This window comes from Terrabacter sp. 05T424, assembly GCF_056396225.1.
Map to the genome: position 1 here is coordinate 285,759 of NZ_JBFTLB010000004.1, position 57,671 is coordinate 343,429.

Annotated in this window: 48 protein-coding genes, 2 tRNA genes and 1 pseudogene (2 of these 51 cut by a window edge); 19 read left to right on the forward strand and 32 right to left on the reverse strand. The window is 71.9% G+C overall.

The features are described 5' to 3' along the window. On the forward strand, positions 1–259 hold the end of the coding sequence (locus AC1DE0_RS11825) for an HhH-GPD-type base excision DNA repair protein (RefSeq protein ID WP_478100628.1). Its footprint begins 314 nt before the window's first position; the window shows 259 of its 573 coding nt (coding positions 315–573); its start codon lies off the left edge, out of view; it ends in the stop codon at positions 257–259. 82 nt (positions 260–341) lie between these two features. Here the strand turns inward: AC1DE0_RS11825 and AC1DE0_RS11830 are convergent, their stop codons facing one another. Beyond that, positions 342–1,712, reverse strand: coding sequence for a cystathionine beta-synthase (locus AC1DE0_RS11830; RefSeq protein ID WP_478100630.1), 1,371 nt, complete (start codon positions 1,710–1,712; stop codon positions 342–344). 203 nt (positions 1,713–1,915) lie between these two features. On the opposite strand from AC1DE0_RS11830, the gene AC1DE0_RS11835 reads away from it, so the two are divergent. After that, positions 1,916–3,046, forward strand: a complete 1,131-nt coding sequence (locus AC1DE0_RS11835) for an SGNH/GDSL hydrolase family protein (protein WP_478100632.1) — start codon at positions 1,916–1,918, stop codon at positions 3,044–3,046. A 66-nt stretch (positions 3,047–3,112) separates the two neighbouring features. Here the strand turns inward: AC1DE0_RS11835 and AC1DE0_RS11840 are convergent, their stop codons facing one another. Beyond that, on the reverse strand, positions 3,113–3,874 hold the full coding sequence (locus AC1DE0_RS11840; RefSeq protein ID WP_478100634.1) for a hypothetical protein: 762 nt from the start codon (positions 3,872–3,874) through the stop codon (positions 3,113–3,115). 215 nt (positions 3,875–4,089) lie between these two features. Between AC1DE0_RS11840 and AC1DE0_RS11845 the strand changes: the two genes are divergently transcribed. Then, on the forward strand, positions 4,090–5,313 hold the full coding sequence (locus tag AC1DE0_RS11845) for an acetyl-CoA C-acetyltransferase (protein WP_478100636.1): 1,224 nt from the start codon (positions 4,090–4,092) through the stop codon (positions 5,311–5,313). Positions 5,314–5,448: 135 nt separating this feature from the next. Here AC1DE0_RS11845 and AC1DE0_RS11850 read toward each other — a convergent pair whose 3' ends face one another. Continuing rightward, positions 5,449–5,724 carry a hypothetical protein gene (locus AC1DE0_RS11850; RefSeq protein WP_478100638.1) on the reverse strand — a complete coding sequence of 92 codons (276 nt, stop codon included), beginning with the start codon at positions 5,722–5,724 and terminating at the stop codon, positions 5,449–5,451. 52 nt (positions 5,725–5,776) lie between these two features. Continuing rightward, positions 5,777–6,658 (reverse strand): Bax inhibitor-1/YccA family protein, encoded by an 882-nt coding sequence (locus AC1DE0_RS11855; RefSeq protein WP_478100640.1) that lies wholly within the window; start codon positions 6,656–6,658, stop codon positions 5,777–5,779. A gap of 172 nt (positions 6,659–6,830) precedes the next feature. Here AC1DE0_RS11855 and AC1DE0_RS11860 point away from each other — a divergent pair. From AC1DE0_RS11860 to AC1DE0_RS11880, 5 genes are all read left to right on the forward strand, one after another. Then, positions 6,831–6,905 (forward strand) — tRNA-Leu (locus tag AC1DE0_RS11860). A 239-nt stretch (positions 6,906–7,144) separates the two neighbouring features. Then, positions 7,145–8,704: a polyprenol phosphomannose-dependent alpha 1,6 mannosyltransferase MptB gene (gene mptB, locus AC1DE0_RS11865; RefSeq protein WP_478100642.1), complete on the forward strand. Its 1,560-nt coding sequence runs from the start codon at positions 7,145–7,147 to the stop codon at positions 8,702–8,704. 115 nt (positions 8,705–8,819) lie between these two features. Beyond that, the gene (locus AC1DE0_RS11870; protein ID WP_478100645.1) at positions 8,820–9,425 is read left to right on the forward strand and encodes a hypothetical protein; all 606 of its coding nucleotides are present in this window, start codon (positions 8,820–8,822) and stop codon (positions 9,423–9,425) included. After that, positions 9,422–10,036, forward strand: a complete 615-nt coding sequence (locus tag AC1DE0_RS11875; protein WP_478100647.1) for a hypothetical protein — start codon at positions 9,422–9,424, stop codon at positions 10,034–10,036. The genes AC1DE0_RS11870 and AC1DE0_RS11875 overlap by 4 nt, the downstream gene beginning before the upstream one ends. After that, positions 10,033–10,704, forward strand: a complete 672-nt coding sequence (locus AC1DE0_RS11880; RefSeq protein ID WP_478100649.1) for a hypothetical protein — start codon at positions 10,033–10,035, stop codon at positions 10,702–10,704. Before AC1DE0_RS11875 ends, AC1DE0_RS11880 begins: the two co-directional genes overlap by 4 nt. 18 nt (positions 10,705–10,722) lie before the next feature. On the opposite strand, the gene AC1DE0_RS11885 is transcribed toward AC1DE0_RS11880, so the two are convergent. From AC1DE0_RS11885 to eno, 5 genes are read right to left on the reverse strand one after another with little or no spacing between them, the layout of a single operon-like run. Beyond that, complete coding sequence (locus AC1DE0_RS11885; protein ID WP_478100651.1) at positions 10,723–12,177, reverse strand: hypothetical protein; 1,455 nt, start codon at positions 12,175–12,177, stop codon at positions 10,723–10,725. A gap of 9 nt (positions 12,178–12,186) precedes the next feature. After that, positions 12,187–13,161 carry a Ppx/GppA phosphatase family protein gene (locus AC1DE0_RS11890; protein WP_478100653.1) on the reverse strand — a complete coding sequence of 325 codons (975 nt, stop codon included), beginning with the start codon at positions 13,159–13,161 and terminating at the stop codon, positions 12,187–12,189. Next, positions 13,154–13,786, reverse strand: a complete 633-nt coding sequence (locus AC1DE0_RS11895; protein WP_478100655.1) for a DUF501 domain-containing protein — start codon at positions 13,784–13,786, stop codon at positions 13,154–13,156. The genes AC1DE0_RS11890 and AC1DE0_RS11895 overlap by 8 nt, the downstream gene beginning before the upstream one ends. A gap of 36 nt (positions 13,787–13,822) precedes the next feature. After that, positions 13,823–14,554 carry an FtsB family cell division protein gene (locus AC1DE0_RS11900; protein ID WP_478100657.1) on the reverse strand — a complete coding sequence of 244 codons (732 nt, stop codon included), beginning with the start codon at positions 14,552–14,554 and terminating at the stop codon, positions 13,823–13,825. A gap of 4 nt (positions 14,555–14,558) precedes the next feature. Further along, on the reverse strand, positions 14,559–15,860 hold the full coding sequence (eno, locus tag AC1DE0_RS11905; protein WP_478100659.1) for a phosphopyruvate hydratase: 1,302 nt from the start codon (positions 15,858–15,860) through the stop codon (positions 14,559–14,561). A 539-nt stretch (positions 15,861–16,399) separates the two neighbouring features. Between eno and AC1DE0_RS11910 the strand changes: the two genes are divergently transcribed. Beyond that, positions 16,400–17,764, forward strand: a complete 1,365-nt coding sequence (locus AC1DE0_RS11910; protein ID WP_478100660.1) for a sugar transferase — start codon at positions 16,400–16,402, stop codon at positions 17,762–17,764. Positions 17,765–17,939: 175 nt separating this feature from the next. Here AC1DE0_RS11910 and AC1DE0_RS11915 read toward each other — a convergent pair whose 3' ends face one another. The 6 genes from AC1DE0_RS11915 to AC1DE0_RS11940 all read right to left on the reverse strand — a co-directional run bounded on the left by AC1DE0_RS11915 (position 17,940) and on the right by AC1DE0_RS11940 (position 25,995). Continuing rightward, positions 17,940–18,923 (reverse strand): nucleoside triphosphate pyrophosphohydrolase, encoded by a 984-nt coding sequence (locus tag AC1DE0_RS11915; protein WP_478100663.1) that lies wholly within the window; start codon positions 18,921–18,923, stop codon positions 17,940–17,942. Between the two features lie 23 nt (positions 18,924–18,946). After that, on the reverse strand, positions 18,947–19,522 hold the full coding sequence (locus tag AC1DE0_RS11920) for a hypothetical protein (RefSeq protein ID WP_478100665.1): 576 nt from the start codon (positions 19,520–19,522) through the stop codon (positions 18,947–18,949). Positions 19,523–19,555: 33 nt separating this feature from the next. Further along, the gene (gene mfd / locus AC1DE0_RS11925) at positions 19,556–23,206 is read right to left on the reverse strand and encodes a transcription-repair coupling factor (protein WP_478100667.1); all 3,651 of its coding nucleotides are present in this window, start codon (positions 23,204–23,206) and stop codon (positions 19,556–19,558) included. 101 nt (positions 23,207–23,307) lie between these two features. Beyond that, on the reverse strand, positions 23,308–23,898 hold the full coding sequence (gene pth, locus AC1DE0_RS11930; RefSeq protein ID WP_478100669.1) for an aminoacyl-tRNA hydrolase: 591 nt from the start codon (positions 23,896–23,898) through the stop codon (positions 23,308–23,310). A gap of 144 nt (positions 23,899–24,042) precedes the next feature. Continuing rightward, positions 24,043–24,726, reverse strand: a complete 684-nt coding sequence (locus AC1DE0_RS11935; RefSeq protein ID WP_478100671.1) for a 50S ribosomal protein L25/general stress protein Ctc — start codon at positions 24,724–24,726, stop codon at positions 24,043–24,045. A 282-nt stretch (positions 24,727–25,008) separates the two neighbouring features. Continuing rightward, positions 25,009–25,995 (reverse strand): EamA family transporter, encoded by a 987-nt coding sequence (locus AC1DE0_RS11940; RefSeq protein ID WP_478100673.1) that lies wholly within the window; start codon positions 25,993–25,995, stop codon positions 25,009–25,011. Positions 25,996–26,098: 103 nt separating this feature from the next. Between AC1DE0_RS11940 and AC1DE0_RS11945 the strand changes: the two genes are divergently transcribed. Continuing rightward, positions 26,099–26,659 (forward strand): CGNR zinc finger domain-containing protein, encoded by a 561-nt coding sequence (locus AC1DE0_RS11945; protein WP_478100675.1) that lies wholly within the window; start codon positions 26,099–26,101, stop codon positions 26,657–26,659. 193 nt (positions 26,660–26,852) lie between these two features. Here the strand turns inward: AC1DE0_RS11945 and AC1DE0_RS11950 are convergent, their stop codons facing one another. From AC1DE0_RS11950 to AC1DE0_RS11965, 4 genes are all read right to left on the reverse strand, one after another. Further along, positions 26,853–27,833 (reverse strand): ribose-phosphate diphosphokinase, encoded by a 981-nt coding sequence (locus AC1DE0_RS11950; RefSeq protein WP_478100677.1) that lies wholly within the window; start codon positions 27,831–27,833, stop codon positions 26,853–26,855. Beyond that, positions 27,830–29,470, reverse strand: coding sequence for a bifunctional UDP-N-acetylglucosamine diphosphorylase/glucosamine-1-phosphate N-acetyltransferase GlmU (gene glmU / locus AC1DE0_RS11955; protein ID WP_478100679.1), 1,641 nt, complete (start codon positions 29,468–29,470; stop codon positions 27,830–27,832). Before glmU ends, AC1DE0_RS11950 begins: the two co-directional genes overlap by 4 nt. Before the next feature lie 310 nt (positions 29,471–29,780). Continuing rightward, positions 29,781–29,859 (reverse strand) — tRNA-Gln (locus AC1DE0_RS11960). Between the two features lie 171 nt (positions 29,860–30,030). Continuing rightward, positions 30,031–32,406 carry a sigma-70 family RNA polymerase sigma factor gene (locus tag AC1DE0_RS11965; RefSeq protein WP_478100681.1) on the reverse strand — a complete coding sequence of 792 codons (2,376 nt, stop codon included), beginning with the start codon at positions 32,404–32,406 and terminating at the stop codon, positions 30,031–30,033. Positions 32,407–32,774: 368 nt separating this feature from the next. Here AC1DE0_RS11965 and AC1DE0_RS11970 point away from each other — a divergent pair, with 368 nt between their 5' ends. Then, on the forward strand, positions 32,775–33,380 hold the full coding sequence (locus AC1DE0_RS11970) for a TetR/AcrR family transcriptional regulator (protein ID WP_478100793.1): 606 nt from the start codon (positions 32,775–32,777) through the stop codon (positions 33,378–33,380). A gap of 3 nt (positions 33,381–33,383) precedes the next feature. Here AC1DE0_RS11970 and AC1DE0_RS11975 read toward each other — a convergent pair whose 3' ends face one another. Further along, positions 33,384–35,180: a sigma-70 family RNA polymerase sigma factor gene (locus tag AC1DE0_RS11975; RefSeq protein WP_478100683.1), complete on the reverse strand. Its 1,797-nt coding sequence runs from the start codon at positions 35,178–35,180 to the stop codon at positions 33,384–33,386. 510 nt (positions 35,181–35,690) lie between these two features. On the opposite strand from AC1DE0_RS11975, the pseudogene AC1DE0_RS11980 reads away from it, so the two are divergent. Together AC1DE0_RS11980 and AC1DE0_RS11985 are read left to right on the forward strand one after the other, a co-directional pair. Next, positions 35,691–35,852, forward strand: a pseudogene (locus tag AC1DE0_RS11980) (cryptochrome/photolyase family protein); the annotation flags it as partial. Positions 35,853–36,116: 264 nt separating this feature from the next. After that, positions 36,117–36,392, forward strand: a complete 276-nt coding sequence (locus AC1DE0_RS11985) for a hypothetical protein (RefSeq protein ID WP_478100798.1) — start codon at positions 36,117–36,119, stop codon at positions 36,390–36,392. A gap of 24 nt (positions 36,393–36,416) precedes the next feature. Here AC1DE0_RS11985 and AC1DE0_RS11990 read toward each other — a convergent pair whose 3' ends face one another. After that, positions 36,417–37,262, reverse strand: a complete 846-nt coding sequence (locus AC1DE0_RS11990; protein ID WP_478100685.1) for a methyltransferase domain-containing protein — start codon at positions 37,260–37,262, stop codon at positions 36,417–36,419. Between the two features lie 56 nt (positions 37,263–37,318). On the opposite strand from AC1DE0_RS11990, the gene AC1DE0_RS11995 reads away from it, so the two are divergent. Next, complete coding sequence (locus AC1DE0_RS11995; RefSeq protein ID WP_478100687.1) at positions 37,319–37,843, forward strand: MarR family winged helix-turn-helix transcriptional regulator; 525 nt, start codon at positions 37,319–37,321, stop codon at positions 37,841–37,843. A 5-nt stretch (positions 37,844–37,848) separates the two neighbouring features. On the opposite strand, the gene AC1DE0_RS12000 is transcribed toward AC1DE0_RS11995, so the two are convergent. Then, a complete protein-coding gene (locus AC1DE0_RS12000; protein WP_478100690.1) occupies positions 37,849–38,205 on the reverse strand; it encodes a VOC family protein in 357 nt (118 codons plus the stop codon). 150 nt (positions 38,206–38,355) lie between these two features. Here AC1DE0_RS12000 and AC1DE0_RS12005 point away from each other — a divergent pair, with 150 nt between their 5' ends. Further along, complete coding sequence (locus tag AC1DE0_RS12005; RefSeq protein WP_478100692.1) at positions 38,356–41,595, forward strand: M36 family metallopeptidase; 3,240 nt, start codon at positions 38,356–38,358, stop codon at positions 41,593–41,595. A 125-nt stretch (positions 41,596–41,720) separates the two neighbouring features. Here AC1DE0_RS12005 and AC1DE0_RS12010 read toward each other — a convergent pair whose 3' ends face one another. The 6 genes from AC1DE0_RS12010 to metG all read right to left on the reverse strand — a co-directional run bounded on the left by AC1DE0_RS12010 (position 41,721) and on the right by metG (position 49,799). Continuing rightward, positions 41,721–43,583, reverse strand: coding sequence for an ABC-F family ATP-binding cassette domain-containing protein (locus AC1DE0_RS12010; RefSeq protein WP_478100694.1), 1,863 nt, complete (start codon positions 43,581–43,583; stop codon positions 41,721–41,723). A 145-nt stretch (positions 43,584–43,728) separates the two neighbouring features. After that, positions 43,729–44,667, reverse strand: coding sequence for a 4-(cytidine 5'-diphospho)-2-C-methyl-D-erythritol kinase (locus AC1DE0_RS12015; RefSeq protein WP_478100696.1), 939 nt, complete (start codon positions 44,665–44,667; stop codon positions 43,729–43,731). Positions 44,668–44,697: 30 nt separating this feature from the next. Further along, complete coding sequence (gene rsmA, locus AC1DE0_RS12020) at positions 44,698–45,636, reverse strand: 16S rRNA (adenine(1518)-N(6)/adenine(1519)-N(6))-dimethyltransferase RsmA (protein ID WP_478100698.1); 939 nt, start codon at positions 45,634–45,636, stop codon at positions 44,698–44,700. Positions 45,637–45,748: 112 nt separating this feature from the next. Further along, positions 45,749–46,900, reverse strand: a complete 1,152-nt coding sequence (locus tag AC1DE0_RS12025; RefSeq protein ID WP_478100700.1) for a transglycosylase family protein — start codon at positions 46,898–46,900, stop codon at positions 45,749–45,751. Positions 46,901–47,085: 185 nt separating this feature from the next. Then, positions 47,086–47,967, reverse strand: coding sequence for a TatD family hydrolase (locus AC1DE0_RS12030; protein WP_478100702.1), 882 nt, complete (start codon positions 47,965–47,967; stop codon positions 47,086–47,088). Continuing rightward, entirely contained in the window at positions 47,964–49,799 is a 1,836-nt protein-coding gene (metG, locus tag AC1DE0_RS12035) for a methionine--tRNA ligase (RefSeq protein WP_478100704.1), read from the reverse strand. Before metG ends, AC1DE0_RS12030 begins: the two co-directional genes overlap by 4 nt. Before the next feature lie 128 nt (positions 49,800–49,927). Between metG and AC1DE0_RS12040 the strand changes: the two genes are divergently transcribed. After that, positions 49,928–50,362 carry an SRPBCC domain-containing protein gene (locus AC1DE0_RS12040; RefSeq protein WP_478100706.1) on the forward strand — a complete coding sequence of 145 codons (435 nt, stop codon included), beginning with the start codon at positions 49,928–49,930 and terminating at the stop codon, positions 50,360–50,362. A gap of 82 nt (positions 50,363–50,444) precedes the next feature. Here AC1DE0_RS12040 and AC1DE0_RS12045 read toward each other — a convergent pair whose 3' ends face one another. Both AC1DE0_RS12045 and rsmI read right to left on the reverse strand, forming a co-directional pair. Continuing rightward, positions 50,445–50,870 (reverse strand): OsmC family protein, encoded by a 426-nt coding sequence (locus AC1DE0_RS12045; protein WP_478100708.1) that lies wholly within the window; start codon positions 50,868–50,870, stop codon positions 50,445–50,447. Positions 50,871–51,000: 130 nt separating this feature from the next. After that, positions 51,001–51,831, reverse strand: a complete 831-nt coding sequence (rsmI, locus tag AC1DE0_RS12050; RefSeq protein WP_478100710.1) for a 16S rRNA (cytidine(1402)-2'-O)-methyltransferase — start codon at positions 51,829–51,831, stop codon at positions 51,001–51,003. A 104-nt stretch (positions 51,832–51,935) separates the two neighbouring features. On the opposite strand from rsmI, the gene ppc reads away from it, so the two are divergent. After that, positions 51,936–54,821, forward strand: coding sequence for a phosphoenolpyruvate carboxylase (ppc, locus tag AC1DE0_RS12055; protein WP_478100712.1), 2,886 nt, complete (start codon positions 51,936–51,938; stop codon positions 54,819–54,821). Between the two features lie 10 nt (positions 54,822–54,831). Here the strand turns inward: ppc and AC1DE0_RS12060 are convergent, their stop codons facing one another. Continuing rightward, positions 54,832–55,806, reverse strand: coding sequence for a helix-turn-helix transcriptional regulator (locus AC1DE0_RS12060; protein ID WP_478100714.1), 975 nt, complete (start codon positions 55,804–55,806; stop codon positions 54,832–54,834). A 61-nt stretch (positions 55,807–55,867) separates the two neighbouring features. On the opposite strand from AC1DE0_RS12060, the gene AC1DE0_RS12065 reads away from it, so the two are divergent. Both AC1DE0_RS12065 and AC1DE0_RS12070 read left to right on the forward strand, forming a co-directional pair. Further along, entirely contained in the window at positions 55,868–56,446 is a 579-nt protein-coding gene (locus tag AC1DE0_RS12065) for a DinB family protein (protein ID WP_478100716.1), read from the forward strand. Between the two features lie 76 nt (positions 56,447–56,522). Next, positions 56,523–57,131, forward strand: a complete 609-nt coding sequence (locus AC1DE0_RS12070) for a DinB family protein (protein ID WP_478100718.1) — start codon at positions 56,523–56,525, stop codon at positions 57,129–57,131. 394 nt (positions 57,132–57,525) lie between these two features. Here AC1DE0_RS12070 and AC1DE0_RS12075 read toward each other — a convergent pair whose 3' ends face one another. Then, a protein-coding gene (locus AC1DE0_RS12075; RefSeq protein ID WP_478100720.1) for a hypothetical protein crosses the window boundary here: on the reverse strand, positions 57,526–57,671 show its end. 232 nt of this gene lie beyond the right edge of the window; only the last 146 of its 378 coding nucleotides appear in the window; the start codon falls outside the window, past its right edge; its stop codon occupies positions 57,526–57,528.

Below are 57,671 nucleotides of genomic sequence, written 5' to 3' on the forward strand. Positions count from 1 at the left end.
CGAGGCCACCACAGGCAAGGAGCTGCTCAAGCGGGTGCAGGAGCTGCCCGGCTTCGGCAAGCAGAAGGCGCAGATCTTCGTGGCGCTGCTCGCCAAGCAGCTGGGTGTCCGGCCCGAGGGCTGGGAGACCGCGGCCGGAGACTACGCCCTCGACGGCTACCGCTCAGTCGCCGACGTCGTCGACGGCGGCTCGCTGCTCAAGGTGCGAGAGTTCAAGCAGGCTAAGAAGGCCAGCGCCAAGGCCGCCCAGGACGCCTGAGCCGCAACAGATCTCGACCGTATGCCGCTGGGCTCCCTTCCGAGAGAAGCGAGCCCAGCGGCATACGTAAGTTGTTGCTTTCTCAGTCGGCGAGGAAACCGAGCAGGTCTGCGCGCGTCAGCACGCCGATCGGCTTGCCGTCCTCGACGACGAGGATCGCGTCGCTGTCCTCGAGCTCCTTGCGGGCAGAGGACACCGGCGAGCCGGCACCGACGAGCGGCAGTCCGGGCTCCATGTGCTTCTCGACCGAGTCGGCGAGGTGCGCATGGCCGGTGAACAGCGCCTGCAGCAGGGCCCGCTCGCTCACCGAACCCGCGACCTCACCCGACATGACGGGCGGCTCGGCCTTGACGACCGGCATCTGCGACACGCCGTACTCGCGGAGGATCTGCACGGCGTCGCGGATGGTCTCGTTGGGGTGGGTGTGCACGAGGGCCGGCATGTCGCCCGACTTCGTGTGCAGCACCGAGCCGACGGTCTCCTCGGTGTGATCGTTGAGGAAGCCGTAGGAGTGCATCCACTCGTCGTTGAAGATCTTGCTCATGTAGCCGCGGCCCGAGTCGGGCAGCAGCACGACCACGACGGCGTCGTCGGGCAGGTCCTTCGCGGCGCGCAGGGCGGCGACGACGGCCATGCCGCACGAGCCACCGACGAGCAGGCCCTCCTCGCGGGCGAGCCGGCGCGTCATCTCGAAGGAGTCGGCGTCGCTCACCGCGATCACCTCGTCGACGACGGACGGGTCGTAGGCGCCCGGCCAGAAGTCCTCGCCGACGCCCTCGACGAGGTAGGGGCGACCGGTGCCGCCGGAGTAGACCGAGCCCTCGGGGTCGGCGGCGACGACGCGCACGGCGCCGTCGCTGACCTCCTTGAGGTACTTGCCGGTGCCGCTGATCGTGCCGCCCGTGCCGGCGCCTGCGACAAAGACGGTGACCTGGCCGTCGGTGTCGTTCCAGACCTCGGGGCCGGTCGTCAGGTAGTGGCTGTTGGGCCCCTCGGGGTTGTAGTACTGGTTCGGCTTCCAGGCGCCCTCGATCTCACGCACGAGGCGGTCGGACACCGAGTAGTAGGAGTCGGGGTGCTCCGGCTCGACGGCCGTGGGGCAGACGACGACCTCGGCGCCGTACGCCTTGAGCACGTCGCGCTTGTCCTGGCTCACCTTGTCGGGACAGACGAAGACGCACTTGTAGCCCTTGCGCTGGGCGACGAGGGCCAGGCCCACGCCGGTGTTGCCGCTCGTCGGCTCGACGATGGTGCCGCCGGGCTCGAGCAGGCCGTCGCGCTCGGCGGCCTCGACCATGCGCAGGGCGATGCGGTCCTTCACCGAGCCGCCGGGGTTGAAGTACTCGACCTTCGCCAGCACCGTGCACCTCACCCCCGCGTCAGCGACGACCGAGCCGAGCTTGACCAGGGGGGTGTTTCCGACGAGGTCGGCGACGTTCTCTGCATACTTCACCCGCCCATCCTAGGAGGCCCGTCCCACGGGTCGAGACACGTGGTCCTGTCGGCCGGCTGTGCCGGGATCCCGCCAGGACGCCCGTGCAACCTGCCCCGGGGACGGCTCGCGGACCTGGACGAACCGGGCACGGAGCCACCGGCCCGGGCGTTACCGTGGTGGACCCGGTTGATCGACGAACGCAGGAGAAGGGGGCCTTCGACATGGGGCGTGCACGGCGCGCGCGCAGGATCGCCCAGCAGGCGGCATACGGCGGCGGAGTGGGGGTGGCGGGCCTCGGCGCCCTCAGCCTCCTCGGCTACGGGCTGCTGCGGGCCGAGGCCCGCATGGCGCGACGGATCGTCGGCCAGCCGTTCGAGGGCGCGCCCGCGGACAGCGGCACCTACGGCTCCGGTCATGGCATGCCCCTGCAGTTCCTCGTGCTCGGCGACTCCACCGGCGTCGGCATGGGCGCCGACCACCCGCACCAGACCATCGGCGCCACCATCGCGAGCGGTGTCGCCGCCTTCAGCGGCCGACCCGTCGAGCTCACGAACGTCGCCGTCATCGGTGCCGAGTCCCCCGACCTCGACGAGCAGGTCGAGCGCGGCCTGTCCGCCGTGCCCGAGCCCGACGTCGCCGTGATCATGGTCGGCGCCAACGACGTCACGCACCGCATCGACACCTCGGTCGCCGTCCGCCACCTCGAGATGGCCGTGCGCTCCCTCCGTGAGGCCGGCGCCGAGGTGGTCGTCGGGACGTGCCCCGACCTCGGCGCCATCGAGCCCGTTCCGCAGCCGCTCCGGCTGCTCGCCCGCCGCTGGTCACGCGACCTCGCGGCCGCCCAGACGGTTGCCGTCGTCGAGGCCGGCGGCCGGGCGGTGTCGGTCGGCGACCTGCTGAGCGAGGCGTTCTCGGCGGAGCCGACGGTGATGTTCAGCAAGGACCGCTTCCACCCCAGCCCGGCTGGTTATGCCCGCGTCGCGGCCGCCCTGCTGCCCACGGTCAGCGCCGCCCTCGACCTCTTCGGCGAGCGGAGCGCCCCCACCGAGCCGAACCTGCGCCGCGGCGAGAGCGTCGGACCCGTCGCGAAGGCCGCCATGCGGGCGGTCACCCAACCGGGCACGGAGGTGGCGCCGGCCGAGGTCGACGGACAGGTGCGCGGGGCCCAGGGCCGCTGGGCGGTGCTGCTGCACCGCATCCGGCCGGCCGTTCCCGTGCCGGCACCCGCAGGCCACGGCGAACCCTTGGCGTCGTCGGACGACGCCGCCACGCAGGATGCCGGTCCCATCGACGGTGCGACCGACGAGGCCACCCGCAACGACACCACCTCCGAGGACACCGTCGCGCGCTAGCCACGACGACGGAGGGCCCGTCCGCAGGATGCGGACGGGCCCCCTCGACACGACGGTGCGGCTGGGTCAGCCGATCTTCATGATCTCGGAGGCGGCGGGCGCCGTGATGCCGAGGTCCTCGTTCCACTTGGAGAAGTCGAGCTGGCCCGGGCTGGCGGAGGAACCCGTGAAGCGCACGACCTCGAACTTGTCCTTGGAGACGTAGAGGGCGCCCTCGGCCTTGCCCTTCTTGTCGGTGAGCACCCAGCACGGCACACCGTTGACGTCCTCGCTCGCGACGTCGGTCGCCAGCTGGCTGGGCGTGACCGCGCCGAAGGCCTTCTCGAGGAAGGTCTTGAGGCTGAGGCTCTCGGTCAGGGCACCGGCGGAGGTCGGGGCCTTGATGAACTTGTCGCCGGCCTTCTGCACCGACGCGGGCGCGCCCTGCTTCTTCCAGAACTCGGCGTCGGCCTGGATGTAGACGGCGTCGGTGAGGGAGATGACGCGGGCCTTGCCGTCACCCTCCATGTCGATGGTGATGTCGGCGGTCTTGCCGTCGCTCGTGCCCTTGAAGTCGATCTTGATGGTCTTGCCGCTCTGGTCGACCTGACCCACGAAGGCACCGGACTTCGCCGCGAGGGCGCTCGTCTTTGCCTTGGTGAGGATCTCGGACGCCTGCGGGGCGTCGCTCGCCGCCGAGGAGGCCGACGTGGACGTGCTGGCGCCGGCGGCGGGGGTGCTGCTGCTCGACCCGGTCGCGGGGGTGTCGGACTTCGAGCACGCGGCCGCGCCGAGGCTGATCGCGATGGCGCCGGACACGGCGACGACGCGCGTCGTGAAGGTCTTCATGATGGGTGGTGCCCCCTGATCGTCGGTAGGTCCGGGGTGAGCAGCCGGGCCGGGGCCGGCACGGGTGCGCCGGCAACCTGGTCAGCCTAGCGGGGTCGCGGCGAGACGCAGGTCATGGGCGGCGCCCTGTCCAACCGGTGCGAGGACGTCCTACCATCGAGTGACTGAGCAAGCGCTTAGTGGATCCCTCCCGATGAAGTAGCAGGAGAACCCTCGTGACCGAAGCCGTCATCGTCTCGACCGCCCGCTCGCCGTTCGGGCGCGCCTTCAAGGGCTCGCTCAAGGAGGTCCGCCCCGACGACCTCGCTGCCACCGTGGTGCAGGCCGCGCTCGACAAGGTCCCCGGCCTCGACAAGACGCTCGTCGAGGACCTCTACCTCGGCTGCGCCGAGCCCTCGGGCAAGCACGGCTCCAACATGGCCAAGGTCGTGGCCACCCTGCTCGGCCTCGACGCGACCCCGGCCGCGACGATCAACCGATTCTGCGCCTCCTCGGCCCAGACCACCCGGATGGCCTTCCACGCCATCAAGGCCGGCGAGGGCGACATCTTCGTCTCTGCCGGCGTCGAGTGCGTCTCGCAGTACACCGACTGGGCCGGTGCCGGTGGCGCCAAGGCCGACGCGCAGAACCCGCGGTTCGCCGAGGCGCAGGAGCGCACGAAGCGCATGGCCGAGACGAACGAGACGTGGACCGACCCGCGCGCCGACGGCTCACTGCCCGACATCTACATCGCGATGGGCCAGACGGCCGAGAACGTCGCGACGGCATACGGCATCTCCCGCGACCGTCAGGACGAGTGGGGCGTCACCAGCCAGAACCGCGCCGAGGCGGCCATCGGTCGCGGCTTCTTCGACTGGGAGATCAGCCCGGTCACCACGCCCGACGGCACCGTGGTGACCAAGGACGACGGCCCCCGCGCGGGCGTCACCCTCGAAGCCGTGCAGGGCCTCAACCCCGTGTTCCGCGAGCAGGGCACCGTCACGGCCGGCAACTGCTGCCCCCTCAACGACGGCGCAGCCGCCCTCGTGATCATGAGCGACACCAAGGCGAAGGAGCTCGGCCTCACGCCGCTCGCCCGCGTCGTGTCGACCGCCGCGACCGGCCTCTCCCCCGAGATCATGGGCCTGGGCCCGGTCGAGGCGAGCAACCTCGCGCTCAAGCGCGCCGGCCTCTCGATCGGCGACATCGACCTCTACGAGATCAACGAGGCCTTCGCCGCGCAGGTGATCGGCTCCGCCGACCAGATCGGCATGGACTACGACAAGCTCAACGTCAACGGCGGCGCCATCGCGATCGGCCACCCGTTCGGCGCGACGGGCGCCCGCATCACCGGCACCCTGATCAACGCGCTGCGCGAGACCGACGGCCAGTTCGGCCTCGAGACGATGTGCGTCGGCGGCGGCCAGGGCATGGCCGTCATCTTCGAGCGCCTCAGCTGACACCGGGCCACCCACCCTCATCGAGAAAGCAATCCGTCCGCGTCCCGCTCGGCCTCACCGAGCACGGGAGCGGACGGATTGCTTTCTCGATGTACGTGGCGCGGACGGATTGCTTTCTCGATGGGAGAGCACGGGTCAGAGGAGGTGGCGTATGCCGGCGAGCTCTTCTGCGACCACGGCTGGGTCCCTGTCGGGCTGGGTCACGAACAGGTCGTGGACCATGACGGTGAGCTGGTCCATCAGGACCGCCGGCCCCAGGTCCGGCACCTCACGGGGGGCGACCCCCCGCTCGCCCGCCACGCGGTCGGCGAGCTGCTGCACGACGAGGCGGACGGACGGCATACGCGAAAGCGCGTGGTCGAGCGGCAGCTGGTGCCACCGCTCGACCACGCGCCGGAGCTCGTCCGACACCTCGGGCGGGGTCGGCGAACCCGCGCCCTGAGGTGCCGAAGGTGTCACGCGGTCAGTCGCGCAGACGCGCGAAGAGGCGGACGAACTCGATGTAGAGCCAGACCACCGACACGATGAGGCCGTGCGCGAGCAGCCAGGAGTACTTGGCCGGGGCGCCCAGACGGACCGCGTGGTCGATCGAGTCGAAGTCGAACGCCAGCGACCAGGCCGCGAGGCCGACACCGAGGATCGACAGGCCGATGCCGAGCATGCCGCTTCCGCCGAAGCCCCAGCCGCTCAGCACGCCGGTCCACTGGAGGACGAGCTGCAGCAGCATGAACAGGGCGTAGCCGATGAGCATGAAGGTGAAGATGCGACGAGTGCGGTTGTTCACCTTGACGAGGCCGAACGCGTACGCGGCGTACATGCCGGCGAAGGTGCAGGCCGTGGCCAGCACCGCCATGAGCACGACGCCCCTGTAGTTGGGGATCGTGTTGATCGTGTAGCTGAACGCCCCGAGGAAGGCTCCCTCGACCGCGGAGTACAGCACGATGAGCGGCACCGAGACCGTCTTCATGAACGCGATCGCGAGCCCGATGAGGAGGCCGATGACCATGCCACCGAGCCAGATCGGGCGAGCGAGGCCCGGGGACCCCGACACCATCACCCACGTCACGGCTCCTGCGGCGACCAGGAGGGCGAAGAGCCCCAGGCTCTTCATGATGACGTCGTCGAGCGTGACTCGACCGGTGTCGACGGACCCGGCGCTCTGGCGCGCGTACATCTCGTTGAGCTGCTGCGCCGACATGGCATCCTGGGTCGCGTAACCCGTCGTGGCCGCCTGCGTCTGGGTGCCCGGCTGCTGCGGACTGCCCTGGGGAGCGCCGAAACCGGCGTAGCGCTCCTTCTCGATCTGCTTGTTGAGCCGGTCGAAGACCGGGTTTCCACCTGCCATGTGAGTGCGCTCCTCGAAGCACTGGGTGCCACGACCCGCTCCTGGGCGTGACGACTGTCCCCAACAGTAAGCGAACGCACCCCACCCATTGGTTCCCGGCGCACCCGGACACGTCCGACAAGACGCGCCGGGCACGCACCGCCGCACCCACCGACGGCATACTGGGCCCGGCGCCCCCGTGGCCCAACCGGCAGAGGCAGGCGACTTAAAATCGCCAACGGTGAGGGTTCGAGTCCCTCCGGGGGTACGTGTTCGTCATCGGTCGTAGGGGCACGGTTCGGTAACAGCACCGCCCACCCCTTGGGCGTGCCCCCTCACCCACCGCGCGACTGCACCTAGAATGGCCGCCGAGAACGAGGTCCAGGGGCCGATCCACGCGCTCCTTCATGGACTGTGCCGCGTCGCCGACGCGGGCCACTCGATCGAAGGAGCAAACGGGTGCTGGAGCATCGTGTCGCGGGGGCGACGACGACTGCACCCTCTCGCATGCGTCGGGGGTCCTACCCGAGCCTCACGACCGCGGTCACCGAGTTCGGTGCCGACTTCGCCGAGCGCTTCACCGCGGCGTTGCAGCGCAGCTGGGCCGACCCGATGGTCCGCCGGGGCACGCTGGGCACCTCGCTCGTCGCCGCCGGCTCGATCAGCCCGGCGTTCCTGCCGGGCGACACCTTCGAGACGCCGGTCTCGCCGCTCATCGGTCGCTTCGGGCTCGAGTGGCTCGGCACCGGCGCGGGCCGCGTCTTCACCACGATCCTGCTCGCCGTCGGTCTCGCGCTGCTCGTCGACTCCTGGCTGCGCATGCGCCCCGTCCACGGCCGCAAGGCGCCCTCGCTCGCCTGGCTGCTCTGGAGCCTGCCGCTCATGGTCGCGCCGCCGCTGTTCAGCCGCGACGCCTACAGCTACGCCGCCCAGGGCAAGATCGTCTCCCGGGGCATGGACCCGTATGCCGTCGGCCCCTTCTGGGTGCCCGGGCCGTTCGCCGACCAGGTCGACCCCATGTGGGTGCAGACCCCCGCGCCCTACGGCCCGCTCGCGCTGCAGGTGCAGCACGCCGTCGTCCAGGTCTTCCCCGACCACGCGTATGCCGCCGCCCTCACGATGCGGGTGCCCGCCCTGCTCGCCGTGGGGCTGCTCGCGTACGCCCTCCCGCGCCTCGCGGAGCGCTACGGCGTGAGCGGCCGGCACGCCCTGTGGCTCGGCGTGCTCAACCCGCTCGTCATCATGCACTTCATCGGCGGCGCCCACGGCGACGCCGTCATGGTCGCGCTCGTCGCGCTGGCCCTGCTCCTCGCCAGCCGTGGGCAGCTGATCGTCGCTGCGATGACCCTGGCCGCCGCGGCCGCCTACAAGCAGACGGCGGTGCTCGCCCTGATCGGCATCGTCGGGATGGCGCTGCAGGCGCAGACCGACCTGGCGCCCGGTGCCACCGCGCGCCTGCGGGCGATGGCGCGCCATGGTCTCGCGTACGGCGGCGTCATGGCGCTCACGTTCACCGCGATCACCCAGCTCACCGGGCTCGGCTGGGGCTGGGTGCCCAACCTGTCGGTGCCGGTCTCGCTGCGCTCGATGCTGTCGCCGCCGACCTTCGTGGGCAGCGTGGTCGAGTGGCTGATGCGGGTCGGCGGCATGCCGCAGAGCGTGGCCGCGGCCCCGGTCCCGATCGCCCAGACGATCGGCCTCGTCGCCGGCCTGGTCGGCATCGCATGGATCACGTGGCGCGTCGCCCCGCGCAACCCGGTGCTCGCGACCGCCGGCGCCATGCTCGTGCTCTGCGCCTCGGGCCCCGTCATCCACCCGTGGTACCTCCTGTGGGGCGGTGTGCTCCTCGCCGCGGTCCGCCTCTCGGCGGTGCACATGCGCGCGGTCGTCTTCGCGACCCTCTTCTTCGTCACCTACGGCGTCGTCGACGCCACCGTCTCGAACGGCACCTGGGCCCTCGGGGTCTCCGCCGCCCTCTGGATGGCGGCCCGCCTGCGCACCCACCGTCGCAGGGTGCACGAGCAGTCCGACGAGCCCGTGCTCGCCGTAGCCCGCCCCCGCGCCTGACGCTGGCTATCATCGGCGCGTGGTCAGGGACACAGGGTAACGCTTCGTCACGCGCGCGCGGCGTTGGGTCCTCGGCCTGTCCCCGCTGGCGCTGCTGACCTCGGGCTTTCTCGTCGTGCTGCTCGTCTCAGGGCTCTTCGGCGGCCTGCGCGAGGTCGACACCGACCCGGCCGGCACCGTCACGGCGGGTGTTCCGGTGCAGACCGACCCGCTCACAGTGACGGTCAGAGGCGCCTACTGGGTGACTGCCTTCCCCGAGGCCCCAGGCTCCCCCGGCAGCAGTGGCAGCACCGCCGGCGGCCCCGCCGTCTACCCCGACAAGCCGACGCGCGGGCGCTTCGTCGTCGTCGAGGCGACCGCCCTCAACACCTCCGACCGGACGGTCGACTACGACGTGCTGCGCGAGGCCGTCTCGCTCGACGGGGCGCAGGGATTCGTGACGACGCGTGGCACGGCGCTCGTGCCGGCCGTCCAGGCACGACCGACCTACGTCTACACGATGCCGGAGAAGCGGATCTTCGGCACGGCCCACCCCGGCGTCACCTACACGGTCGCCTACCTGTGGGACCAGTCGGCTGCGGTGCCGCTGCCCGGGCGGCTGACGGTCGCCGTCAACGGCCACACCTGGCGCGAGGACACCCTCGACTTCCATCTCGGCTGGCACGACCCCGCCGTCGAGGCCACCGGCCCGTTTGCGGTCGCCCAACGGAGGGCGTCGTGAGGTTCCCGCGGCCGCGGCGGGCGACCCTGGGGGTCGGCGCCCTCGTCGTCGCCGGTCTGGCCGTGACCCAGTCACTCGATGCCTTGCTGCCCTCGGCCACCGGCAGCGACTTCGGCACCTGGGCACAGCGTCCCTTCGTGCGTGACGGCGCCCCCGGGTCGCCGATCGCCCTGCGCACCGGAGAGCTCACGGTGACCTCCATCGAGGGGGCCACGACCCTCGACGAGACCGGCGCCTACCCCGTCACCACCGAGGCGGTCTTCCTCGTCGTGCACTTCACGTGGACGCCCCGGTCGGAGAAGGGCTCGATCACGGTGGTCGAGGTCGCCGGTGCCCACGACCGTGTCTTCCGGGCCACCTCCATCGGCTCGGGCCGAGATGGCGTGACCTGCCCGTTCCCACCGCCCGGGGTCACGGCGGACTGCACCGCCGTCGTGGAACTCCCTCGCGACGCGCTGCCGGGCGCCACGGTCACCCTGTCGACCAACGCCGTCGACGAGGGTCTCGACGACGTCGCCCGCGTCGATGTCGGAGTGGGCGCCGAGGCCGCCGGCAGCTGGGGTCGCGGCCGCACCGCCACCGTGTCGTCGGGCCTGGTGGGCCTCTCGTGAACGCCACCGAGACCATCACCCGCGCGCGACGAGGCTGGCTGCGCCGCAACCGGGTCGGGCTCGTCCTGCTCCCGGTCGCCCTCGCAGCGGCCCTCGCCGGCAACGCCGAACGGCTGCAGACCCTGTGGTGGGAGGACGGGCTGCACGCGCCGCAGCGACCCGACGGCTCGGGGGTCGTGCACTTCGTCGACGCCTACGACGACGGACACCACGCGTGGCCGATCCGGCCCGAGCTGTCGCTCGTCTCGGTCACCCGCGTCGACTCCCTCCCGGGGTCGGACGGCGAGCCCCGGCAGGTGACGCTGCCCACGGGCGCCGTGCTGCACAAGGTCACCCTGCACGTGAAGGCCGACCCGAACATGATCCTCGCGGGCTGCACCCTCGCCCTGGCCGATGCCGCCGGCACGCGTTGGGAGACGGGGTCGCGGGCCTTCGAGGTCGACGCGTCGGAGCCCTTCTCGCCCTGCACCCCCGACCAGCACCCGGGGCCGGGGTGGCTCCCCAAGGACAAGCAGCCGGTCGTCGACGCCGCCGAGGTGCGGCCGGCCGCCTACGACGTCGACTCCTACGTGGTGACGCCTGCCGGCGCGCGGCCGACGGAGGTCTGGGTCTGGTGGGACGCGCCGCGCTTCGCCGCGCTGCCGATCACCGCACCGGCCGAGGGCTGAGCCCGCCCACCAGCCCGTTCAGCCCTGCGCCGCGACGGGCTCCTCGACGCCCCCGGCGGCAGTCGCCTCTGCTTCGTCGCGCCGCATGATGATGCGGTCGACGGCGGCGGCGATCAGTCCGACGAGCAGCACCGTGTAGCAGGCCATCTGCACCACGCTGAACCACGGCATGAAGGCGAGACCGGTGGAGGCGTCGACGGGCCCTCGGGCGAGCCGCAACAGCTCGCCGACGCCCCATTGGACGCCACGCGCGACCATGAAGACGACGCAGAAGAGCAGCATCGGCACGAAGCCGGCGACGACGAGCAGGCGCACGCCGTCGGCGAACGTGCGGAAGCGGTCGCGCAGGTCGGCGGTCGCGTTGCGGCCGAGCCGGCGCACCGGGGCCGGGACCCGATGGGTGCGCGCCGCGACCGCGTCGAACGAACGGCGCCACCGGCCCGCGGGCACGTCACCCGACCCGGTCGCGCTCCCGGGGTCTGGGGGGATCGGCGCCGAGCTGGTGGGTGCCGTCGGGGCCGTCAGCCGGTCGCGGCGGCCGTAGGCCACGGCCCCGACGGTGAGCCACGCGATCGGCACGACGACGAGGTCTGCGCCGTTGGCGAGCACGCCGGCAACGGTGTCGACGACGGCCTTGACCGGCACGCCTACCGGACCGAGCACCTCGACGACCCCGTGCCACCCGTCGAGCGCCCAGACGGTGAACGCTCGGGAGTCGCGCCAGTCGCTGAAGCGCTGCAGCAGCTGGTCGGCGTAGACGGCGAGGGAGAAGAGCCAGAAGATCTCGACGTAGGCCGCGAAAAGGCCCACCCCCGTGTGTTTCTCGGCCAGCTCGAAGCGGTTGATCAGGCGCCGCAGCACGAACGCCACGACGATGACCCCGAGCAGGAACGCACGGTCGCCGATGATGAACCGCATCGGCCCGGTGTCGGTGCCGTAGAAGAGGTCGGCGCTGGCGCGGAACTCCTGGAAGGCCGCCTGGTTGATGAACTGTCGGCGGTCGGCCTCGAGGAAGCCCTGCGCGGAGTAGACGGTGAGGAACGGCACGAGCATGCTCGCGAGCAGGCCGAGGCGGCCACCGGCTGCCACCTTCCTGCTCGCTCGCGGGCTGGGCTCGTCGGCTGCCGGAGCGTCCGTCGCCCCGTCCGCCCCCGCCGTCGGCGCCGTCGCGGCCGTCGCGGCCGTCGCGGCCGTCGCGGCCGTCGCGAAGCTCGCGTGCCGCAGGGAGGGTGAGAGCGTGCGCAGCATGAAGATGATCGCGGCGAGCGTGCCGATGGGCGCGAGGGGCAGCAGCAGCTGCGCCAGGAAGGGGTGCTGGTCGCTGACCTCGACGGCCAGCCAGATGACCCCGCCGCGGACTGCGGCGCCGAACAGGAAGAGGACGAGCAGCACCGGGAGGTGCCGCCACGCGAGACGCAGGCCGTCGACGACCACCGAGGAGGCGTCGCGCACCCCTGACCACACCCTGTCCACGGGCGAAGTCTAGGGTCGGCGCGCGACGCTGAGGGCGATGCCGTCGAGGATGTCGTGCTCCGACGTGACGACCTCGGTGATGCCCGCTCGGTCGGCGACGCGCTCGACGACGCGGCGCCACACCAGCGCCCCGGCACCGATGACGTCGACACGGCCGGGATGCATGTAGGGCAAGGCCGCCCGGTCGGCGCGGCTCATCGCCAGCAGGTCGTCGCACGCTGCGAGGACATCGGCCACCGCCGCATGGCTGAGGTGGATGCGCTCGGGGTCGTATGCCGTCAGGTGCAGCAGGTGCGCCGTGATCGTCGTGACGCTGCCGGCCAGGCCAACGAGGGCGGCGACACCCTCGATCGGGACCGCTGACTCGGCGACGTCGAGCGCCGCGTCGATGTCACGGGTGGCGGCCGCGATCTCGTCGGCCGTCGGTGGGTCGCTGACGAGGTGGCGCTCGGTCATGCGCACGCAGCCGATGTCGACCGACCGAGCCGCCTCGACGTGGTCGGTGCCTCGCACCAGCTCCGTCGACCCTCCGCCCAGGTCGACGACGAGATAGGGCCCCGAAACCCGTTGCGCAGCAAGGCCACCCGTCGCTCCAGCGAACGACAGTGAAGCCTCCTCGTCACCCGACACGACCTCCGGGGTGACCTCGGAGCCGTAGTGCTCCTGGAAGGCCGTGCGCACGCCGTCGATGAAGTCGGCAGCGTTCCGCGCGTCACGGGACGCCGAGGTGGCGACGAAGCGCACCGCCGAGGCGTCGAGCTCTCGGCACGCGGCGGCATACTCGCGCGTGACCGAGAGCGTGCGTTCCATCGACTCGGGGGCGATGACGCCCGTGCGGTCGACGCCGTGCCCGAGCCGGACGATCTCCATGCGGCGCACCACGTCGGTGAGGGCACCGGTGGACGGGTCGACGTCGGCGACGAGCAGACGGATCGAGTTGGTGCCGCAGTCGATCGCCCCGACGCGCACGGTGCCGTCAGCCATCGGCCCGGCCCGTCGCGGCCGTGGCGGCGCCGTCTGCGGCATCCGCGGAGGCATCCCCCGAGGCATCCGTCCTGGCATCCGACGAAGCGTCCTCGGCATCCTCGGCCGCGTGCAGGGCTGCGCACGACGTGGGCTGCCACCAGTCGTCGAGCATCGCGAGCGCCTCGTCACCGAGCGGGTTCACGCCGGGACCCGCAGCGAGCGAGTGGCCGACGAGCACGTGCAGGCACTTGACGCGGGTCGGCATGCCGCCCGCCGAGATGCCGTCGATCTCGGGCACGTCACCGAGCTCGGCGCGCTGGGCCAGGTAGTGCTCGTGCGCGCTGGCGTAGGCCGCGGCGAGCGCCTCGTCCTGCCCGAGTCGCTCGGTCATCTCCTTCATCACCCCGCCCGTCTCGAGCGTGCTCACGGCGCCGGTGAGCCGAGGGCAGGTGGCGTAGTAGGTCGTCGGGAAGGGCGTGCCGTCGGGCAGCCGGGGTTCGGTGCGCAGCACGTCCGGCTCGCCGCACGGGCAGCGGTGCGCCACCTCCGCGACGCCCCGGGGCGGCCGGCCGAGCTGCCGCTCCACGGCGGTGAGGTCGGCAGGGTCGACGGCAGGACGGGACGGACGTGCGGGGTCGCTCACGGGTGGCTCACTCCTGGAACTTCGTTGCCGGGTCGGTCACTTGCGCGCGACGCCGGCCGTCGGTCGGTCGGCGATCTGGACCGACTGCCACACCTTGCCGTACCAGGGGGCCGAGGCGTTGGCCAGGGGTGCGGCCACGACGGGGCGCTCGGCGGCCGGTGCGCTCTTCGCGTTCGCGGCGGGATCGATCACGGTGTAGGCACGGTCGCCGACCCGCACGAACTTCAGGCGTTCGCGCGCCTGGACCTCGATGAAGGCGGGGTCCTTCCACAGCGCGGCCTCGCGCTCGAGCTGCTGAACGGTCTGCTGCTGCTGGGTGACCTTGTCCTGCAAGGCAGCCGCGTCGCCGCGCTGCTGGACGAGGGAACGCAGGGTGGGAACGATCGTCACCGCGAGCATGACGACGATGCCGAGCAGGATGGCGCCGCGCACCCAGGCGGTCGACGCGGAGGGCGGCGTGGTCTGCGGCGTGCGCGGACGGGCCGCGAGGGCCGGACGCTCCTTGCCGGCGCCGGGCCGGCTGGTGCGCGAGGCACCCGGCCGGGACTGGCCCGGGCGCGTGCCCGAGGCCTTGGCGGCACCCGACCGGGGGGTGGGTCTGCCCGATCCGGTGCGGGCCCCCGGAGCCGAGCCGCTGCTGGCGCCGGCCGAGGACGACCGGGGGGTGCTGCGTGGAGAGGAGGGGCGCGCTGCGGCCGGGCGCGCGCCACCGCCTGGGCGGCCCGTCGACGACGGGCGACCCGGGCGGGACGGCGTGCGGTCGGCCACGGACTCAGCCCTGCGACCCKAAGCGGCTCGCGTCGAAGCGCGGGAACGCGCCGGCGCCGGCGTAGACCGCGGCGTCGTCGAGCTCCTCCTCGATGCGGAGCAGCTGGTTGTACTTCGCGACTCGCTCGGACCGGGCCGGGGCGCCGGTCTTGATCTGGCCGCAGTTCGTCGCGACGGCGAGGTCGGCGATCGTGACGTCCTCGGTCTCGCCGGAGCGGTGGCTCATCATGCAGCGGTAGCCGTTGGTCTGTGCGAGCGTGACGGCGTCGAGCGTCTCGGTGAGCGTGCCGATCTGGTTGACCTTGACGAGCAGCGCGTTGGCCGTGTTGCTGCTGATGCCGCGGCCGAGACGCTCGGGGTTGGTGACGAACAGGTCGTCGCCGACGATCTGCACCTTGGTGCCGAGCAGGTCGGTCATGGACTTCCAGCCGTCCCAGTCCTCCTCGTTGAGGGGGTCCTCGATGGACACGAGCGGGTAGGCGTCGACGAGCTCGGCGTAGTAGGCGACCATCTCGTCAGCCGACTTGCTCGCGCCCTCGAAGGCGTAGGAGCCGTCCTCGAAGAACTCGGACGCCGCGACGTCGAGCGCCAGGGCGATGTCGCGGCCGGGCTCGTAGCCGGCTGCCTTGATCGCCTCGAGGATGAGGTCGAGCGCCGCACGGTTGGACTCGAGGTTGGGTGCGAAGCCGCCCTCGTCGCCGAGGCCGGTGGCGAGACCGCGCTCGCTCAGCACCTTCTTGAGCGCGTGGTAGACCTCGGCGCCCCAGCGCAGCGCCTCGCGGAAGGTCGGCGCGCCGACGGGGGCGATCATGAACTCCTGGATGTCGACGTTGGAGTCGGCGTGCGACCCACCGTTGAGGATGTTCATCATCGGCACCGGCAGCACGTGGGCGTTCGGGCCGCCGACGTAGCGGAAGAGCGGCAGCCCGGCGGACTCGGCGGCGGCGTGCGCCACGGCGAGCGAGACGCCGAGGATCGCGTTGGCCCCGAGCGTCTCCTTGTTGGCCGACCCGTCGAGCGCCAGCATCTCGGCGTCGATGAGCCGCTGCTCGCTGGCGTCGAAGCCGACGAGACGCGGGTTGATCTCCTCGATCACGGCGTCGACGGCCTGCTCGACACCCTTGCCGAGGTAGCGGCCCTTGTCGCCGTCGCGGCGCTCGGACGCCTCGAAGGCCCCGGTGGACGCGCCGGACGGGACGGCCGCGCGGGCGAACGTGCCGTCGTCCAGACGGATCTCGACCTCGACGGTGGGGTTGCCTCGCGAGTCCAGGATCTCGCGGGCGCCAATCTCCTCAATGCTGGCCACTGGCTCTCCTGTGCTGGTGCTGCTCGTGCGGCCGGGCGGGCCCGGCCATGTCGAACGAACGGTGGGTGGATGGGTCCGGGGTGCTCGGTGGTCTTCGGCTGGTGCGCGCGAGACGCGGCATTGCGGACCGCGCACACACCGAGCACAGGTGTCGGGTTCGAGCGTAGCCCGTGGCGCAGGGAGCCCGACGGAGCGACCCGGCATACGGGCGGGTAGCTCTCGGTGACCGCTTCGTGCGGCTCTGCCGCACGGTGTCCTGGCACGAATGCCGCACATCGGGCAGGTCCAAGAATTTTACCTTTTCCTTACCAATTGCTGACCAGCGCGAGGCATACTCCAACTAACCATCCGGGGGGGGTGGAGCTCTTCGTGGCTAGGGCACCGGTGGGTGCCGGGGGTGGGGTGTTGTCATGGGTCAGCCCATGCGCGAAGCGGGGGTTGTTCTGCTCGACGTGAGTGCGCGTCCGGTGACGCAACCTCACAGCGAGAGGAGTCGCGGCCAGCGTCTCCTGCAGCTGGGGATCGCGGGGGGCGATCTCGTGATCATCACGGCTGCAACGGCGCTGGCTGCGATCGGCCGAAGCGGACTCGAGGTGTTCGACGTCGCCAACGACGTCAACCAGGTGGCGCAGTCGGTCGGTCTGTGGATCGTGGCTGCCTGGATGCTGGCCAACCTGCTGCTCGGCACGTACGCCAGCAGCCATCTGGGGGTCGGCACCATCGAGTACGCCCGCGTGTGCAGCGCGGCCGGCCTGACGGCCGGGGCGATCGGCATCCTCAGCTACCTCACGAAGCTCAACCTCTCGCGAGGCTTCTTCGTGCTCATCTTCGCCATCGGCGTGCCGGCGGTGCTGATCTGGCGCTGGTACGCCCGCCGCCTGGTCCACCGCGCCCACGCCCGAGGCCACCTGCTGACGCGGGTCCTGATCTCCGGCTCGGTCGCGCACGTCGACGACGTGGCCGCCGTGCTCGAGCGCGAGGCCTGGCTCGGCTTCCGCATCGTCGGCGCGCTCGTCCCGTCGTCGCGGCCGATCCGTGCCACGCCGCGCGGAGTGCCCGTCGTCGGCACCACCACCCGCACCGCGGAGTCGGTGCTCGCAGAGAAGGCCGACATGGTCGTCTTCACCGAGGGCGCGTTCCCGTCGGCCGTCGACTTCCGCCGCATCGCGTGGGATCTCGAGGGCCACCACGTCCAGATGGCAGTCGTGCCCAGCCTCAGCGACATCTCGACCGGCCGCATCGCCATGCGACCGGTCGGCGGGCTGCCGCTCGTGCACGTGGGCCAGCCGCAGAGCCTCGGTGCCTCCCGCGGGCTCAAGCGCGCCTTCGACCTGCTCGGTGCCACGGTGCTGCTCCTGCTCGCCTCGCCGGTCATGCTCGTCTTCGCGTTGGCCACGAAGCTGCAGGACGGCGGCCCCGTCCTCTTCCGCCAGACCCGTGTCGGTCGTGACGGCGAGCTCTTCGAGTGCCTCAAGTTCCGCAGCATGGTCGTCGACGCCGAGGCACAGCTGCCCGGCATCACGCACCTCAACCAGAACAGCGACGGCGTGCTCTTCAAGGTGGCCCGCGACCCGCGCGTCACGAGGGTGGGGGCCGTGATGCGCCGCCTCTCCATCGACGAGCTGCCCCAGCTGATCAACGTCGTGAACGGCGACATGAGCCTCGTCGGGCCCCGGCCCGCGCTGCCCGCCGAGGTGCGCCGCTACGTGCCGGACGTCCAGCGCCGCCTGCACGTGCGTCCAGGCGTCACCGGCCTGTGGCAGGTCTCCGGCCGCAGCGACCTCTCGTGGGAGGACACCGTCCGGCTCGACCTCTACTACGTCGACAACTGGTCGCTCGTGCAGGACCTGTCGATCCTGGCCAAGACCGTCCATGCGGTCGTCCGGCCCCGAGGCGCCTACTGAGACCAGCCCGGCCAGCCGAAGTGAGAGACCGGCCACCGCCACAGACCCGGAGGGGGTCGCGTCGTTTCACCCGGTCGACGCGGCCCTCTCCGTCATCGTCCGGCCGGCAGACCCCGAGGACGTATGCCGTCCCGCACCGTCAGGCGCGCCGGCTCGGCCGAGGTGGAGGCGCGGGTCAGGCGTTGCCGCCGTCGGCTCCGACCGCCTCGCTCGCGGCGGCCAGGGAGCGCAGCGTCTCTCGCAGGGCGGCCTCGGCGTCGACGCCGGACGCCTTGGCCCGGCGGACGATCGCGAGGAGCTCCGCACCGACGTCACCGGTCGCGACGGCGGCGTCGACGAGGTCGTCACGACCGGCCTTGTGCAGGCGGGAGACGTACTTCTCCGCGCGGGCCAGCGCCGGCAGCGAGTGCGGCACGCCCTCGACGGGGTGCGTGCGGTGCTGCTTCTCGTCGGCCTTGATCGACTCCCAGTTGGCGGCGACGGCATCGGCCGTGTCGGCCTCGACGTCGGCGAAGACGTGGGGGTGGCGGCGCACGAGCTTGTCGACGAGCCCGCCCGCGACGTCGTCGATGCCGAACGGCTCGGTGGGGTGCTCCTCGGCGACGCGGGACTGGAACGCGACCTGGAGCAGCAGGTCACCGAGCTCTTCCTGCATGTGGACGGGGTCGCCGCTCTCGATCGCCTCGATCGCCTCGTGCGCCTCCTCGAGCAGGTAGGGCACCAGTGAGGCGTGGGTCTGCTCGGCGTCCCACGGGCAGCCGCCGGGTGAGCGCAGCCGGTCCATCACGGCGACGACGTCGAGCAGCCGTGCGCCCGGCACGTCGAAGGAGCCGATGAGCAGCTCGACGTCGGGCGGCTCGGGCAGCCGCGTCACCTCGACGGCGACCGCGTCGCTGAGCCCGGGGTCACCGTCGGACGAGCCGACCCAGACGACGTCGCCGTCCGCGGCGGCGGCGACGAGGTCGCGCGCGAGGTCCGCCGGGTGGCCCTCCTCGCGCTCGGCCACCTCGACCCCGGCCTCGACGAGCGCCGCCACCTGGGGCTCGTCGGGGCGACCCCACACGGCATACGCCTCCCCGAGGCTCGTCCACGCCTCACGCGTCAGCAGCCCCGGCGCGATGCGGGGCGTGGTGACGAGCAGGACGAGGCGACCGGGCACGGGGCGGCGACTCGGGACGGCGACTACTGCCCCGGGGTGCCCGTGGCGGACCCCGCCGGGGCCGGGGCCGGGTTGCTGCCGGGCTTGACCCAGTTGGGCGTCGTCTGGCCGATGGTGAAGTAGACGGGGCCCTGGTCGGACTGCACGACCGAGCCGTACTTCGGGTTGACCGAGATGTTCGCCGTCTTGAGGCCGGCGCGGTAGGCGGCGACGTCGGCGGGAGTCATCTTCTGCGACTGGATGAGGGCGACCGCCTCGACGAACTCCTTCGTCGTGTCGGTGGCGTCGGGGATCGAGGCGATGACCGACGCGTAGGTCTCGTCGGGCTTCCAGCTGCCCGACTTCGCGACGGCGCTCTTGAGCAGCGGCGCCGCGACGAGCGCGGTGACGACGATGTTCTCGGCGAAGTCGAGCTTGGCGGCCTTGAGCTGGTCGAACGTCTCACGCACGTCGGACTCGTGGATGACGTCACCGTTGACGACGGCGGCGGCCTGCTGGCGCGTCTCGAAGCCGCATCCGCCGAGCAGCGACACGGCACCGAGGGCGGCGATGCCGACGACGGCGACGCGCCGGGCGGGGGTGGCGGACCAAGCCTTCACTGATTTCCTCCTAGGGCGGATGCGTCTGACATCCTACGGGGCGCCCACGGCGGATCTCGCCGACCCCGACGAAGCGGTCGCGGCCGAGCCCGCGGAGGCGATGTCGTCGAGCAGCACGGCCGAGATGAGCTGGCGTGCCCACGTCAGCACCTCGACGTCGCGCAGCGGCTTGCCCCCGACCCGGGCCGTCATCGGGGCCGGGACGAGGATCGTGCCCAGTGCCTCCTTGATGATGGTGCCGGGGTAGAGACGCATGAGCCGCAGCTCCTGGCTGTCGCGCAGCGCCTTGACGGGGCCGAAACGCACGACCTTGCCCTGCAGGCCGATGTCGCCGATGCGGGCCTCGCGGGCGACGACGCGCAGGCGGGCCACCTCGAGGAGGTTCTCGACGGGCTTCGGTGGGGCACCGTAGCGGTCGCGCAGCTCGGCCTCGATCTCGTCGACGGCCTCGAACGTCTCGACGGTCGCCAGCTTCTTGTACGCCTCGAGGCGCAGCCGCTCCCCCGGCACGTAGTCGTGCGGCAGGTGCGCGTCGACGGGCAGCTCGATCTTGATCTCGGCCGGGAGGTCGACGGCGTCGCCACGGAAGTCGGCGACGGCCTCGCCGATGAGCCGCACGTAGAGGTCGAAGCCGACGCCCTGGATGTGGCCCGACTGCTCGCCGCCGAGCAGGTTTCCGGCGCCGCGGATCTCGAGGTCCTTCATCGCGACCGCCATGCCGGAGCCGAGGTCGGTGTTGCTCGCGATGGTGCGCAGGCGGTCGTGGGCCGTCTCGGTCATCGGCTTCTCGGGCGGGTAGAGGAAGTAGGCGTAGGCCCGCTCGCGCCCACGCCCGACGCGGCCGCGCAGCTGGTGCAGCTGGCTGAGGCCGAGCACGTCGGAGCGCTCGACGATGAGGGTGTTGGCGTTCGAGATGTCGAGGCCGGTCTCGACGATCGTCGTGCAGACGAGCACGTCGAAGCGCTTCTCCCAGAAGTCCTCGACGACCTGCTCGAGGCGATGCTCGCCCATCTGGCCGTGGGCGGTCGCGATGCGTGCCTCGGGCACGAGCTCACGCAGGCGGCTCGCGGCCTTCTCGATGGAGCTGACCTTGTTGTGCACGAAGAAGACCTGGCCCTCGCGGAGCAGCTCGCGCCGGACCGCCGCCGTGATCTGCTTCTCGTCGTAGGCGCCGACGAAGGTCAGCACCGGGTGACGCTCCTCGGGCGGCGTTGCGAGAGTGGACATCTCGCGGATGCCGGTGACGGCCATCTCGAGCGTGCGCGGAATCGGCGTTGCTGACATCGACAGCACGTCGACCGCCGTGCGCATCGTCTTGAGCAGCTCCTTGTGCTCGACGCCGAAACGCTGCTCCTCGTCGATGATGACGAGGCCGAGGTCCTTGAACCTCGCGTCCTTGGCGAGCAGGCGGTGCGTGCCGATGACGAGGTCGATGGTGCCGTCGGCCATGCCGGCCATGACGTCCTTGGCCTCCTTGTCGCTCTGGAAGCGCGACAGCGAGGCGACCTTGACGGGGAACTGGGCGTAGCGCTCGGCGAACGTCTGCTGGTGCTGGCTGACGAGCAGGGTCGTCGGCACGAGCACCGCCACCTGCTTGCCGTCCTGGATCGCCTTGAACGCGGCACGAACCGCGATCTCGGTCTTGCCGTAGCCGACGTCGCCGCAGATGAGGCGGTCCATCGGGACCTGCTTCTCCATGTCGGCCTTGACCTCGTCGATGCTGACGAGCTGGTCGGGCGTCTCGACGTAGGCGAAGGCCTCCTCGAGCTCGCGCTGCCACGGGCTGTCGGGGGCGAAGGCATGCCCCTTGGTCGCCTGCCGGGCGCTGTAGAGGCGGATGAGGTCGGCCGCGATCTGCTTGACGTAGCGCTTGGCCCGCGACTTGGTCTTGGACCAGTCGGAACCACCCATCTTGTTGAGGCTGGGCTCCTCGCCACCGACGTACTTGGTCACCTGGTCGAGCTGGTCGGTGGGCACGTAGAGGCGGTCGCCGGGCTGGCCGCGCTTGCTCGGGGCGTACTCGATGACGAGGTATTCGCGCGTCGCGCCGGCGACGGTGCGCTGCATCATCTCGACGAACTTGCCGACGCCGTGCTGCTCGTGGACGACGTGGTCGCCGGGGCGCAGCTGGAGCGGGTCGACCTGGTTGCGGCGGCGTGACGGCATACGCCGCATGTCCTTGGTGGAGGTGCCGCTGCCGGGCTGGCCGGTCAGGTCGGTCTCGGTGAGCACCTCGATGCGGCCGGCCTCGTGGACGAAGCCGCGCCCGAGGGGCGCGGTGGTGACGTGGACGGTGCCGCCGGTCAGGGTGTCGTCGCGCGTGGTGTCGAGCGCCTGGACCGCGACCTCGTTCTCGCGGAGCACCTCGGCGACGCGCTTGGCGAGGCCCGGGCCCTCGGTGACGACGGCGACCGCCCAGCCCTCGCGCACCCGCTCGCGCAGGTGCGCGACGGTGCGGTCGGTGTCGCCGCGGAAGGCCTCGGGGTCGGTGGTGCGCACGGCGATGCGCTCGTCGACGTCGTCGTCCTCGATGACGAGGTCGGCGTCGGCGACGAACGGCGTGAGGGTCCACCAGGCCCGACCCGTGGCCTCGGCGTGGGCGCGCACGTCGGCCAGCGACCAGTAGGAGGCGCTGCCGAGGAGCGACTGCAGGTCGACGGGGACCTGGTTGCCGGCTGCGGCGTTGGCCCAGCTCGCCTCGAGGAACTCGGCGCTCGTGGCGACGAGGTCGTGCGCGCGGCGGCGCACCCGCTCGGGGTCGGCGACGAGGACGACCGCACCTCGGGGCAGGACGTCGAGCACCGACTCCATGCCGTCGACGAGGGCGGGCGCGAGCGACTCCATGCCTTCGACGGCGATGCCCTCGGCGACCTTGGACAGCATCTCCGAGACGCCGGGGAGCTGGTCGGCGAGAGCGCGCGCCCGGGCACGCACCTGGTCGGTGAGGAGCAGCTCGCGGCACGGGGGCGCCCACAGGCCGTGGTCGGCGATCTCGAGCGAGCGCTGGTCGGCCACCTTGAACCAGCGCACCTCCTCGACGGTGTCGCCCCAGAACTCGATGCGGACCGGGTGCTCCTCGGTGGGCGGGAACACGTCGAGGATGCCGCCACGCACGGCGAACTCGCCACGCCGCTCGACGAGGTCGGTGCGGGTGTAGGCGGCTGCGGCGAGCGCGTCGACGACCTCCTCGAGGGGTCGCTCGTCGCCCGCACGCAGCGCGACGGGCACGAGGTCGCCGAGGCCCTTCGTCAGCGGCTGCAGCAGGGCGCGCACGGGTGCCACCACGACCGACAGGGGACCGTATGCCGCGTCGTCGGGCTCGGGGTGCGCCAGCCGTCGCAGGACCGCGAGGCGACGACCGACGGTGTCGCTGCGCGGCGAGAGCCGCTCGTGCGGCAGGGTCTCCCACGACGGGAAGACGGCGATGCGGTCGGTCGGCAGGAAGAGGCCCAGGGCGGTCTCGAGGTCCTCGGCCTCGCGCGTCGTCGCCGTGACGACGACGAGGGGTGCGGCGTCGGCCGGCACGGCCGCCGCGGCCTCGGCCTGCCGGGCGAGGGCGGCCACGAGGAACGGCCGTGAGCCGTCGCTGGCGGAGACGTCGACGAGGCGGGTGCGGCCCACCTGGTCGAGGACGTGGCGGACATCGGGGAGCGCCCTGAAGGCGGACAACATTGGGTGCGGCATCAGGTCCTCCAGTCTAGGTCGAGGCGGGGACAGCCGTGGCGCGGGACCGGCGCCGGACCGGCGCGGCACCGGCGCCGGAGCAGGGCCGGACCGACTCGCCGTCAGCGCGGCGCGTGGAAGCGCTGCTGGGCGTCGAGCAGGCCGACCTCGATGAGCGCCTCCACGGCGTCGGCGCCCTCGTCGAGCAGGAACGGGAGCACGTCGGTGCGCTCGGCCTTGCTGAAGTCCTTGAGGACGAAGTCGGCGGGGTCCTGCCGACCGGGCGGCCGGCCGATGCCAAGGCGCACCCGCAGGTAGTCCTTCGAGCCGAGGGACTTGGTGACCGAGCGCAGGCCGTTGTGGCCGCCCTCCCCGCCGCCCTGCTTGAGGCGCACGAGACCGGCGTCGATGTCGAGCTCGTCGTGGATCACGACCACGCGCTCGACCGGCACGTCGTAGTACTTCATCAGGCCGGCCACCGCCCCGCCCGACTCGTTCATGTAGCTCGAGGGCACGGCCAGCACGACCTTCGGGCCGCCCACCGTCAGGCGCATCTCGGCGACGCGCGCACGGACCTTGTGCGCCTTGAAGGCAGCCCGCCCGCCGACGGCCCGCCCGGCCAGCTCCTCGAGCGCCATGGCACCGACGTTGTGGCGGTTGCCCGCGTAGCCGGGCCCGGGGTTGCCGAGCCCGATGACGAGCCAGGTGTCCATGCGGTCCTCCGGTGGTCGGGGTCTCGGGTCATTCTCCTGGTGCCGGCGCGCGCACGGGTCCCGCCGAGCGAAGGCTCGAACGGGACCCGTGGACGCAGGGCGTGGCGCGACGATTGGGCGTCGCACCACGGATGGTGCTGTGGCTCAGGCCTCGTCGCCCTCGGCCTTGGCCTCGGCGCCCTCGGCGGCCTCGCCCTCGGCACCCTCGGCACCCTCCTCGTCGTGCTCCTCGCGCTCGATGCCGGCCTCGGCCTCGGCCTCGGCGAGCTCGGCCTCGAGGGCCTCGGCGGAGATGGCCTGGGTCACGTTGACGACGAGAGCCTCGGCGTCGGTGACGAGCGTCGCGCCCTCGGGCAGCTCGACGGCGCCGGCGAGGATCTGCGTGCCGGCCTCGAGGCCCTCGACCGAGACGACGACGTTCTCGGGGATGTTCGTGGCAAGCGCCTCGAGCTGGAGCGTGTTGTGGTCGAGCGTGACGACCGTCTCGGGAGCGGCCTCGCCCTCGAGGTGGACGGAGACGTCGACGGTGACCTTCTCGCCCTTGCGGACGACGACGAGGTCGACGTGGTCGATGACCGGCTTGATCGCGTCGCGCTGGACGTCCTTGGCCAGGGCCAGCTGCTCGGCGCCCTCGATGACGATGGTGAGCAGGGCGTTGGCCTGCTTCAGCGCCATCATCGTGTCGTGGCCGGGGAGCGAGATGTGCACGGGCTCGGTGCCGTGGCCGTACATGACGGCGGGGATGTTGCCGGCGCGGCGGATCTTGCGCGCGGCGCCCTTGCCGAAGTCGGTGCGCTTCTCGGCGACGAGCTTGGTGTTGTCGGACACGGGTGTCTCCTGAAGGTCTCTGGAAGATGAGGCGGTTCGGTGGCGGCCTCGACGCGGGACGATGCGCGATGTTCGGCAGTTCGTAGCGGATGGCCGACGTGGTCCGCACGCAGAGGCGAACCCGTTCGCGAAGCGCTCCCCTGAGCACGTCCGCGAGTCAGGCCACCGCGTCGATCACGGACCTCGTCACGTCCTGCCGTGGCAGTCGTGCACCGTCCCTCGCCGAGGCAACTGCTCGATCTTACGGGACGGACGGCCCGCCGGTGAAATCCTGCCGGACGGTCAGGACCGGGCCTCGTCGGAACGGACGGCGACCAGCCCGGCGACGATGAAGGCGCCGCCCAGCAGCTGCACCGGTGTCGGCAGCTCGGCGAGCACGAGCCAGGCGAAGAGCACGGCGAAGAGCACCTCGGTCAGGGCGACGAAGGAGGCCACCTTCGCACCGAGCATCCGCACGGCCGCGATGCCGGTGACGTAGGCGAAGGCTGCCGCGACGAGCGCGATGACGAGCACCGGCACCCACCACGCGACGACGACGCCGCCGAGCGGCACCTCGGCCGCGCCGCGTGTCATGTCGAGCACGCCGGTCAGGGCGGCGAGCCAGAGCGAGGCGGCACCGACGGCAAGCCCGCCACCTGCGAGCGCGAGCGGTGGCACGTCGTCGTCGACGTGGTCGGCGAGCAGGAAGTAGAGCACGAGGCACACGGCCGCCGCGAGACCCCAGAGGACGCCGACGAGGTTGGCGCTGGCGCCACCCAGGACGTCGAGCACGAGCAGCAGGCCGACGACGGCGAGCGCCACACCCACGAGTGTCAGGCGGCGCGGCGCCTGCCGGTGGCGCAGCCAGAGCCAGCCGACGATGAGCACCGGCGCGAGGTACTCGAGCAGCAGCGCCACGCCGACGGACAGGTGGGTCACGGCGTTGAAGTAGGCGAGCTGGCAGCCGGCCACGCCGGTCAGGCCGTAGCCGACGACGACCCACGCGTTGCGGCGCATCGCCGACCACCTGCCGCGCAGCGACCAGAGGGCGGGGGCGAGGAGCACGAGGGCGGCCAGGGTGATGCGCATGGTCACCACCGCGCCCGGTGACCAGCCGCCGACGAGCAGCGACTTGCCGAAGGCACCCGAGGTCGCGAAGGCCGCCGCGGAGACGAGGGCCACGCCGAGCCCGAGCAGGGGGTGTCGGGAGTGGCCCGCGGGCGCCTGGACCTCCTCCGCCCTGGCCGACTCGCCGACCACCGGGCCGGTGACGACAACGCGTTCGGTCATGACACCCTCGCTCACTCCGCTGGCCCGACGCCACCCTCACCGTTGTCAGCACCAAAAAGCCTTACACTCATGACAGTATCGACGCCTCCCGTCAGGAGTCAACATGCTTTTCACCCATGACACCGAAGTTGCGCTCGCCGGCGCCGCCGCCCTGGTCAACACGATGCCCGGAGTGCTGCCCGGCGACAGCGCCCCCGACGCCCTGACGACCCTCGACGAGCTGGCGTCCCTCTACGCCGAGCAGGGCTGGACCGGCCGCTTCGACCGCGACGCCGCCGAGCTGGAGGGCGTGCGCGAGCTGCGCCCACGGCTGCGTGGCTTCTGGGAGCGCGACGAGGCGGGGGTCGTCGCCCTCGTCAACGACCTGCTCGCCGGGGCCAGAGCCATCCCACAGCTCGTCGACCACGACGACGTCGGCTGGCACATCCACGCCACGCCCGCCGATGCCCCGCTCCCCCAGCGGATGGCGGTCGAGGCCGCCATCGCCGTCATCGACGTCGTCCGCGCCGGCGAGCTGGCCCGGCTGCGGGTCTGCGAGGCCGTCGACTGCGACGACGTCGTCGTCGACCTCTCACGCAACCGCTCGCGACGCTTCTGCGAGGGGGGCTGCGCCGCGCGGGCTCACACGGCCGCCTACCGCGCGCGTCAGGCCGCCCGAGCCTGACGGCATACGGCCCGGGTGGGCACTCGGGTCGGCCCCTAGGTCGTGTCACCTGTCAGGTCGCACGGGTTGTCGCGGCGGCGACACCGAATGCGGCCTGACGCGCGACCCGGCACCACGACAGACCGAGGCCGTATGCCGTCGGGTGGGTCCCGGCGGCGTACGGCCTCGTCGTTCGTGTCGGTGTGGCGGGCTGTCAGGCCTTGCCGTCGAAGAGGCTCGTGACCGAGCCGTCCTCGAAGACCTCCTTGATGGCCATCGAGACCAGGGGCGCGATCGAGAGCACCTCGAGCTTGTCGAAGCGGCGGTCGTCGGGTATCGGCAGCGTGTTGGTGACGATCACCTCGTCGACCTTGCAGGCCTTGAGCCGGTCGACGGCCGGGCCCGAGAGGATCGCGTGCGTCGCGGCGATGATGACGCCCGCGGCGCCCTGATCCATGAGGGCGTCGGCGGCCTTGGTGATGGTGCCCGCGGTGTCGATCATGTCGTCGACGAGCACGCAGGTGCGGCCCTTGATCTCGCCGACGACGCGGTTGGCGACGACCTCGTTGGGCCGGTTGATGTCGCGGGTCTTGTGGATGAAGGCCAGGGGCGCGCCGCCGAGGCGTGAGCTCCAGTCCTCGGCGACCTTGATGCGGCCGGCGTCGGGCGAGACGACCGCGAGGTCGAGGTGGCCGTACTTCTTGCCGACGTAGCCGGCGAGGATCGGCATAGCCATGAGGTGGTCGACGGGGCCGTCGAAGAAGCCCTGGATCTGCGCCGTGTGCAGGTCGATCGCCATGAGGCGGTCGGCGCCGGCCGTCTTGAAGAGGTCGGCCATCAGGCGGGCCGAGATCGGCTCGCGGCCGCGGTGCTTCTTGTCCTGGCGGGCGTAGCCGTAGAAGGGCAGGACCACGGTGATGCGCTTGGCCGACGCCCGCTTGAGGGCGTCGATCATGATGAGCTGCTCCATGATCCACTCGTTGATCGGGGAGGTGTGGCTCTGGATGACGAAGGCGTCGGAGCCACGGACGGACTCCTCGTAGCGCACGTAGATCTCGCCGTTGGCGAAGTCGTAGGCGCTCGTCGGGACGAGGTCGGTGCCGAGGGCCGCGGCGACCTCCTGGGCGAGCTGCGGGTGGGCCCGGCCGGAGAAGACCATGAGGTGCTTCTCGGTCGTCTTGTTGATGCCGCTCATCGCTGCGCGTCCTTCGTCTCGGTGGTGCTGTCGGTGACGCTGTCGACGCTGTTGTCGCGCTCGGAGAGCCGGTCGCTCGAGGAGACGGCACCGGGCTCGCTGGCGAGCGCCGCCTCCGCCTCGGCCGCCGCCTCGGCGTCGGCTCGTGCCTGGGCACGAGCGTGCACCCGCGCATCGACCGGTGCACCGACCGGCGGGTCGGTCTTCGCGTCGGCCTGCGCGGCTTGGGCCGCCTCGTCGGTCTTGGTGCCTGCGCGCCGGCGCGCGACCCAGCCGTCGATGTTGCGCTGCGGGGCCCGGGTCACGGCGAGCTGGCCCGGCGCGACGTCGCTCACCACGGCCGAACCGGCTGCTACGTAGGCCCCGTCGCCGATCGAGCGCGGGGCCACGACGACCGAGTTGCTGCCGACGAAGCTGTGCGCTCCGACGGTCGTGTGTCCCTTCGTGACGCCGTCGTAGTTGGCGAAGATCGTGCCCGCACCGATGTTGGCGCCCTCGCCGATCGTCGCGTCGCCGCAGTAGGTCAGGTGCGGCACCTTCGCGCCGTCGCCGATCACGGCGTTCTTCGTCTCGACGAAGCCCCCGATCTTGCCCTTGGCCCCGAGGCGGGTGCCCGGCCGCAGGAAGGAGAAGGGCCCGACCGTGGCCCCCGGGCCGATCTCGGCGAGCTCGGCCTGCGTGCGCACGACGCTGGCGCCGTCGCCGACCTCGACGTCCGTGAGCGTGGTGTCGGGGCCGATGACGCAGTCGCGCCCGATGGTGCTCGCGCCGTGGATCTGGGTGCCCGGTCGCACGACGGTGTCGGGGCCGATCGTCACGTCGGCGTCGATCCAGGTCGTGCCGGGGTCGATCACGATGGCGCCGTCGCGCATGGCTTGCTCGACGGTGCGCCGGTTGAGCTCGGCGCCGAGGCGGGCCAGCTGCACCTTGTCGTTGACGCCCTCGGTCTGCCAGAGGTCGGCGACGAGGTGGGCCCGGACGGCGAGGCCTCGGCCACGCGCGATGGCGATGACGTCGGTGAGGTACTTCTCGCCCTGCGCGTTGTCGGTGCCGACCTCGGCGAGCGCCTCGCGCAGCACCGCCACGTCGAACGCGTACAGCCCGCTGTTGACCTCGCGGATCGCGCGCTGCTCGTCGTCGGCGTCCTTCTGCTCGACGATCGCCGTGACGGCACCTGCCTCGTCGCGCAGCACGCGGCCGTAGCCGGTGGGGTCGTCGAGCGTCGCCGTGATGACGGTGACGGCGCTGCCCGACGCCTGGTGCGCGGCGACCAGACCCTCGAGGGTCTCGCTCGTCAGGAGCGGCACGTCGCCGTACGTGACGACCACCGTGCCGGACAGGTCTGCCGGCAGTGCCTCGAGCGCGCACTCGACGGCGCGGCCCGTGCCCTTGACGTCGTCCTGGTCGGCGACCACCGCGTCGGGATCGACCTGGGCCACGTGCTCGGCGACCCGGTCACGTTCGTGGCGCACCACGACGGCGAGGTGGTGGGGGCTGGTGCCCCGGGCCGCCCGGATCGCGTGAGCCACGAGACTGCGGCCCCCGATCGTGTGGAGGACCTTGGGGGTCGTGGACTTCATGCGTGTGCCCTCACCGGCGGCGAGGACGATCACGGCGGTCGGCCGTAGATCGCTCACAGGGCGCAGCTCCTTCATGGATCGGCGTGCACTCGGGCGCGGACGACCCCGACCGTGAACGACCCGGGTGCGCCGCCCGCCATGCTACTCGCGGGGCCGGGCGCCGCCGTGCGCCCGTGCGCGCGCCGTGACCCCGCTCACAATGGGAGCCCCTCGCGTATGCCGTGACCGACCTTCCGCCGGCGCGGCAGCGCTCGCTGCGCTTCGCGCTGGCGTTGCTCCCCGGGCAGGGCACCGTCGCTCGTGCCTCGCTCCTCCCGACTCCTGACGGGAAGCACGGCAGCGCTCGCTGCGCTTCGCGCTGGCGTTGCTCCCCGGGCAGGAGTCGAACCTGCGTCGCTTGTCCTGATTCAAAGTCAGGCGGGCCCTGCCGGCAGACCAACCGGGGATCGTCGTCGTGGACGTGCACAGGCTAGTGCAGCCTCGGAGCGCGCACGGTCCGGCACTCGGTCAGCGGCTGCGCGGACTGAACCGGGCGCGTCTCACGACCTGGTCTCGGTCCCTTGAGCTGTCGGGGGCAGACGGATCGGCCGAGCGAAGGTCATGGCCGGCCTGGGCGCTCAGGAGCCGGAAGGCGTTGCACCTGCTGCCGGCGAGTCGGTCGGCGCCGGGTCGGTCGACGCCGAACCCAGCACCTGCGTGTCCAGGGCTGGCTTGACGGGATCGGTCTGGGCGGCCGGCGGCACCACCGCGGGCGTGTCCGCAGCTGCCGGCTGGACGTTCTCCGCGGCGGCGGTCGAGGCCGCTGTGGTCGAGGGCGAGTCGGAGGCGCTCGACGCGTTGGACGCCGCGTCGCTCGCACCGGCGGAGCCCGCCGGGGTGGGGTCGACCGCGGGAGTGGGGTCGGACGGGGCCTGGCCCGCGGGGGCGACGGCACCGGGGTCGGCCGACGTGGGGTTGGCCGCCGCCGGGTTGTCGGACGGCGCGGCGGGCGAGACCGGGGTCTGGTCGGCGGCACCCGGGTCGGAAGCCCTGGCAGCCGGGTCGGACGTCGTGTCACTCGGGTCGGGCGTCGCGGGGGTGACGTCAGTCGGGTCGGGCGTCGAGGCGGCGTGCTCGGGAGTCTGCTCCGACGGGGTCGAGGTGTCGGTGGGCGGGGCGGCGGGAACCGGCGTCACCGCTGCGGGAGCGGATGGGGGCGGGTCGACGGCAACGGGTGCGGGATCGGCCGCAGGAGCAGGTGCGGGAGCCGGTGGGGCGGGCGCCGGAGCGGGTGCCGCGGGTGTCGGGTCAGTGGCGGCCGGAGCCGGGCCGGCCCCTGCGGGGGCTGCGGCGGGCGGAGCGACCGCTGCCGGAGGCGCCGGCGGGGTGGACGCGGCGGAGCTGTCGGCCACGACGCTGGGCAGCGTGTTGAGCACCAGCACGTCGGTGGGGCTGGTGCCGGGCGCGGCGGCAGGAGCGGCCGGCGTCGTCTGCGCGGCGTTGGCGACCACCACGACCTGGGCCGCGGGGGTTCCGAGGTTCTGCGTGACGGCCGGGACCACGCTGATGCCGAGCCCGACCACGAGCCCGGCCATGGCCGTGGCGATGGGCGGACCGAGGGTCGTCCCGGCCAGCAAGGACCCTCCCGCCAGGGCGGCGGCGGGAGCGGCCACGGCGGCCCCGGAGACCAGGGCGCTGGTGCCGACGACACCTGCGGCGATCGGGCCGGTGATGACGGCGGAACCTGCCGCACCGGCCGACACGGCGGTGCCGGCAGCGAAGGAGGTCGCGCCGAGTGAGGCCGCTCCGGCACCCGAGGCGATGGCTCCCGACGCGGCGCCTGCCGTCGTGGCGGTCACGGTGACGCCTGCAGCCCCGGCGGCCCCGGCGCCAGCGGCACCCGACGCGGCACCACCGGCGATGGCTCCGACCGTGGTGCCTGCTGCGGAGACGCCACCCGCGGCCGCGCCTGCGGCTGTCGTTCCGGYAGCAGTGCCGGCCGCGGTCGCTCCGACGGCGGTTGTCGCCGCCGTGCCCGCCGCGGTGCCCGCCGCTGTGCCAGCTGCGGTGGTGCCGGCKGCGKCGCCGGCCGCCGTGGTGCCCGCCGCGGCGCCTGCGGCCGTCGAGCCGGCAGCCGTGGAGCCGATGAGGCCGGCGATCGCTCCGTGCTGCAGGGTGCCGGCCATGGCCGCCCCTGCCGCGAGCACGATCGGACCGGTGAGCACGCCGAAGCCCTCGTAGACTCGGCGGAGCTCGACGGCGAGGCCCGCCTCGCGGGAGCACTGCGCCAGGTGCGCCTCGGCGCGCGTCAGCTGCCGCTCCGTGAGGCGGCCGCGGACGTGACCACTCAGGTGGTCGAGGGTCCAGCGGCACTCGGGCGTGCCGCACACGGGCACGCGGCGCTGCACCCAGACGTCGAGGTAGCGGGCGCGCAGCTCGTCTCGCGCGCGCATCGACCTCGCGCTGACGACGTTGGCCGAGACCCCGAGCAGCGGGGCGACGACGCGCGGGGGCTCGCCCTCGACCATGGTGTGCCACAGCAGCTGCCGGTCACTCTCGCTCAGCTGCCGGAAGGCGGCCCTGACGAGGTCGGTGTCGACGCCCTCGGCGCCGAGCGCGGACAGGTGGGTGTCGGCGACCGGGAGTCGGTCGAGGTCGCTGCCCGGCGTGGGGACGAGGCTCATGTCGCGACGCACCGCGTCGACGCCCACGGTGCGCACGGTCGCCGTGAAGTACGCGCGGAAGTTCTCGGTCGGCCCGTTGCCCTCGCGGATGAGCCGGAACATGCGGGCGGACGCCTCGGCCACGAGGTCCTCGGCGGAGACGCGACCGCGGAAGCGGGTGGCCACGCCGTAGGCCGCCGGGAGGTTGCGCTGCCAGAGCGTCGCGAATGCACTGTCGTCGCCGAGCCGTGCCCGCGAGAGCAGGACCGCGTCACTTTCGTCGAGCGCATCGGCGCTCGGTCTGGCAGCGGCCGTGGACTCCGTCTGGGGTCCGATCGTGTGGGCTGACACCTGAGGGGGCTCCTCCCGCGAGGAATGACCTCCAGTGTGGGGCAAGGAGGTCGCCCGCGGGGGCCCTTTCGAAGGAACAATCCGTCGCCGGGCACGGCTGCGGTGAGGTCGATCGCGGCCCTCCCCGGGTTTGCGTCGCGATCGACCTCACCGGCGGTCTCGCCCGGCCGTGGTCCCCCCAGTGCCTCGGCTCCTCCGCCAACTCCCTGCCGACTACAAAGACGCAGCGCGAGCGGTTTCATGACGAGATTTCGAAGAAAGTTCTGGGGAAGCGCCGCCTGGCACGGGCGACGGCCGGCTCACTGCACAATGGCGACGTGACCGCAGACCGCACCCAACGAGCAGACCGCACCCGCCCGCGGGCCCGTATGACGGGCCCCGAACGCCGCGAGCAGCTCATCACTGTTGGTCGAAAACTATTCGCGGACAAGGGTTTCGAAGCAACCTCCGTCGAAGAGGTTGCCTCCAGGGCCAACGTGTCCAAGCCCGTCGTGTACGAGCACTTCGGCGGCAAGGAGGGGCTGTATGCCGTCGTCGTCGACCGCGAGATCCAGGCCCTCATGGGCGGCATCAGTGCCGCGCTCGAGGAGCCGGAGGGGGCTCGGGTCCTGCTCGAGCGGGCCACCCTCGCACTTCTCGACTACATCGATTCCGACCCCGACGGGTTCCGCATCCTCGTGCGCGACTCTCCTCCCGGCCAGGCGACCGGCTCGTTCGCGAGTGTCCTCGGCGACGTCGCAGCGCACGTCGAGCACCTTCTCGCGGCCGAGTTCAAGCAGCGCGGCCTCGAGGCCAAGTCAGCCCCCATCCACGCGCAGATGCTCGTGGGCATGGTCGCGCTGACCGGCCAGTGGTGGCTCGACAGCCGCAAGTTCAAGAAGGAGCAGGTCGCAGCGCACCTGGTCAACCTGGCCTGGAACGGGCTCTCCGGTCTCGATCCCAAGCCACGCCTTGTGACTCTCCCGCACCGCTGACGGTCAGACGGGACGGAAGGTGTCGGCCCAGCTGTGACCCGAAGCGTCCGTGACCCGCACGGTCAGCGGAACGAGGCCCCCCGTGCCCGACTGGTCGAGCACGACTGAGCCGCGCGCTCCCGTGCACGAGACGACGGCTCGGCTGACCTGGGCACAGTCCCAGCTCGAGTTGCGCACGACGAGCCGGCCGGCACCGGACACGTTGCCGATCCTCACCGTGAGACTTCCGGCCGCCGTGGAGCCCACCCTGACCGCGATGCGGGCCGTGCTGCCCTCGCGGACGAGGCGCACCGAGATGGCCGGGCGGCCGGTCCCGGGGTCTGACGGTGGTGGGTTCTGCTGCGTCGGCGGGTCAGGCGTGGCAGGCGGCTTCGGGGTGGCAGGCGGCTTCGGGGTGGTCGAGGGGGCCGTCGGGGCCGGCGGACGGGTCGGGCCGGGTGTGGGCCGCCCCACGCCCGAGGCTCCGGTTGCCGGGGTGCCCGCCATGGTCGGACGAGGGCGTCCGGACGAGGCAGGCTTGGCCCCCGTGACCCCGCGGCCCCCGTTGTCGAGCGCCGGAGCCGCGACGTCACGTGGCCTCGGTGTTCCCGTCGCTGCCCGGACGGCACCCGTCTCGGTCGCGGACGGGATCGCCGACGCACTGGCGGTCGGAGTCGCGCTGCGCCCACTGGGCGGAGCGGGTCGACTCGGCGTGCCTGCGGTGGCCGGAGGCGAGACGGGGGCCGCCGTGCCCGACGGGGGCTGCGGGACCGGGAGACGCGAGTCGGCGAGCGAGGGGCCGGGCACGGACAGCGCACCGGCGAGCCCCACCGTCATGGCGAGCGTCGCCGCCAGGCTGGTGGCGCGGCCCGCCACCTGCGCGACGGCGTCGATGGCGCTCCTGACCGCCGACGAGCCGGTCGTTGGGGACGGGGCGCCCGTGGCACCGGATGCTGCCGCGGCCGCGGAAGAGAACGAGAGCGCCGCCACCGCGCCTCCGGTGACGAACCCCGGCGTCGCCAACCCTGCGACGAGCACGAGCGGCACGACGAGCGCGGGGAAGCCTTCGTGGATGACGCGGAGGTCCGCGGCCAGCGCGGCGGCGTGCGGGCACCCTTCGACATGGGCCCGGGCGCGCTCGGTCTGGCGTTTCGGCAGCCGCCCGCGCACGAAGGCGCCGAGGTGCGTCAGGGTCCAGCGGCACTCGTCGCTGTCGGCCCCGGCGAGGCCTCGCGCCGCCCGGGCATCGAGGTAGTTGGCACGCAGCGCCTCGCGCGCCCGCATCGCCCGGACGCTCAACGCGTTGGCGGTCATGCCGAGCATGGGAGCGACCGCGCGCGGGGCGGCGCCCTCGACGGTGGTGTGCCAGAGGATGCGCTGGTCGCGCTCGGGCAGCTCGGCGAAGGCGGCGCGGACCAGCGCCAGCCCCTCCTCGTCGACCGCGATGCCGGCGAAGGGGTCGGCCTGCGCCGGCGCGAGGTCCTCGAGGTCGTCGTCGTCGGTCGGGACCAGCCTCAGCTCCCGCCGGCCCTGGTCGATGGCGACGGTGCGCACCGCCGACAGGAAGTAGGCGCGGAAGTTCTCGTCGGGTCCGCGTCCGTCACTGATGAGCGCCAGCACGCGCGCGGCTGCCTCGGCGACGAGGTCCTCGGGGGCCGAGCGGCCACGGTGACGGTTCGCGACGGCATACGCCGCCGGGAGGTGCCGGCGCCAGAGCTCCCCGAAGGCCTCCGCCGAACCGTCACGGGTGCGGGCGAGCAGGGTCGCGTCAGGGGCCGAGGCCCAGGCCTCGCTCGACCACAAGGTCGCGTCTGCCGACAACGCTTCGCCCTTCGTCTGCCCCGCGTCGCACCGGTTTGTCCGGTCTGAGCGGTTCGGGGCAAGTCTGCCAACTGGCGGCGCGAGCGTCCATCTGAACGCCTACTGGGCGGATGGCCCGCGGCCAGTGGCCCGACGAACGGGCTGGCAGGTTTCGTCCTCCCGAATGATCCCCTCCACGAAACCACGCGGGAGGACGAAACCTGACGGCACCACTGGAGACAACCCGAAGGGGCCACTCCCTCCCCTGACCAAGCGGGAGACCCCTGCGTTGCCGTCACCTGTATGACGTGCCGGGACCCATTTCATGACACGATTTTCCGAATTGGGCAGAAATGCCGGAAATTGACCCACATTTTCTTCCCCGGTGAGACGCCCGGCGAGACCGAGGCCCACCCCATACCTCCGGCAGACCCGCGGCTTACCCGGCCGCCACGCCCTCGAGGGAGCTTTCACGGGTGGGCAGACAGGCACCAGCAGGCCTCCGGCGGGCGCGGCGGGTATGTCTGCGCCATGACGCGACGGTGGCTCTTCGCCGACCAGCTCGGTCCGCACTTCGAGGTCGGGGCAGACGGGGTGCTGCTCGTCGAGAGCCGTCGGGCGCTCGCACGGCGCCCGTTCCACCGGCAGAAGCTGCACCTCGTGCTGTCGGCGCTGCGTCACCGTGCCGCCAAGCTCGGCGACTCGGCCGTGCTGATGCGCGCCGACTACACCGAGGTCCCCATGAGGACGCCATGCTGCGTGGCGACTGGGCGATGGCGCACAGTCTGCTCTCCGTGCCGCTCAACCTCGGGCTCCTCGAGCCGTCGAGGTCATCGACCGGGCCGCGCAGGCGCACTGCGACGGCGATGCCCCGCTCGCCTTCGGTGGAGGGCTTCGTGCGTCAGGTCATCGGCTGGCGAGAGTACGTCTGGCACCTCTACTGGCACTGTGGTCGGTATGAGCCAGCACGCCGACGGCGGCGCGATGGCCACCAAGCCGTACGTCTCGGGCGGGGCGTACATCGACCGGATGAGCGACTACTGCGGCGACTGCCGCTACGACCCGAAGAAGGGCCTCGGCGACGACGCCTGCCCGTTCACCGCCGGCTGCTGGGCCTACCTCGACCGCAACGCGGCCCGGCTCGAGGGCAACCACCAGATGGCCCGTCCGCTCCAGCAGCGCCACCGGCTCGCCGACCTCGAGGAGCGACGTCGGGCCGCCGCTCCCCCGTAAGCGCGAGCGCGAGTCAGGCGCGAGTCAGGCGCGCGTGCGGGCGACGGCGAAGGTGCGCGTGAACGGGAAGAGCACGCCGTACGGCTTGCGGGGGTATGCCGTCTCGAGCTCCTTCTCGTAGTCCGTGACGAAGGCCTCGCGCTCCTGCTCGTCGAGCACCCCGAGCACCGGGCGCAGGCCGGTGCCGCGCACCCACTCGAGCACGGGATGCGCGCCGTCGGGGTCCGCGGCGAGCACGTGCTCGTACGTCGTCTGCCACACGTCGACGTCAGGGGTCACTTCGAGGAGAAGGGCGGCATACATCTGCGGCTGGGCGACGGCCTGGGCTCGGGCGAGTCCGGGGCGCAGGTCGTCGGCGCGCGGGTGGCGCGCGGCGACCTCGCGCATCAGTCGGTGCGACGGGGCGTCGAAGTTCGCGGGCACCTGCATCCCGAAGGTGCCGCCGGGCGCGAGGCTGGCGACCCACGACGGAACGAGCCGGAGGTGGCTCGGGACCCACTGCAGCGTGGCGTTGGTGACGAGCACGTCGATGGAGCCGCCGGACTCGGTGGGGTCCCAGTCCTCGGCGGCGGCCTCGACCCACTCGACGCGGCCGTCGACGTCGAGCTCGCGTGCGCGGGCCAGCATCTCGGGAGAGCTGTCCACGCCGACGACGCGGGCGTTCGGCCAGCGCTGGGTGAGGCCGAGGGTCAGCTCGCCCGGCCCGCAGCCCAGGTCGACGACGAGCCTCGGGTCGTCCGCGTCGACGCGCGCCAGCAGGTCGGTGAAGGGTCGGCCCCGGTGTCCGGCGAAGACGGCGTACTGGCGCGGGTCCCACGCCGAGTCGGTGCCGCGCGCGCCCGTGGCGGGCGGGGTGGTGGGTTCGGTCACGACGTGCTCACTTTCTTTCGATGTCAAGAGTCTTGACGGCGACTACAGTTGGACGCATGAACGCCGACCGCGGGCCTGCCGACGACGTCGACGAGATCGTCGCTGCCTGGCGTCGCGAGCGCCCCGACCTCGACGTCTCCCCGCTGGAGGTGCTCTCGCGGGTGTCGCGCCTGGCGCGCCGGCTCGACCTCGCGCGCGGCTCGGCCTTCTCGGAGCACCTGCTCGAGGGGTGGGCCTTCGACGTGCTGTCGGCGCTGCGGCGAGCCGGCGAGCCCTACGAGCTGTCGCCGGGGGCGCTCGTGCAGCAGACCCTGGTGACGTCGGGCACCATGACCAACCGGGTCGACCGGCTCGAGCGCAGCGGCTTCGTCGACCGACGCCCCGACCCCGGCGACCGGCGCGGGGTGCTCGTGCGCCTGACCGCTGCGGGCCGCGACGTCGTCGACTCCGCCATGGCCGACCTCATCGAGCAGGAGAAGTCCCTGCTGTCGGAGCTCTCGGCCGCCGACCGCACCCAGCTGGCGACCCTGCTGCGGCGCATGCTCGCACCTCTCGAGTCGCGGGGCGTGCCGCACAGCTGAGCCGCTCATGCCTGCTGGAACTCCAGCCGGTTGCCGACGGGGTCGGTCGTGTGGAAGCGGCGCAGTCCGGGGATGTTCTCGTCCCAGGCGACCGGTGCGCCGGCCCGGCCCACCACCTCGGCCAGCTTCTCGATGTCGGCCACGGCGATGCCGGGGTGGGCCTTTCGGGCGGGCGTGAACTCGTCCTCGATGCCGACGTGCAGCTCGGCGGTGCCGGCTCGGAACCACGCGCCTCCGCGGGCACGCAACGCCTCTGGCTTGTCGACCTCGACCATGCCGAGCACGCCGCCGTAGAAGGCGCGCATGTCGTCCTCGCAGCCGGCCGGACCCGAGACCTGGACGTGGTGCAGATGCATCTCCATGGCTGCAAATTTATCTTGACATCAAGATAAATTCAACAGGATTTGGGCGATTTTCCTACCCGCGCGTACCCTTCCGGCCCCTCGCCTCGTTTCTCCTGCACCGGGTCGCCCGCCTCGGCGCGACCCGCCGAGCAACTCCTAGGAGAACGCGTGAACACCACTCGCAAGCACGTCCTGGCCATGGGACTGTGCCTCGTCTCGGCGGCGGCGGGGGCCCCGCTCGCGGCGGCGACAACGACGTCGACCGCTGCACTCCCCGCCAGCACCTCGATCACCAACACGCTCACCGACACGGTCAGCAACCTGCTCGCGACCCTCGACACCCGGGCCGTCACCAAGGCGGTCATCCCCACCGTGGCGACGAAGACGGCCGTCGCGGCCCTGCTGAAGACGGCCGGCGCAGGGGCCCGGGCCACGTGGGACGCCCGCTTCGGCACGCTCCGCGCGCTGCGGTCCGACGGCTACCTCACCGCGGCCCGCGCCGGCAGCGCCGTCGACGTCGCGCGGGGCTGGCTCGCCTCGCAGCCTGCCGCTTTCGGCCTCTCGGCCGCGCAGGTGCAAGGCCTCACCGTCGCTCGCGACCACGCCCTCCCCGGCACCGGCACGCACGTGGTCAGCTTCGTGCAGACCTTCGCCGGCGCACCGGCCGCACGCGGTGGCCGCCTCAACGTCGCGGTCGCGACCGACGGGCGTGTCCTGTCCTATGCCGGCGAGACCGCTCCCGGGGCGAGCCTCCTCGGCACGTGGGTCCTCGGTGAGACCGGCGCCCTGCTCAAGGTCGCGGGCACGCTGGCTCCCGGTACGGCATACGCCCCCGTCGCCGACGGCACGCAGGCCGGCTTCACGACGTTCTCGCGCGGGCCGTTCGCCGGGCCCGGCTACGTGCGCAAGGTGGCCTTCCCGACGGCATCCGGCCCCGTGGCCGCCTACAAGGTGTTCTTCATCAAGAGCCAGACCGAGGCCTGGGAGACCGTCGTCGACGGCACCACCGGCTCGGTGCTGTTCCGCACCAGCGTCGTGCAGTTCGACGAGGCCCACGGCACCGTCTACGACAACTACCCCGGCGCCGCCAAGGGCGGGCAGCCGCGGCAGCAGTCGTTCGGGCCGACCGCCGAGTCGCCCAAGGGCTGGGCCGACCCCACCGGAGCCACCGGCACCGGGGTGACGACGCTGGGCAACAACGCCGACACGTACGCCAACTGGTCGAACTTCCTCGCGCCGATCGACAACGCGCCGCGGCCCGTCTCCCCCACCGGCCACTTCGACTACGCATACGCCAACCGGTGGGCGGCGACGAAGGGCCAGACCACGCCGCCCTCGTACGCCGAGGACCTCAACCCGGCCGCGACCAACCTCTTCTTCCAGCACAACCGCATCCACGACGAGTACTACGCCCTCGGCTTCACCGAGACCGCCGGCAACTTCCAGGTCGACAACGGCGGCAAGGGCGGCCAGGGTGGCGACGCGGTGCGCGGCCTCGTCCAGGCCGGCGCCGCCTCGGGAGGCGCGCCGACCTACACGGGCCGGGACAACGCGTACATGCTCACGCTCGACGACGGCATCCCACCGTGGAGCGGCATGTTCCTCTGGGAGCCCATCGACGACGCGTTCGAGGGTCCCTACCGCGACGGCTCGTTCGACATGTCGGTGATCCAGCACGAGTACACCCACGGCCTGTCCAACCGCTACGTCGCGAACGGCGCCGGCCTCGCCTCGCAGCAGGCCGGCTCGATGGGTGAGGGCTGGTCCGACTGGTACGCCCTCAACCACGGCTTCAACGCGGGCCTGCTCACCAAGCCGATCGTCGGTGACTACGTCACCGGCAACCCGACCCGCGGCATCCGCAACTGGAACTACGACCAGAACCCGACGACCTTCGGCGACATCGGCTACGACCTCACCGGTCCCGAGGTGCACGCCGACGGTGAGATCTGGACCGCGACGCTGTGGGACCTGCGCAAGGCACTCGTCGCCCGGTACGGGGCGGCCAAGGGCGCCGACGTCGCGGCCCGGCTCATCACCGACGGCATGCCCCTCACGGCACCGAACCCGTCGTTCCTCGACGCCCGTGACGGCATCCTGTCCGCTGACCTGGACCGCAACCACGGCGACAACACCGCGCTCATCTGGTCAGTCTTCGCCAAGCGCGGCGCAGGCGTCTCGGCGAGCTCGCAGACCGGCGACGACACCGACCCCAAGCCGGCGTTCGACGTGCCGGCTGCGGCGTCCAACGGCACCGTGGCACTGACGCTCGTCAACGCGACGACGGGCCAGCCCATCTCGAACGCACGCGTCATCCTCGGCCGCTTCGAGGCCCGCGTCTCGCCGCTCGCGCGCACTGGCAAGGCTGGCGGCGCGACGGTCAAGGCCGTCACCGGCACCTACCCGCTGACGATCCAGGCGCCCGGGTTCGGCACGCAGACCATCGAGGGGTTCGCGGTCACCGCGGGCAAGAACACGGCCAAGAAGGTCTCGCTGGCGCCCAACCTGGCTTCGACCGCGGCTGGTGCCCAGGTGGTCTCCGTGTCGAGCCAGGACGACGGCGCTCCCGCGAAGTTCGCCTTCGACGACACGGCCGCCTCGGTGTGGTCGACGAAGGCGGGAGCGACGGCATACAACGCGGGACCCGACGAGCGGGTGACCGTCAAGCTCGCCGCCCCGGCCACCGTCAGCTCGGTGCGGGTGAGCGCCTACAAGGCCACGAACGCGTCACGGTTCGCTGCGCTCAAGGGGTTCACCGTGCAGACCTCGCTCGACGGCGTCACGTGGACGACCGCCCGCACCGGTGCCTTCGGCTACCAGGCTCCCCGCCCGACGGCGCCCGACCTCAACTACACGACCTTCCCGCTGACGACCCCGACGAAGGCGGCCTACCTGCGCTTCTTCGTCGACTCGGTGCAGGGCGACACGACGACGTACGCCCAGGTCGCCGAGATCGAGGCGTTCGGCTCGGGCGCCACGGTCGCCAACGGGACCGTCACCCCCGACGCGCCGTACACCGACCACGGCACGATCGCCGCGAACAACCCGGCGGCCGGTGACCCGACGGGGCTGCAGAACGTCTTCGGCGTCACCGGCACCGAGATGAACACCGCGTGCACCTTCCCGCCGGCGTCGCAAGGCGTCGACGGCTGGGTGACCAAGCTGCCGGCCGGCTTCTCCGACGGGCTGCACTCGGTGTCGGTCAAGGGCACGAGCCCGCTCGACGCCACGGTCGGGCACGACCTCGACCTGTACTTCCTCGACAGCGCGTGCGCGCTGACGGGGTCGACGGCGACGGCCTCGGCCGACGAGTCGGCACCCATCCCGCCGGGCACGGTCTACGTGCTCAGCCACCTCTACACCGGGGCGAACGTCACCGTCGACATCACGGCAGTCGACAACCGCTAGGAGCAATCGAAAGAACACTCCGTCCGAGAGCCTCCCGATCGAAAGAACACTCCGTCGGCTCAGTCCCGATCGAAAGAACACTCCGTCACGTGACGGAGTGTTCTTTCGATTGTTGGGTGGTGGAGTCAGCCGACGATCTCGGCGGCCTCGAGCCACTCGAGCTCGAGCTCCTCGCGCTCGCTGACGACGGCCTGCAGCTTCGCGTTGAGGTCGGCGAGCGCCGCGGGGTCGGTGGCCTGCTCGGCCATGTCACCGTGCAGCCGTTCCTCACGGTCCTGCAGGCGCGACAGCTGCTTCTCGATGCGCGCCATCGCCTTGCGGGCCTCGCGCACCTCGGCCGGGCTCGCCGACGTCGCAGAGCCCCCAGCAGGTACGCCGTCCGGTCGGCTCGACGACGCCGGTGCGGTCGCGGAGGAGGTCCGGGCCGACGCTGCCGTCGCCTCCGCGGCTGCCCGCAGCCGGAGGTACTCCTCGACGCCGCCGGGCAGGTCACGCACCTTGCCGTCACCGAGCAGGGCCAGCTGCTTGTCGGCCACGCGCTCGAGCAGGTAGCGGTCGTGCGACACGACGACGAGCGTTCCGACCCAGCCGTCGAGCACGTCCTCGAGCGAGGTCAACGTCTCGATGTCGAGGTCGTTGGTCGGCTCGTCGAGGATGAGCACGTTCGGCTCGGTGAGGAGCAGGCGCGTCAACTGCAGCCTGCGTCGCTCGCCACCGCTGAGGTCGCCCACGCGTGACTGCTGCCGTCCACCAGGGAACCCGAGACGCGTCGCGAGCTGGCTCGCACTGATCTCCTTGTCGCCGAGGGTGGTCCACTGCTTGACGTCCTCGATGGCCTCGATGACGCGCCACTGCTCGAAGCGCTCGAGCTCGCGGACCTCCTGCGTCAGGTGCGCGATGGCGACCGTCTTGCCGATCTTGCGGCGGCCGCTGTCGAGCGGGATCTCGCCCGTCAGGGCGCGGAGCAGCGTCGACTTGCCGGCACCGTTGACGCCGACGATGCCGATGCGCTCGCCCGGCGCGAGGCGCCAGGTCACGTGGTCGAGCAGACGCCGCTCGTCGGGCGGGTCGCCGACCGACACGGTGACGTCCTCGAGGTCGAGCACGTCCTTGCCGAGGCGGCGGCTGGCGAACGACGCGAGCTCGACGCTGTTGCGCGGCGCGGGCTCGTCGGCGATCAGGGCGTTCGCGGCGTCGATGCGGAACTTCGGCTTGCTCGTGCGGGCGGGCGGCCCACGCCGCAGCCACGCGAGCTCCTTGCGCATGAGGTTGGCGCGCCGGTCGGCGACGACCTCGGCGAGACGGTCGCGTTCGGCCTTCGCGAGGACGTAGGCCGCATACCCTCCCTCGAAGGCGCTGACCTTGCCGCCCTCGACCTCCCAGGTGTTGGTGGCGTAGGCGTCGAGGAACCAGCGGTCGTGGGTGATCGCGACGGTCGCGTTGCCGGGGCGCGGCCGCTTGCTCGCGAGGTGGTCGGCGAGCCACGCCACGCCCTCGACGTCGAGGTGGTTGGTCGGCTCGTCGAGCAGGAGCAGCTCGGGGTCCGAGACGAGCAGGCGAGCCAGTGCGAGGCGGCGGCGCTCGCCGCCGGACTTGGGCCCGACTCGGCTGTCGAGGCCGCCGACGTTCTCGGCCTCGATGCCGCCGAGCAGCCCGGTCAGCACGTCGCGGATGCGGGGGTCGCCGGCCCAGACGTGCTCGGGAAGGTCGCCCAGCACGGCCTCGCGGATCGTCCAGGTCGGGTCGAGCGCGTCCTCCTGCGAGAGCATCCCGATGCGGATGCCCTCGGCGCCGCCCTGCTTCGTGATGCGGCCCGAGTCGGGCTCCTGCAGGTCCGCCATGACGCGCAGGAGGGTCGACTTGCCGCCGCCGTTGACGCCGACGACGCCGATGCGGTCGCCGGTGAGCACGCCGAGACTGACGTCGTCGAGGACGTGGCTCGTGCCGAAGACGAGCGAGACGCGTTCGAGGGAGATCAGGTTGGCCATCGCTGACCGACCCTATTCGGTCCCCTGCCCCAACCAGCAATCCGTCCGGCGCCGCCATCGAAAAAGCAATCCGTCCGGCCCATCCGGGTGATGGTTCCGTCCGGACGCGCCGCCGGACGGATTGCTTTTTCGGCGAAGGGTGGGGTCAGTCGCGGGGCTGGGCGACGACGTGGGCGCCGTGCACCGGGCCCTTGGCGCGACGCAGGTCGCGGCAGAGGTCGGAGGCCGCGAGCGACACCGACAGGTCGAGCGAGGCCTCGTGGCTCTCGGTGAGGAACGCGACGGTCGGGCCGGAGCCCGAGACGACGCCACCGAGGGCACCGAACTCGACGCCGGCGTCGCGCAGCTCGCGCAGCTGCGGGCGCAGCGAGAACGCCGCGGGCTCGAGGTCGTTGTGCAGGGCGGCGCCGAGCAGGGCCGGATCGCCTGAACGCAGCGCCGCCATCAGCGCGGGGCTGACCCTGGGCTCGGGCACGTCGACGCCGTCGCGCTCGCGCAGGCGGTCGCACTCGGCATACACCTCGGGGGTCGACAGGCCGGTGTCGCTGATCGCGAAGACCCAGTGGAAGGTGCCGCGCGCCAGGACCGGCGCCAGCTGCTCGCCGCGCCCGGAGCCCATCGCGTTGCCGCCGGAGAGGATGAACGGGACGTCGCTGCCGAGGGTCGCCGCCAGCTCGGCCAGCTCGTCACGGTCGAGGCCGAGGCCCCAGAGCTGCTCGCACGCGACGAGGGCAGCGGCGGCATCGGCCGACCCGCCCGCCATGCCACCGGCAACGGGGATGTCCTTGTCGATGCGGATCGACAGGCTCTCGTCGACAGCCCAGCGCTCGGCGACGAGGCGGGCGGCACGCACGGCAAGGTTGTCGCCGTCGATCGGGATGCGGTCGGCGTACGTGCCCGCCGGCACGACCTGCCACTCGTCCCAGCGGGCCACCGAGACCTCGTCGTGCAGCGACACGGCCTGGTAGACGGTCGCGAGCGTGTGGAACCCGTCGGGCCGTCGTGGTCCGACGCGCAGCTCGAGGTTGACCTTGGCCGGGACGCGCACGGTCACCGCACCGGGCAGGGTCGGAGCGACAGTCATGCGCCCACCCTATGGGCCAGCCCGTCGCGGTCAGGACGCATTGCCTCGCCGGCGAGCGCGTCGTTCGGACGGTGCCACACCGGCAGGGCGGGCCTCGGCGATGCGGGCGAACGCGGTGATGTCGAGCTGCTCACCGCGGGTCTTCGGGTCGATGCCGGCTGTGACGAGCGCCCGCTCGGCGGCGTCGGCGGACCCTGCCCAGGAGGCGAGCGCGCCCCGCAACGCCTTTCGGCGCTGGAGGAACGCGGCGTCGATGCAGGCGAAGACGTCCTTGCGGGAGGCGGTGGTCTTCGGCGGCTTGCGCCGGCGCAGGGAGACGAGGCCCGAGTCGACGTTGGGCGCCGGCCAGAAGACGTTGCGCCCGACGCGGCCGGCGAGCTCGACGTCGGCGTACCAGGCCGCCTTGAGGCTCGGCACGCCGTAGATCTTGCCCCCCGGCTTGGCCGCGAGCCGTTCGGCGACCTCGAGCTGCACCATAACGAGAACGCGGTCGATGGTCGGGAAGTGCTCGAGGAACGACAGGACCACGGGGACCGAGATGTTGTAGGGCAGGTTGGCGACGAGGGCGGTGGGGTCGGGGCCGGGCAGCTTCGTGACGGTCAGCGCGTCTGCCGCGACGAGCCGCAGGCGGTCGGCGTTGTCGGGTTGGAGGCTGCGCACGGTGTCCTCGAGGGCACCCGCGAGCCGCGGGTCGACCTCGACGGCGGTGACCGCCTTGACCACGGGCAGCAGCGCGAGGGTCAGCGACCCGAGCCCGGGGCCGACCTCGACGACGACATCGGAGGGCCCGACACCGGCGACGCGCACGATCTTGCGCACCGTGTTGGCGTCGACGACGAAGTTCTGGCCCCACTGCTTGGTGGGCCTCACCTCGAGCCGCTCGGCGAGCTCGCGCACCTGCGACGGGCCGAGGAGCGCGGCGTCGTCGGCCGGGGCGGCAACGGGCGCCGAGGCGTCCTTCTTCGTCATGCGCCCACCCTATGGCCCACGTCGAAAAAGCAATCCGTCCGCCGGCGAGCCCTGGGGGGCCGCGCGAGAGGCGGACGGATTGCTGTTCGATGCTGTGGAGCGGTGCCTCAGGTCAGGGCTTGCACTGCCACTGCGACGTGCCGTTGTCGGCGTAGACGCGGTTGGCGACCGTGATCTGCTGCTCGCGGCTGGCGAGGTCGGCACGCGAGGCGAAGTCGCCACCGCCGTAGCCGAGCCACGTCGAGGTCAGGAACTGCAGACCGCCGTAGTAGCCGTTGCCGGTGTTGATGTGCCAGTTGCCGGTCGACTCGCACTGGGCGATGGAGTCCCACATGGAGGCACGGGCCAGGTTGATGCCGGCGCCGGACGACGAGCCACCGGTGCTGGCCGCAGGGGCCGGGGCGGCGGCCCGGGCCGGGGCCGGGGCCGGCCGGGACTTGGTGCCGACGAGCAGGACCCGGTTGACCGGGGCCTTGGAGACGGTCGACGCGATGGTCGCGCGGCTCACGACCTTGCCGTCGATGACGGTCGCACGCGTCGTCACGACGCGCGTGCCGGCGACACCGGCGCGGGACACCTTGGTCTGGTCGGAGTAGAGGGCGCCCGTCTTGGTGCGGGTCGTGCCGAAGGCGATCGGCTGCGTGGTCTTCGTGTCCTTGGTCTGGACGCGCTGGACGGCGACCTTGGCGCCATTCGTCAGGCGGGTCGTGACCGGCGGGTTGACCTTGTCGGCCTTGCCGAGGCGCACCCCGAGCTGCGTCAGGGCCTCGCCGACGGTGGCCGCGGCCACGGTCTTCGTCGTCGTCTTGCCGTCGACGTTCACGGTGACGGCCTTGGGCGTCACGATGCTGAGCGACAGGCCCTGGCGACCGATGGTCTGCGAGCGCGAGACGGACAGGCGAGAATCGCCGCGGACTCCCAGCGCGAGCAGCGCCCCGTCGACCGTGGTCTCAGTGGTGCGGATCTGACGGGTCTTGCCGTCGACCGTGAGGTTCAGCATGCGGGCGTACTTGACGGTGATCGACTCACCGTCGCCGACGGTGCTGCCGGTGGCCGGGACCACGACGTCGCCCTGCTTGACCTCGATGCCCTCGCCGGCGAGCACGTCACCGACGGTACGGCTGCCGAAGAACGAGGAGGTGGAAGAGGCGCCGTCGACCGAGAGGTTCACGGTCTTGTCGAGCTGGGCGGCGCCGACAGCGCCACCGGTGAGGACGACGGCCGCGCCTGTGGCGGCCAGGATCTTGGCGTTGCGAGAAATCAAAACACTCCGAACGTCGATCTATCCGGGTGCAACGCGCTCTCGATCCGTCCTCCTCACGCCATCGGGAAGAGGTCGATGCGGGGCAGCAACCGGCCAACAGTCGTCCACACTGAGGGATCACCGACGCAAAGGTCAAATTTCGATAACGACGGCCCGTCCGGCTGGACCCGGCGATCTGGGGTGCGCTAGGCAGTTTGCCCGAATCGTTCGGCGCCCCACGGACCGTACACGCGCTCGCTGTTCTCCGACACGGCGCGGCACAGGCTCGGCACGTCGATGTTGAGCACTCCGGCCATCGCCCGGATGGTCACCGGCACGAGGAACGAGGCGTTCGTCGCACCCCGGTGTGGGGCCGGCGCGAGGTAGGGGGCATCGGTCTCGACGAGCACCCGGTCGAGCGGGATCGCCGTCAGCGCGTCCCTCAGGTCGCGGGCGTTCTTGAAGGTGACGGTCCCGGCGAAGCTGAGGTAGTAGCCGCGTTCGACGCACTCGCGGGCCATCGTGAGGTCGCCCGAGAAGCAGTGCAGGACGGTGTGCTCCGGTGCGCCCTCCTCCTCGAGGATGCGCAGCACGTCGTCGTGGGCGTCGCGGTCGTGGATCTGCAGGGCCTTGCCGAGCCGCTTGGCCAGGTCGATGTGCCAGCGGAAGCCGTCCTGCTGCACCGGCACCCCTTCGGGACCGGTGCGGAAGTAGTCGAGCCCGGTCTCGCCGATGACGCGCACGCGGTCGTGGGCCGCGTGGCGCTCGACGGTGGCGTATGCCGTCTCCAACGTCCCAGCGGCAGCGAGACGTGGGACTTCGTTGGGGTGCAAGGCGATTCCGCCGACCAGCTCGGGGTGCCGCTCGATGGCGTCCATGGTGAAGGCGATGCCGTCGAGGTCGCAGCCGACCTGCACGAGGCGGGTCACGCCGACGGCCCGCGCCTGCTTGATGGCGTCGGCGACGTCGAACGGCTGGTCGCCCTCGCGCGTGATGTCGAGGTGGACGTGGTTGTCGACGACGTCGATGGGCAGCGGGTCGGGCAGGTGCTCGGGCAGACCCCGGTGCCCCGACGCGTGAGGCGTCATGCGCTCTGGTCGGTGTCAGGGGTGCCCGGGTCGGCGAGGCGCTCGCGCTCGGCCTCGACCACCTGGTCGGGGTCGAGCTTGGTGAAGACCCCGGTGGGCTTGGAGATCGGGGTGCCGGGGACGACCGGGCGCGGCTCCCAGCGCGGCGTCGTGGAGTACTCGCCCGTGATGACGGGGTAGGCGCGCGAGTCGTCGTCGAGGTCGCGCACCACGTCGAGCCGCGGCATCGGCATGAACTCGCCCTCGCCGCCGAGCACGGCGTGCACCCGGTTGGCCGCGTGCGGCAGGAACGGCGAGATGAGCGTGTTGATGTCGCTCACCGCCTGCACGAGCGTGTGGAGCACCGTCGAGAGGCGCTCGCGCTCGTCGTCGCCCTTGAGCTTGAACGGCTCTGTCTTCGACACGTACGCGTTGGCCTCGCCGACGACGCGCATGACCTCCGCGAGCGCAGCCTTCTGGCGGTGCCGCTCGAGGTTGGCGCCCACGCTCGCGAACGCACCCCGCACGGTTGCCAGCAGCTCCTCGTCGACGGGCTCGACGGCATACGCCCTCGGGATCTCGCCGAAACTCTTGGCGATCATCGCGGCGGTGCGGTTGACGAGGTTGCCCCAGCCGGCGACGAGCTCGCTGTTGTTGCGCTGGACGAACTCGGCCCAGCTGAAGTCGGCGTCCTGGTTCTCGGGACCCGCCGCGCAGATGAAGTAGCGGATCGGGTCGGGGCCGTAGCGCGCGACGATGTCCTGCACGTAGATGACGTGCTTGCGGCTCGTCGAGAACTGCTTGCCCTCGAGCGTCATGAACTCCGATGCCACGACCTCGGTCGGCAGGTTGAGCTCACCGTAGACGCCCGGCTCGCCGCCCTTGTCGCCCTTGCCGGCGTAGCCGAGCAGCTCGGCCGGCCAGATCTGGCTGTGGAAGGTGATGTTGTCCTTGCCCTGGAAGTAGTAGGACACGGCGCTCGGGTCGTTCCACCACTCGCGCCAGCGCTCCTCCTGGCCGGGGCCGAGGCGGCGGGCCCACTCGATCGATGCCGAGAGGTAGCCGATGACGGCGTCGAACCAGACGTAGAGGCGCTTGGCCGGGTTGTCCTCCCACCCCTCGAGCGGGATCGGGATGCCCCAGTCGATGTCGCGCGTCATGGCACGGGGGCGCACGTCCTTGAGCAGGTTCTTGGAGAACTTGATGACGTTGGGGCGCCAGGTGCCCGAGGCCTCGCGGCCGTCGAGCCACTCCCCCAGCGCGGCGGCGAGCGCCGGCAGGTCGAGGAAGAAGTGCTGGGTCTCGACGAACTCGGGCGTCTCGCCGTTGATCTTGCTGCGCGGGTTGATCAGCTCGTCGGCGTCGAGCTGGTTGCCGCAGTTGTCGCACTGGTCGCCGCGCGCCTCGGGGAAACCGCAGATCGGGCAGGTGCCCTCGATGTAGCGGTCGGGCAGCGTGCGTCCGGTCGACGGGCTGATGGCGCCGCGCGTCGTCTGCTCGATCATGTAGCCGTTGGCGTGCACCTGCCGGAACATCTCCTGCACGACGGAGTAGTGGTTGCGCGTCGTCGTGCGGGTGAACAGGTCGTAGGACAGGCCGAGGTCAGTGAGGTCCTGGGCGATGACGGCGTTGTACTTGTCGACGAGCTGCTGGGGGGTCACGCCCTCCTCCTCGGCGAGGACGAGGATCGGCGTGCCGTGCTCGTCGGTGCCCGAGACCATGAGCACGTCGTGGCCGGCCATCCGCATGTACCGGCTGAACACGTCGGAGGGCACACCGAAACCGGCCACGTGGCCGATGTGGCGCGGGCCGTTGGTGTACGGCCAGGCGACGGCAGACAGGACGTTGCTCATGGCTGGCAATCCTAGGCGGGGCGCACGGGCGGTCGCGCACGAGTTCCCGCCAGGCGCCGGTGCTCGACGCGACGCCCCTGTCGCGAACGTTCAATCAGTGCCTCTGACGCACGGGGTATGACAGAGGCATGACTGGTCATGTTGCACGAGCGAAGGTCACCGTCGACGCCACGCCGCAGCAGGCGTGGCAGTCCCTCACCGACCCGGCCGAGATCCGCCGGTGGATGGTCGGCACCGAGGTGAGCACCGACTGGCAGGTCGGCAGCCCCATCACGTGGCGCGGCGAGATGAACGGAAAGCCCTACGAGGACAAGGGCGAGGTGCTCGAGGTCGACGAGCCGCGGAGGTTGTCCACGACGCACTACAGCCCGCTCATGGGCCAGGAGGACAGCCCGGAGAACTACCACACCGTCACCTACTCCCTCGAGGGCGGCGGTGACGGGGGCCCCACCACGGTCACCCTGGAGCAGGACGGCAACGAGTCGCAGGAGCAGGCCGACCAGTTCTCGCAGAACTGGCAGAGCATGCTCGACGCCTTCAAGGACACTGTCGAGAAGTCCTGAGCCGCAAGGACGCTCCCGCTCGAGACACAGGTATGCCGCCCGGCTCAGCCGGGCGGCATACGTGTGCTTGCATGCTCGCGCGTCAGGCGAGCTTGGCCTCGAGGCTGATCGGCACGGCCTTGAGCGCCTGGCTCACCGGGCAGTTCGCCTTGGCGTCCTCGGCAGCGGCCTGGAAGTCCTCGGCCGAGATGCCGGGCACCTCACCGACGACCGACAGCTTGATCTCGGTGATGCCCGTGCCGGGCACGAAGGTCACCTCGGCCGTCGTGTCGAGGGTGGTCGGGGGCGTGCCGGCCTTGGCGAGCCCGTTGGAGAATGCCATCGAGAAGCACGACGAGTGCGCCGCCGCGATGAGCTCCTCGGGGCTCGTCTTGCCGTTGGCCTGCTCGGCCCGGGACGGCCAGTTGACGTCGTAGGTGCCGATGCCCGAGCTCTCCAGGGTGATCTGGCCGGACCCTTCGAAGAGCGAGCCCTCCCAGTGCGTGGTGGCGGTGCGCGTGGTGCCCATCGGTTCTCCTTCGCTGTCAGGGTCGGTCACGGTTCGAGCCGCGACACGGTACGTCACCACCGTATGGGGATTCGTCACCGGCACAAGGGGCGGGCCGCCCGTGGCGCAACCTCCCGGCGCCACGGCAGAGTCAGCGCGCGGCGAGCGACGCGTCGTAGAGCGCCTTCTTCGACAGCCCCGTGCGCGACGCGACGTCGGCGGCGACGTCCTTGAGGCGCTCCCCCGCGTCGACCCGCAGCCGTATGCCGGCGACGGCGTCCTCGAGGGACGGCACGGAGCGCTCGGCGCCGGCCACGACGACCGTGATCTCACCCTTGACGCCCTCGGACGCCCAGTCGGCGAGCTCGGTGAGGGTGCCCCGCCGCACCTCCTCGTAGGTCTTCGTCAGCTCGCGGCACACCGCGGCCCTGCGCTCGGGGCCGAACGCGTCGCGCATGGCGGCGAGGGTCTCGGCGAGGCGGTGCGGCGCCTCGAAGAACACGAGGGTGCGGCGCTCGTCGGCCACGTCGGCGAGCACGCGCGCGCGCTCACCCGGCTTGCGGGGCAGGAAGCCGTCGAAGCAGAACCGGTCGACAGGGAGGCCCGACACGGCGAGAGCCATGAGGACCGCGCTCGGCCCGGGGACGCAGGTGACGCGTACGCCGGACTCAACTGCGGCGGCGACGAGCCGATAGCCGGGGTCGGAGACGGACGGCATGCCGGCGTCGGTGACCACGAGCACGCGCTCGCCCGCGAGGAGGCGCTCGACGAGGTCGGGCGTACGCGCCGCCTCGTTGTGCTCGTGGTAGCTGACGACCGAGCCGGTGGTGCTGACCCCGAGGTCGGTGAGGAGGCGACGGAGGCGGCGGGTGTCCTCTGCCGCGACGACGTCTGCGGTGGCGAGCTCCTCGGCGAGCCGGGGCGCGGCGTCGCGGGGGTCGCCGATGGGTGTGGCGGCGAGGACGAGGGTGCCGGTGCTCATGCCGTCATCCTGTCAGGGCACCTGCGGGTCCGGTGGGCGAGACGACCGTCCCCGAATGTGGACGGGGTTACGTCGCGGAAACGTCACCGCGATACACAGAGTGCATGACGATCTCGGGACAGACCTCGACCGAGCCGACCGCTGGGCGCTCCACCGAGCCTGCTGTCGAGCGCTCCACCGAGCAGCTGCTGGCCGCAGACCGCCGCGAGCCGAACGCCGCGACCTTCGCTGCCGGCGTCTCGTCCGCGCAGCAGCACACGGCCCTGCGCGCCTCGGTGCGCCAGCTCGGGGCCCTGCTCGGCGAGGCGCTCGAGCGGCACGAGGGCGCCGAGCTGCTCGCGCTCGTCGAGCGGGTGCGCAGCCTGGCCCGGCAGCCCAGTGACGACGAGCTGCGCTCGACGCTCGCCGCCGTCGACGCACCGACCGCCGTGGTGCTGGCCCGGGCCTTCACGGCCTATTTCCAGCTCGTCAACGTCACCGAGCAGCTGCACCGCTGGCAGGAGGTGACCGCCGTCGAGGAGGGCCCGCTGGCGGCGACGGCACGCCGCATCGGCGCGGCGCTCGACGAGGGCACCGTCGACCGCGACCTCGTCGACGCGGTGCTGGCCCGGGTCGAGTACCGCCCGGTCTTCACCGCCCACCCGACCGAGGCCACGCGCCGCTCGGTCATCGACCTGCTGCGGCGCATCGCCGACACCGTGCAGACCCTCGAGGACCCGCGCAGCGCTCCCGCCGACCAGCCACGGCTCGAGCTCCGGCTGGCCGAACTGGTCGACCTGGTCTGGCAGACCGACGAGCTGCGCATCCAGCGGCCCGAGCCGACCGACGAGGCACGCACCGCGATCTACTACCTCAACTCGCTCACCCAGCGCGTGGTCCCCGAGCTCCTCGCCGAGCTCGACCGGTCGCTCGCGACCATCGGCATCGAGCTGCCCGTCTCCGCCCGGCCGCTCCGCTTCGGCGCCTGGGCCGGCGGCGACCGGGACGGCAACCCCAACGTCACCCCGCAGGTGACCCTCGAGGTGGTCGGCCTGCAGCACGACGCCGCCCTGCGCGACCTCATCGCCCACACCGAGAACCTCCTCGCCGAGCTCTCCCCGTCGACGCGCGTCGTCACGGTCACGGACGAGCTGAGCCGCAGCCTCGAGGAGGACGCAGCGGCCCTACCGATCACCTACGACGCCCTCAAGCGGCTCAACGCCGAGGAGCCCTACCGCCTCAAGCTCAGCTTCGTGCGGGTCCGTCTCCAGCGCACCCGCGACCGGCTCACCCACCAGACGCCGCACGAGCCCGGCCGCGACTACGCAGGCTTCGACGAGCTGCTCGCCGACCTCACCCTCGTGCGCGATTCGATGCTCGCCGGCGGCGACGAGCTCACCGGCAACGGCGCGATCCTGCGGCTCATCCGTACCGCCACGACGGTCGGGCTGGGCCTGGCCACCCTCGACATCCGCGAGCACAGCGGCAAGCACCACGCCGCCCTCGCCGACCTCTACGACCGCATCGGCGAGCTCGACACGGCCTACGGCGCCCTCGACCGACCGGCGCGCATCGAGCTGCTGTCGCGCGAGCTCGCGTCACGGCGTCCGCTCACCGGCAGCAGGGCCGTCGACGTCGGCGAAGCCGCCTCGGCGTCGCTGTCGCTGATGTACGCGATCCGCGCGGTGCTCGACACGTACGGGCCCGAGACGGTCGAGACCTACATCGTGTCGATGACGCACGACATCGACGACCTCTTCGCCGTCGTCGTGCTCGCCCGCGAGGTCGGCCTCGTCGACACCGGCACCGAGACCCACCCGGCCACAGCGCGCATCGGCTTCGCCCCGCTCTTCGAGACCGTTGCCGAGCTCGAGGCGGCGGGACCGCTGCTCGACGCGCTCCTCGGCGACCCGGCATACCGACGTGTGGTCGCCGCGCGCGGCGACGTGCAGGAGATCATGCTCGGCTACTCCGACTCGTCGAAGGACGCCGGGATCGCGGCGTCGCAGTGGCAGATCCACCGGGCGCAGCGCGCGCTGCGCGACGTCGCCCGCCGGCACGGCGTCGTGCTGCGGCTCTTCCACGGCCGTGGCGGCTCGGTCGGCCGTGGTGGCGGCCCCACCGGCGAGGCGATCCTCAGCCAGCCCTACGGCAGCCTCGACGGACCCATCAAGATCACCGAGCAGGGCGAGGTGCTCAGCGACAAGTACACGCTGCCCGGGCTCGCCCGCTTCAACCTCGAAGTCGCTCTGGCGGCGGTGCTCGAGGCGTCGGTGCTGCACCGGAAGTCCCTTCTGCCGCAGGACGTCCTCGACGGCTGGAACGGCACGATGGACGTCGTCGCAGGCCGTGGGCAGGACACCTACCGCGCGCTCGTGCGCGACCCCGGACTGGTGCCCTTCTTCGTCTCGGCCACTCCTGTCGACGAGCTCGGCAAGATGAACATCGGCTCGCGCCCCTCGAAGCGCCCCGGCGGCGAGGGCGGGCTCGACGACCTCCGCGCCATCCCCTGGGTGTTCGGCTGGACGCAGTCGCGGATCATCCTGCCCGGCTGGTTCGGGGTCGGGTCCGGCCTTGCCGCCGCTCGCGAAGACGGCCGGGACGAGACGCTGCGCGAGATGTACGGCTCGTGGGCCTTCTTCCGCACCTTCATGTCGAACGTGCAGATGACGCTCGCGAAGACCGACCTCGACATCGCGGCGGGCTACGTCGACGAGCTCGTCGACCCGGAGGTCGCCGGCCTCTTCGACACGATCCGCGAGGAGCACCAGCGCACGCTGGAGGAGGTGCTGCGGGTGACCGGTCAGTCGGAGCTGCTCGAGTCGGCGCCGACACTGCGTCGAACGCTCGAGCTGCGCGACAGCTACCTTGCGCCGCTGCACGCGCTCCAGACCTCGTTGCTCGCCCGCTCGCGTGCCGTGCCCGACGACGCCGAGCCGGACACCGACGTTCAGCGCGCGCTGCTGCTCACGATCAACGGCATCGCCGCGGGCCTGCGCAACACCGGCTGAGGCTGAGCCATCACGGTGCTGCGTCGGCTGCCCTCATCATCCGGACTGCCTGCTCGCGCATGATGTCGCGCAGCTCGGGCGGGTCGAGGACCGTCATCTCCCAGGGCAGCACGCCGAGGTGCATCGCCATCCACCCGAGGTGGTTGCCGCCTGCCTCGAAGATGCAGTGCGTCCTGCCGTCCGCGGTGACCGTGCCGACCGAGACCGGGATCTGCTTGTCCACCAATGACTTCGGCGCGTGGATGCGCACCCGGCAGACGTGGTCGTACGCGTCGCGCGAGATGGACCTGCGAACGTGCTCTGCCGCGTCGGGCGCGTCCTCCCGCGGCCGGAAGCGCCAGCCACGGGCCTCGGCATCAGTCATCCGGTCGAGCCGGAACGTGCGCCAGTCCTCGCGGTCGAGGTCGTAGGCCAGCAGGTACCACCGACGGCCCGTCGCGACGAGGCGGTAGGGCTCGACCCGGCGTTCGCCGGAACCGCGCGGGCCGGCATACGCGAAGCTCACGCGCTCGGTCTCGCGGCACGCGCGGGCCAGCACCAGTAGCGTCGCGGCGTCGACGGGCGCGACCCCGCTGTCGAGGGTGACGGTGGCCTCGTGGATGGCCTCGACCTGTGAGCGCAGGCGCCCCGGCAGCACCTGGTCGAGCTTGGCCAGGGTGCGCACCGCGGCCTCCCCGAGTCCCTCGACGGTGCCGCCCGCCGCCAGGCGCAGGCACACGGCGATCGCGACCGCCTCGTCGTCGTCGAGCAGCAACGGCGGCAGGCGCCGCCCCGCGCCCAGCTGGTAGCCGCCGCCCGCGCCATGGGTCGCGTTGACGGGGTAGCCGAGCTCGCGCAGCCGGTCGACGTCGCGCCGGACGCTGCGCGTCGTGACGCCCAGCCGCTCGGCGAGCTCGGTGCCGCTCCAGACCGGGCGGCTCTGGAGCAGGTCGAGCAGCCGCAGCACCCGGGCCGTCGTGCCGTTGCCGTCGCTGGTCGTGGACATGGCTCGAGTCTTCCAGTCTCTCCGGACAGAAGCTGTCCTATATGGCTGCGACGATCAGGACATGACACAGACGATGCACACCACGATCGACTGGAACGAGGCCCTCGTCGAGCAGGCCGAGTGGCACTGGCAGCACCAACTGCGTGCTCGCTTCGACGGGCTGACCGACGAGGAGTACCTCTGGGAGCCCACCCCCGGCGCCTGGAACGTCCACCGCCGCGGCGAGGGCAGCACCGAGATGCAGGGCGGCACCGGCGAGATGACGATCGACTGGGCCTACCCCGCGCCCGAGCCGACGCCCGTGACGACGATCGCGTGGCGGCTGGCCCACATCGTCGTCGGCGTGCTCGGCGCACGCGCCCACGACCACTTCGACGCGCCCGAGGCCGACTACCTCACCTTCGGTTACGCGAAGACGGCCGACGAGGCGCTCGCCCAGCTCGACAGGGCGTATGCCGCCTGGTTCGACGGCGTGCGTGGCTGGGGCACCGACGGGCTGGCCGAGCCCTGCGGACCGGCGGAGGGCCCTTTCGCCGAAGCCCCTCGGGCCACGCTCGTGCTCCACATCAACCGAGAGCTCATCCACCACGGCGCCGAGATCGCGCTGCTGCGTGACCTCTACGCCCACCGCGACGACTGACCCACCCCTCCTCCGACCACGACGGTCGGCACGCGCCGGCCCATCACCCCGCACGCACCCAGAGAGCGAGAAACCCATGGCCGCACAGGTCCCACCCGTCGCCGACGAGCGCGAGAGCCTCATCGCCTACATCGACCAGCAGCGCGACGCCTTCGTCGCCGCGACCTTCGGCCTCACCGAGGAGCAGATCCGGCTCGCCCCGACCGCTGGCACGCTGAGCATCGGGGGCCTGGTCAAGCACGTCACGACCTGCGAGCGCGGCTGGACCAAGCGGATGGCGGCGGCGCCCGAGGCGCCGACCCCTCCGGACACGCCGGTCGAGGACCAGGCGCAGTCCTGGGGTGACGACTTCCGGGTCACCGACGCCGACACCCTCGACTCGCTCCTCGCCGCGCTCCTGGCGCAGGGCGACGTGACCCGCGACGTCCTGCAGCGCGCCGACCTGGGCGCCGCGGTGCCCGTGCCGCGCGACGCCCCGTGGTTCCCGAAGGACGTCGAGGCGTGGTCGGTGCGATGGGTCGCGATGCACCTCGTCGAGGAGCTCGCGCGGCACGCCGGACACGCCGACATCATCCGCGAGACCATCGACGGCGCCACGATGTACGAGCTCGTCGCGGCACGTGAGGGCTGGCCCGAGACGCCGTGGCTCACGCCGTGGCGGCCGGCTGCTGAAGCGACCGCCTGACGCCGATCCGCTTGCAGCACAAGGGCGCTGCAAACCGCAGACAAAGGCGAAGGGCCCTTGGGAGTATGAGTCTCAAGGGCCCTTCTGGTTGATCGGTCGATGGTGACGCTCCCGATCGACTGCTCGTCTCCTCCGGTCCCGGCCGCCTCGTCACCCGGCTGCCGCGGTGGGTTGCCCCACCGTGTGGACCCTCGTCTCCGAGCCGTCCCGCTCTCCCGAAGGAGTGCGTGAGAGATTTGTATCTCCCGGCGATGCGGGCCCGCAAGGGATTCGCGAAAACAATTCCGGCCTCCACAGGGTGCCGGCGTGTCGTCCACAGGAGATGGCGGCTTGTCCACATGCGCCGTGCATCGACGCACAGCTTGTCCACCGATGCCTGTGGACGAGCGACCACTCAGACCGGTCCGGGGTGCTCGGCCAGGACGTCACGCAGAACGGCGGCTCCCGCCGCAGCAGCGGAGGCGCGCGACACGTCCCCGACCGCGGCATACGCCTCCTCGGCCTCGACGAGCGCGGCGACCTCTGCCGCGAGGAGATGCC

Coding starts and splice junctions, on each gene's coding strand:
- AC1DE0_RS11835 (WP_478100632.1), top strand. CDS start 1,916: ATGGGGCGTGCACGGCGCGCGCGCAGGATCGCCCAGCAGGCGGCATAC.
- AC1DE0_RS11840 (WP_478100634.1), bottom strand. CDS start 3,874: ATGAAGACCTTCACGACGCGCGTCGTCGCCGTGTCCGGCGCCATCGCG.
- AC1DE0_RS11855 (WP_478100640.1), bottom strand. CDS start 6,658: ATGGCAGGTGGAAACCCGGTCTTCGACCGGCTCAACAAGCAGATCGAG.
- mptB (WP_478100642.1), top strand. CDS start 7,145: ATGCGTCGGGGGTCCTACCCGAGCCTCACGACCGCGGTCACCGAGTTC.
- AC1DE0_RS11890 (WP_478100653.1), bottom strand. CDS start 13,161: ATGGCTGACGGCACCGTGCGCGTCGGGGCGATCGACTGCGGCACCAAC.
- mfd (WP_478100667.1), bottom strand. CDS start 23,206: ATGCCGCACCCAATGTTGTCCGCCTTCAGGGCGCTCCCCGATGTCCGC.
- pth (WP_478100669.1), bottom strand. CDS start 23,898: ATGGACACCTGGCTCGTCATCGGGCTCGGCAACCCCGGGCCCGGCTAC.
- AC1DE0_RS11940 (WP_478100673.1), bottom strand. CDS start 25,995: ATGACCGAACGCGTTGTCGTCACCGGCCCGGTGGTCGGCGAGTCGGCC.
- AC1DE0_RS11945 (WP_478100675.1), top strand. CDS start 26,099: ATGCTTTTCACCCATGACACCGAAGTTGCGCTCGCCGGCGCCGCCGCC.
- AC1DE0_RS11950 (WP_478100677.1), bottom strand. CDS start 27,833: ATGAGCGGCATCAACAAGACGACCGAGAAGCACCTCATGGTCTTCTCC.
- AC1DE0_RS11970 (WP_478100793.1), top strand. CDS start 32,775: ATGACGGGCCCCGAACGCCGCGAGCAGCTCATCACTGTTGGTCGAAAA.
- AC1DE0_RS11985 (WP_478100798.1), top strand. CDS start 36,117: ATGAGCCAGCACGCCGACGGCGGCGCGATGGCCACCAAGCCGTACGTC.
- AC1DE0_RS11995 (WP_478100687.1), top strand. CDS start 37,319: ATGAACGCCGACCGCGGGCCTGCCGACGACGTCGACGAGATCGTCGCT.
- AC1DE0_RS12000 (WP_478100690.1), bottom strand. CDS start 38,205: ATGGAGATGCATCTGCACCACGTCCAGGTCTCGGGTCCGGCCGGCTGC.
- AC1DE0_RS12010 (WP_478100694.1), bottom strand. CDS start 43,583: ATGGCCAACCTGATCTCCCTCGAACGCGTCTCGCTCGTCTTCGGCACG.
- AC1DE0_RS12015 (WP_478100696.1), bottom strand. CDS start 44,667: ATGACTGTCGCTCCGACCCTGCCCGGTGCGGTGACCGTGCGCGTCCCG.
- rsmA (WP_478100698.1), bottom strand. CDS start 45,636: ATGACGAAGAAGGACGCCTCGGCGCCCGTTGCCGCCCCGGCCGACGAC.
- AC1DE0_RS12030 (WP_478100702.1), bottom strand. CDS start 47,967: ATGACGCCTCACGCGTCGGGGCACCGGGGTCTGCCCGAGCACCTGCCC.
- metG (WP_478100704.1), bottom strand. CDS start 49,799: ATGAGCAACGTCCTGTCTGCCGTCGCCTGGCCGTACACCAACGGCCCG.
- AC1DE0_RS12040 (WP_478100706.1), top strand. CDS start 49,928: ATGACTGGTCATGTTGCACGAGCGAAGGTCACCGTCGACGCCACGCCG.
- AC1DE0_RS12045 (WP_478100708.1), bottom strand. CDS start 50,870: ATGGGCACCACGCGCACCGCCACCACGCACTGGGAGGGCTCGCTCTTC.
- rsmI (WP_478100710.1), bottom strand. CDS start 51,831: ATGAGCACCGGCACCCTCGTCCTCGCCGCCACACCCATCGGCGACCCC.
- ppc (WP_478100712.1), top strand. CDS start 51,936: ATGACGATCTCGGGACAGACCTCGACCGAGCCGACCGCTGGGCGCTCC.
- AC1DE0_RS12060 (WP_478100714.1), bottom strand. CDS start 55,806: ATGTCCACGACCAGCGACGGCAACGGCACGACGGCCCGGGTGCTGCGG.
- AC1DE0_RS12065 (WP_478100716.1), top strand. CDS start 55,868: ATGACACAGACGATGCACACCACGATCGACTGGAACGAGGCCCTCGTC.
- AC1DE0_RS12070 (WP_478100718.1), top strand. CDS start 56,523: ATGGCCGCACAGGTCCCACCCGTCGCCGACGAGCGCGAGAGCCTCATC.